The organism is Merdimonas faecis, from assembly GCF_001754075.1.
Taxonomy (GTDB): Bacteria; Bacillota; Clostridia; order Lachnospirales; family Lachnospiraceae; genus Merdimonas; species Merdimonas faecis.
The window spans coordinates 1-57,671 of sequence record NZ_MIEH01000008.1; the positions used below are offsets into that span (position 1 = coordinate 1).

Sequence of the window (57,671 nt, forward strand, 5' to 3'; positions counted from 1 at the left end):
GTCATTCCGAAGAAATCCAACTTAAGCGCTTCGCTCGACTTGCATGTGTTAGGCACGCCGCCAGCGTTCATCCTGAGCCAGGATCAAACTCTCGTTAAAAAGTTTTCTCTCGGTCCAGGAAAAACTACTCGCTTTTCCTATCCCGTTACTTACTGTTTTTGGGTCGGCATCTTCCGATGCCTTTCTCTGAATTATTCTTCTCAAAAGAATCTTCAGGGTCGTTGTCTATTATTTAGTTATCAAAGTTCTTGGTGTTTTGCTGTCTCTCAACGAGTCAGCTTAAACATAATACCATCAATTACCATGAGTGTCAAGACTATTTTTTATCTTTTTTCACTTTTTTCAACATGATTTTTCCGGTACTACAAATTGTTTTGTCTTTGAGTTTTTCATACAAGATATAGTCTCTATCTCTTCCATAAAAAACTGTCTGAAACCATTTGTTCCAGACAGCCATCAAAGACTTAACGGAGAAAGAGGGATTTGAACCCTCGCGCCGGTTGCCCGACCTACACCCTTAGCAGGGGCGCCTCTTCAGCCTCTTGAGTATTTCTCCAGCAAAAGTTATTATACTAGAGGAATTTTGTATTGTCAATCTTTTTTTGCTTCTACTTTATGTTTTCATTAATAACCTTTTGAATCCTACATTTAACCTCGGCTGCAATTTCCGTTGTTTTCATAGTTTGGTACTCTTCATAATAAATAGGTTCCAGGAAATGAACCTGCACGGTAACCGGATTAATCGTGTTTGTATCAAATGGTTTAAAGGAATCAATCAAAGCTACGGGAACGATCGGACATTTTGCTTTTGTTGCAGATTTAAAGCTTCCTCCCTTAAATTCACCGACCTTATTGCCATTTTTTGATCTGGTTCCTTCTGCAAATATTAAGTAGTTTCTTCCTCTTTTTACTTCCTCAGTTACATGCACGATTACCTGCATTGCCTGCCTGACATCTTCCCGGTCAAGCATATAAGCCTTCATACATGCAAACACCTGCTTCAGAAACTGTATGTTGGCAATCTCCTTTTTCGCAACCACAGAAAACGGCCTGGGACACGCTTCAATAATTGCCAGAACATCATAAAGACCCTGGTGATTTGGGAAAAACATAAACCCGTTATCTTTAGGAAGATTCTCCGCGCCATGCACGTCGATTTTAACATTACCACCTTTGTTTGCGTGCAAAGTAATAAAACGCAGCATTTTGTATTGCTCTTCTTCGGTATATTTCTCAGTATGCTTTGCGTGATAACATAATTTTATCCACATCCAGGGGACTAAAACTATATTTTTTATCACCATTAATAGTATTCTTTTCATTTCTTCTCCTTTATCATTTCATTGGGGACGGGGGATTTTCGGAAATCCCCCGTCCCCAATGATCATTCTACCATACTTATCCACATTTAATCCACAATGATTTTCCACTTTCTGAGTAATATTATAAAAATTTATATGGTCTTGAATTGAATTATCCACATTATTGATATAAAATGTTAATAAAATGACGAGAAATATTCAATGGGGACGGGGGATTTCTGAAAATCCCCCGTCCCCAAAAGGAGGCTATCATGACTACTAATATTAATATGGAACAACTTCAAAATGATGCGGTGGAAATTTTCCATCAGGGATTTGCCTGTTCGGAGTCGGTGATCTATGCGATCAAGAAAAATTTTGAGCTGGACATGTCTGATGATGCGATCGCCATGAGCTCTGGTTTCCCGTGGGGGCTTGGCGGCGGCGGATGTATCTGCGGCGCACTGGCTGGTGCGACAATGTGCATCGGATATTTCTTTGGCCGCAAAACACCCGGTGATCCGAAGATCAACCGCTGCTTTGCCATGACGAATGAGCTGCATGACTATTTTAAAGAAACCTGCGGAGGCACCTGCTGCCGTGTCCTGACCAGAGGCATGGAGAAAAATTCTCCGGAGCGCAAGGCTCAATGTACAAAATTTGTTTCTCTAACCGTAAAGAAAACGGCTGAGATCATTCTTCGTGAGCTTGAAAAAGATGAAGAAAAATAGTTTTTTTCATAAAAGAGCTATCATATTGATCCTGCTTGTTGTCCTTCTTGTGATGTCGGCTTTCCTATTTTATCTTTTGATCAAAAAGGATCAATTTGCACCTGGTAAGGATTCTTCTACGGAAGATACTAATACCGGAGACGATTCGGGTGATCAGAAAAGAAGTACTGAGGTTTCAGGAGGAGAAGAGCTTGAAAAAAAGATCCAGGCACAGATTTCTGAAATGTCTCTTGAAGAGAAAATATATCAGCTTTTCTTCGTAACACCGGAAAGTCTGACAGGAGTAGATATGGTCACACAGGCCGGTGATGCAACAAAAACTGCTCTGGAGCAGTATCCAGTGGGCGGGATCATTTATTTTTCACAGAATATAGAGAATGAAGAGCAGATAACCACCATGACCAGCAATTCTCAATCCTATAGCAAGATTCCTTTGTTTATCGGAGTAGATGAAGAGGGTGGCTCACTGGTGGCACGAATCGCAAATAATCCGAATTTTCAAGTGTCAACTTTTCCGGATATGAAGGAGATCGGCGCTTCCGGCGATCCATCCAAAGCTTATGAGGTGGGATCATCTATCGGTTCTTATCTGAAAAAATATGGATTTAACATGGATTTCGCTCCCGATGCGGATGTTCTCATAAATCCGGAAAATACCGCTATTGGCAGCCGTTCCTTTGGCAGTGACCCACAACTTGTCTCCCAAATGGTGGCGGAAGAAGTCAGAGGGCTGGAGGAACAGAATGTCACTGCAGTCTTAAAGCATTTTCCGGGGCATGGAAGCACTGCGGAAGACAGCCACAACGGTGCGGCAGTCGTAAACCGCAGTCTGGATGAGCTTCGCAGCGCCGAATTTCTTCCATTTGAGGCGGGGATCCAGGCAGGTGCGGATGTGATTATGGTGGGACACCTTCAGGTTCCGCAGGTTATCCCCGACGACACTCCGGCTTCCTTATCTTCCGTCATGATTACGGATATTCTGCGGAATGAACTGGGATTTGACGGGCTTGTAATCACAGATTCACTCTCCATGGGTGCGGTGACAGAATATTATACGTCTGCAGAAGCAGCGGTGATGTGTATCCAAGCTGGTGGCGACATGCTTTTAATACCAGAGGATTTCCACCAAGCTTACCAGGGTGTACTGGATGCAGTCAATAATCAGACTCTTTCCGAAGAGAGAATCAACGAATCACTGACCAGGATCCTTCGGGTAAAATATAAAAATCTTTCTTAATGAGGAAGCCTGTCTGAAATCGAATTCAGACAGGCTTCCCTTTTTCATATTTCTTTATTCTTCTGTTTCTTCAGTTGCCGGCTCTTCGCCTGCTGTTTCTTCTTCCTCTTCATCGCCTTTTCTGACTTTTGCGATGCTGGCGACTTTATCACCCTCCGGAAGATTAATCAGCTTCACCCCGGATGTGATCCTGCCAAGAAGCGAAATGCCTTCACATTTCATACGGATGATAATTCCTTCCGTATTAATAATCATTATCTCATCATCTTCGTTTATTGCCTTAACGCCAACTACATTTCCAGTCTTTTCCATGATTTTATAGCATTTCACGCCTTTGCCGCCTCTGTTCTGAGCCGTAAATTCACTGATTGAGGTTCGTTTTCCCATTCCCTTTTCAGAAACGATCAACAGGTCGCTTCCCTGAACGGTAAGCTGCATACCGATAACCTCATCACGGTCTGCCAGATTGATTCCACGGACACCCATGGATGTTCTTCCGGTCGCGCGTACGTCTTCTTCACTGAACCGGATACACTGGCCGTACTTGGTAGCCAGGATGATCTCCTGCTTTCCGTCTGTAAACTTCACTTCGATCAGCTCATCATCTTCCCTCAGGGTGATGGCTGCCAAACCTGTCTTACGCACATTTGCATAATCCTTCAGAGGTGTTTTCTTGATCAGTCCCCTCTTTGTAGCCATGACAAGATAGGAATCATCGTCATATTTTTCAATCGGGATGACAGCGCTGATCTTCTCTCCCGGCATCAGCTGCAGGAGATTGATGATGGCTGTTCCTCTGGAGGTACGGCTGGACTCTGGAATCTCATAGCCCTTCAGCCGGTATACACGCCCGGTGCTGGTAAAGAACATAATAAAGTGATGTGTATTGGACATAAACAACTCTTCCACATAATCCTCGTCCAGCGTCTGCATGCCTTTGATTCCCTTTCCGCCTCTGTTCTGGGCCTTAAAGGTATCGTTAGACATCCGCTTGATGTACCCAAGCTTCGTCATAGTGATCACAACATCCTCTTTCGGGATCAGGTCTTCCATGGATATATCAAATTCATCAAATCCGATAGAAGTTCTTCTTTCATCTCCATATTTATCCCGGATAGCAATAATCTCTTCCTTGATCACGCCAAGCAGAAGCTTCCGGTCTGCCAGGATCGCCTTCAAACGGCTGATCTGCTCCATCAGCTCTTTGTATTCTGCTTCCAGCTTTTCTCTTTCCAGACCGGTCAGAGCGCGCAGACGCATATCTACAATAGCCTGTGCCTGAACGTCTGTCAGTTCGAACCGCTCCATCAATTCAGACTTTGCAATCTGCACTGTTCTGGATCCACGGATAATACTGATCACTTCATCGATATGATCCAAAGCAACCAGCAGACCTTCCAGAATATGAGCTCTCTCTTCTGCTTTATTCAGCTCGTATTTTGTCCGACGCGTGATAACTTCTTCCTGATGCTTCAGATAATGATTCAGCATTTCCAAGATATTCATAACCTTGGGCTGATTATTGACAAGAGCCAGCATGATGACTCCGAAGGTATCCTGGAGCTGCGTATGTTTGTATAACTGGTTCAAAAGGACATTTGCATTCACATCCTTGCGAAGCTCAATGACCACTCTCATGCCTTCCCGGCTGGACTGATCGCTTAAGTCTGTGATGCCGTCGATCTTTTTATCTCTTACCATCTCAGCGATCTTCTCAATGAGACGCGCTTTGTTGACCATATAAGGAAGCTCCGTCACAATGATGCGGCTCTTTCCATTCGGCATGGTTTCAATATCTGTCACCGCGCGCACCCGGATCTTGCCCCGGCCGGTGCGATAAGCCTCTTCAATTCCTCTTGTCCCGAGGATCATGCCTCCTGTCGGAAAATCAGGCCCTTTGATAATGCCTAAAATTTCCTCTATAGTGGTCTCTTCTTTATCCTCCAGCTGGTTATCAATAATTTTGACTACCGCGTTGATTACTTCCGTCAGATTGTGAGGCGGAATATTGGTGGCCATACCAACAGCGATACCAGAAGTACCGTTTACCAGAAGATTTGGAAATCTTGCCGGCAGTACGGACGGCTCTTTCTCTGTCTCATCAAAGTTCGGTACAAAATCTACCGTATCTTTATTGATGTCCGCAATCATCTCCATGGATATCTTGCTAAGCCTTGCCTCTGTATAACGCATGGCCGCAGCTCCGTCTCCATCCACAGAACCAAAGTTTCCATGGCCGTCCACCAACGGATATCTGGTAGACCAGTCCTGAGCCAGGTTAACCAAAGCTCCGTAGATAGAACTGTCACCGTGGGGGTGGTATTTACCCATGGTATCACCGACGATACGCGCACATTTTCTGTGGGGCTTATCCGGTCCGTTATTCAGCTCGATCATAGAGTGGAGAATCCTTCGCTGTACCGGCTTCAGACCGTCTCTGACGTCCGGCAGAGCACGAGACGCGATGACACTCATGGCATAATCGATATAGGAGGTTTCCATCGTCTTTTTCAGGTCCACTTCGTGGACTTTATCAAAAATATTATCTTCCATCATCTATCCTCCTACACATCCAAGTTCTTAACGTATTTTGCATTTTCTTCAATAAACTCACGTCTGGGCTCTACCTTGTCCCCCATCAGTGTGGTAAAGGTAAGATCCAGCTCTGAGGTCGTCTCTTCATCCATAGTGACACGCAGAAGAATACGGTGTTCCGGATCCATGGTCGTCTCCCACAGCTGTTCTGCATCCATCTCTCCAAGACCTTTATATCTCTGGATCTTATTATTGTTATCTCTTCCGACCTCTCTTAGGATCGAATCCAGCTCTTCATCGCTGTATGCATACCAGACCTTCCTGTTTTTCTCCAGCTTATAGAGCGGCGGCTGCGCCAGGTATACATATCCCTCCTTGATAAGATCCGGCATAAAACGGTACAGGAAGGTTAAAAGCAAGGTACTGATGTGTGCGCCGTCCACATCCGCGTCGGTCATGATGATGATTTTATGATAACGGAGTTTGGATATATCAAAATCATCATGGATCCCTGTTCCAAATGCTGTGATCATTGCTTTGATCTCTGCATTTCCATAAATTTTATCAAGTCTTGCCTTTTCTACGTTTAATATCTTTCCGCGAAGAGGCAGGATTGCCTGGGTAGCACGGTCTCTGGCCGTTTTTGCAGATCCTCCCGCAGAATCTCCTTCTACGATGTAGATCTCGCAGTTTTCCGGATTCTTATCAGAACAGTCCGCCAGCTTCCCTGGAAGAGACATGCCATCCAGAGCTGATTTTCTTCTGGTCAGATCCCTTGCTTTTCTTGCGGCTTCTCTGGCTCTTTGCGCCATTACAGATTTTTCAATGGTAAGCTTTGCCACTGCCGGATTCTGCTCCAGATATATCTCCAGCTGCTTGCTTACTACACTGTCCACAGCTCCTCTGGCTTCGCTGTTGCCTAACTTCTGCTTGGTCTGTCCCTCAAACTGAGGATCCTCGATCTTGACACTGATGATCGCAGTCAGACCTTCTCTGATATCCTCGCCGCTTAAGTTCGGCTCGCTGTCTCTTAAGAGCTTATTCTTTCTGGCATAATCATTGAATGTTTTTGTCAGCGCATTCCGGAAGCCCACCACATGGGTTCCGCCTTCCGGAGTCGTAATGTTATTAACAAATCCATAGGTATTATCACTGTAAGAATCATTGTGCTGCATGGCAACCTCTACGGCTACTCCGTTGACCAGTCCCTCACAATAAATGATATCTTCGTACAGTGCAGTCTTGCTGCGGTTTAAGTAAGAAACAAATTCTCTGATACCGCCCTCGTAATGGAATGTTTTTTCAATGATTCCATCCTCCGGTCTCTCATCTCTTAATACAATCTTAAGTCCTGCAGTCAGAAAGGCCATTTCGCGGAATCTCTGTTTTAATACGTCAAAATCAAAAACGGTTTCTTCAAAAATTGTGTCATCCGGAAGGAAGGTAACCTTTGTCCCGGTCTTTTCCGCTTCACAATCCCCAACGATTTCCAGTTTATGGATGACTTTTCCACGTTCATATCTCTGTTTATACACTTTTCCTTCGTGGAAGATCTCAACCTCCAGCCAGTTTGAAAGGGCGTTTACAACAGAAGCGCCCACGCCATGGAGGCCTCCGGATACCTTGTATCCTCCTCCGCCGAATTTTCCGCCGGCATGAAGTACCGTAAATACAACTTCCACTGCCGGGAGGCCTGCCTTATGGTTGATCCCAACGGGGATTCCCCGCCCGTTATCCACCACTGTTACGGAATTATCCGGATGGACTGTCACTTCGATACTGTCGCAGAATCCTGCCAGCGCTTCATCCACCGAATTATCCACAATCTCATAGACCAGATGGTGCAGTCCCCTTGCCGAAGTGCTTCCGATATACATACCAGGACGTTTCCGGACTGCCTCCAGACCTTCCAGAATCTGAATCTCGTCCGCCCCATATTCGTGCTGTACCTTTTCTGTACTCATGCTTATCCTCCTAGTTTTCATTTACTACCTGTCCGTTATGAACATGGAATACTTTGTTTATAGAAAATCGATGATTTACAAATTCCTCCACACCTGTACAGGTGATCAGGGTCTGTATATCATGAATACTATCTAATAAATAGTTTTGCCTGTGTTTATCCAGTTCAGACAATACGTCGTCAAGTAATAACACAGGTGTATCATGGATCATCCGCTTGACAAGCTCGATCTCAGATAATTTCAGAGAAAGAGCCGCAGTCCTTTGCTGTCCCTGGGAACCGAATTTGCGGATATCCAGATTGCCGCTTAGAAAACAGATATCATCTCTGTGGGGTCCCACCGACGTACTTTTCAGCTTGATATCCTTTTCCCTGTTTCTCCTGACTGCATCTTCCAATGGCATATCGCCGCTGCTTGGCTCATAGATGACCCGGATTTCTTCCCGCCCTCCAGTCAATTTCTGATGGATAGAAGAAATAATTTCGTTTATCTCTTCCACAAATCTTTTTCTGCGCTCTATGATCCTGCTCCCGTACTGACTAAGCTGCAGATCCCAGATATCCAGAGTATCTGCCGATTCCCTGTTTCCTGAAAATCCGATTTCCTTCAGTAGATGGTTTCTCTGGTTCACCGTGCGGTTATAATTTGCCAAATCGCTCAAATATACCTTGTCAAGCTGTGATAATTCCAGATCAATAAATCTGCGCCTTTCTCCCGGACCGTTTTTGATGATATTCAGATCCTCGGGCGAAAAGAATACAAGATTAACAATACCGAATAGCTCTCCGGCTTTCCGGATCGGGATCTTGTTGATCGCAATCCCCTTGGGACTATTCTTTTTCAGATGCATATCAATCTGATATTCGATCTCGTTTTTTTCCACAATGGTCTCTATATGGGATTCGGTCTGTCCGAATTGGATCATATCTTTATCCCTGGTTCCCCGATGGGATTTTGATGTTCCAGACAGATAAACTGCTTCCAGGATATTTGTTTTCCCCTGCGCATTATCCCCGTAGAAGATATTTGCCGCAGGGTCAAACTGTAGTTTCAGAAATTCATAATTTCGAAAATTTTTGATCTTTAAAGATTTAATCTTCAATTTTAATTTCTTCCCCGTTAAAAGTTACCAAATCGCCGGCATACAGCTTTTTGCCACGTCTGGATTCAACCTCTCCATTGACCAGAACCTTTCCTTCCTGGATCACTTCTTTTGCCTCGGCTCCTGATTCCACCAGTCCGGCGGCTTTTAAAGCCTGACCAAGCTTGATAAATTCATCTTTTAAAGTTATTTTCATTCCCCAATTACTCCTTTAGACAGCTGCATTAAAGTTTACAGGAAGAATCAGATAAATATAGCTTTCCTCCTCATCCTTGATAAAGCAGGGCGCCTTTGCATTCATCAGATACAGGGTAACCTCTTCATCGTCAATAACCCTTAATGCATCGATCAAAAACTTGGGATTAAAGCCGATCAAGAGATCCTTTCCTTCTTTTGCGATTTCAATTTCATCGTTCATGGAGCCGATCTGAGATTTCATCCTAAGCTCCATCAGCTCATCGCCGATCTGAATGATAATCGGCTTTTTATCTCCTTCTTTGATCAGAAGAGTTGCACGGTCAATACAATTCAGAAGCTCTTTTTTATTGATCTTTACCTTCGTCTCATAATCACTTGACAGCATCTGGTCGATCTTAAAATAGTCTCCCTCGATCAGTCTGGATACTACGACCGTGTTGTCAAATTCAAATACGATGTGGTTGCTGGTATAAGAAATGCTGACCATACTCTCAGCCTCTCCGGAAAGAATCTTACTGATCTCTATCAGCGTTTTTCCCGGAACGATCAGCTTTTTATCTGCAGCTTCTTCTTTCAGTTCAATCCTTCGGATGGAAATACGGTGTCCATCCAGAGAAACAACTCTTAAAACATTATTCCTGATTTCAAATAATTCTCCGCCCATCATCTTATTGCTCTCAGAATCTGAAATTGAGAAGATGGTCTGGCGGATTACTTCTTTCAGCGTAAACTGAGAGATCTCAATAGAATTTTCCTTCTCGATGACCGGAAGGTATGAAAATTCTTCTCCCGGTTTTCCGGAAATGTCAAATTTTGCCTTTTCACAGGTAATCACTGTCTGCAGGCGGTCGTCTGTTTCAATCGTGATATCACTGTCCGGGAGCTTGCGTACAATTTCAGAAAAGATCCTTGCATCAATAGCGATCATTCCTCTGTCCACGATCTCTCCCTCTATCTCTGTCTGTATCCCCAGTTCCATATCGTTTGCAGTCAACCTTATAATATCCATTGTTGCATCGATCAGGATACATTCCAGGATAGGCATGGTTGTTTTTGAAGGAACTGCCTTGGATACAATGCTGACACCTTTTACCAGATTTGATTTATTACAGATGATTTTCATAATGTGTATAACTCCTTTCGCATGGCGCGTATAGATTTATATATGATTTTATTCCGTATTACTCGTATTAGGGGCTGTGGATAAGTGGAAAACTATGTCCAGCCCTCTGTTTTCAAGTGTTTGCCGTTTTGAAATCTCTGTGGATTTCTCTGGGAATTTTTGTGGATGATGTTGGGAAAACTTTTTCCGGATATGTGGATAAAAATATTTTCCAAAGTTATCCAGCGTTTTCCCCGGCTTATCCACATAGTTATTCACATTAGGCGGGATTAATTTTCTTCCTTATTATATTAATGGTATTGCTTAAGGTCTCGTCTTCTTTTTCTTCCGCGGCAATCTTTTCAATGCCGTATTTGATCGTAGAATGATCCTTTCCTCCAAGAACAACACCAATAGCCTTCAGGGAGGATTCGGTCATGGTACGGATCAGATACATGGAGATCTGCCGTGGATTTGCAATATCCGCGTTTCGTTTGTTACTCTTTAAGTCAGCCACTGTAATTCCAAAGTGGTCTGCCACAATATCCAGAATAAGCTCCGGGGTTACTTCCCTCTTATTTTCAGAAGAGATAATATCTTTTAATGCTTCTGCAGCAAGAGGAATGTCGATCTCGCCTTCATGGTTCAGCTTGTAAAGCGCTATCAGTTTATTTAAGGAACCTTCCAGCTCTCTGATATTTGTTTTTACATTTTCTGCAATGTACTTCAGTACATCTTTCGGTATATTGTATTTTTCCAGCTGATCCAGTTCGATCTTTTTCTGAAGGATCGCCATACGGGTCTCATAATTTGGTGCAGAGATATCTGCAATCAGTCCCCACTCAAACCGGGTACGGAGCCTTGCCTCCAAAGTCTCGATATCCTTTGGCGGCTTATCACTGGAAATGATGATCTGTTTTCCGGACGTATGTAAGTGGTTAAAGGTATGGAAGAATTCTTCCTGTGTACTTTCTTTTCCAATGATAAACTGGATATCATCGATGAGAAGTACATCATTATTCCTGTATTTGTCCCTGAATTTGGAGATAGCGGATTCATTTCCGGATGTTTTCCCCATCTTCAGAGCTTCGATCAGTTCATTGGTAAATGTCTCGCTGGTTACATAAAGTACCTTTTTCTTTGGATTCTTGTCCAGGATGAAGTGTGCAATGGAATGCATCAGATGGGTCTTTCCAAGACCGACGCCTCCATATAAGAACAGCGGATTATATACTTCTCCAGGAGATTCTGCTACTGCCAGTGAAGCGGCATGTGCAAAATTATTATTTCCGCCGACGACAAAGGTATCAAAAGTATACTTTGGATTCAGTCCTGCTTTTTCGGCGGCAGATTTGGTTCTTTTCTTTGTCATGGATTCAGAAGGTTTGCTCTGGAGCTCTTCCAGAACATTATCATCTTCCGATATAAAACGGATTTCATATTCTTCGCCTGTGATATCTGCGATACATACTTTTAAAGGAAGAAGATATTTCTTTTCAATATATTCCACACTGGAATTCGTATTCACTAAAATGATCACGGTATCATCGATCACATCATAGACCTTTAAGGGACGGATCCAGGTCGTGAAAGATACATTGGATAAATCGTGCTCTACCTTAAGATGTTCAATGATTTCTTCCCATTTTTCCTGTACAATATTCATGGTAAATAACTCCTAATCTTTACAATATCATAGGTTCAAACATAAAAACCCACTCTTAATTATTCTACATCAAAATACAGATTTAGGCAATGTTTAATCCATGTGGATAACTTTATACACAGAAGAAAAACCAGTTTCAAAGGGAAAATCTATGTAAAATTTTTAATATCCACATGTTATCCACGCGTTTTCCCGGTGTTATCCACATTTTGTGGATAAATAATATTTAGAAAAATCGGCGAAGACCTTGACTTTATAGGCCTTTTTGCATATAATCAAAAATGTGTCTTTATGAAATATAGGGAAAATCCCTTGCAAAATATAAGGAGGTGGATATCTATGAAAATGACATTCCAGCCAAAAAAAAGACAGAGATCTAAGGTTCATGGATTCAGAGCAAGAATGAAGACCGCAGGTGGAAGAAAAGTTCTTGCAGCAAGAAGAGCAAAAGGAAGAAAGAAATTATCAGCGTAGGCCGCATATATGTGGCCTTTTCTTCTCTAAAAATTGGGAGAAATATGAGTAATGAAGTATTCTGAATCCTTGAAGAAGAACAAAGATTTTCAGAAGGTCTACAGTGAAAAAAAGTCGTATGCAAATAAGTATCTTGTTATGTATACGATGAAGAATAACACAGATCAAAACCGATTGGGAATATCAGTAAGTAAAAAAGTTGGAAACAGTATTGTTCGTCACAGATTAACAAGATTGATCAGAGAAAGTTATCGATTACAAGAAGAGAGATTTCAGTGCGGTTATGATATTGTTGTCATAGCAAGAGTCAGTGCGAAAGGAAAAGATTATCATGAGATTGAGAAAGCACTGCTGCACCTGGCTCATCTTCATAAAATCATAGATCAGGGGTAATAAGAAATGAAAAAACTCATGTTGAAATGTATTCGTTTCTATCAGAAGTATTTGTCTTGTATGAAAGGGTATTCTACCTGTATCTACTATCCGACCTGTTCCCAGTATGCGATCGAAGCGATCGAAAAATATGGAGCCATAAAAGGAGGGGCCCTTGCGGCCTGGAGAATCCTCAGGTGCAATCCATTTGCAAAAGGCGGATACGACCCCGTCCCTTAAGAAGTGTGACAATAATATACGGAGGAAATTAAAAAATGATGTTTAGTTTGCTGACTGCGGCAAACTGGCCGATCATAGGTCAGCTTTGCTGGCTCTTAGGTAAAGTTATGAACTTTATCTATGAGATTTTGGATAAAATCCTGCCAAGCGATAATGGACTTGTAGGATTATCAATCATTATATATACAATCCTTGTATATACACTGATGATGCCTCTTACAATTAAGCAGCAAAGATCATCCAAGATGATGGCTGTTATCAATCCGGAAGTCCAGGCAATCCAGAAGAAGTACAAAAACAAAAGAGACCAGGCAAGTCAGATGAAAATGCAGGAAGAGGTGCAGCAGGTCTATGACAAGTATGGAACATCCATGATGGGCGGATGTCTTCAGATGCTGATCCAGATGCCGCTTCTGTTTGCTCTGTATCCGGTCGTTTATGATATTGAAAATTATATTCCGGCAATCAAGGATGCGCCGGCTGAGGTAAACAGATTCCTGACCATCCCGGATCTGACGATCTCACCGACGCAGATGATCTCAAACAGCGGATCCTTTGGTCTGCCGGCGGCAGTGATCATTGTAACTGCAATACTGATCCCGGTTCTTTCCGGTGCGGTGCAGTATATCAGTATCCGTCTTTCACAGGCTATCTCAGGACAGCAGGTGGACAAGGATAATCCAATGGCAAGCACTATGAAGACGATGAATGTGACGATGCCATTATTCTCAGTGTTCATCGCATTTTCTTTCTCAGCAGGTATCGGTCTTTACTGGATCGTCAGTGCGGTGGTAAGATGTGTTCAGCAGATCTTTATCAATAAGAGCCTGAAGAAGATGTCAGTAGAAGATCTGATCGAGAAAAATAAAGAAAAAGCGGAAAAGAAAAAACAAAAGCGCGGAGAACGTGCAGAACGTATCAACGCAATGGCTCAGACTAATACAAAGAGTATTAAAGAGTCTGCAAAGAAGAATGTGTCTGCGGAAAGTGAAAAGGAAAAAGAAAAGAAACTGGAGCAGGCAAGGAAAAACGCAAGCAATGCAAAATCAGGAAGTCTGGCGGCAAAGGCAAACATGGTGAAAAAATTTAATGAAAATAATTAGGGGGCGGTTTTCGTGGACTATATTACCGTATCAGCAAAAACATTAGACGACGCGATCACAGAAGCGCTGATCCAGCTTGGCGTGACCAGTGACCAGCTGGATTATGAGGTGATTGAAAAAGGAAGCCCGGGATTCTTAGGTATCGGGATGAAGCAGGCCGTGATCAAGGCCCGCAGAAAGCATGAAGAGCCGGAAGTGTCCGAGCTTGACGAGCTCTTAAAGGAAGAAGTAAAAGAAGAGACAGCAAAGGAAACGGAAAAAGAAGAAAAAGAGCCTCAAAAGACAGCAGACAAGCCCGTCAGAGAAAAGAAGCATAAGAATAAAAAGAAACATGAGCCAAAGCACGAGCCTGAAAAAGCTGCAGAGGAAAAGGCTGAAGAGGTAAGAAAAGAGATTGAACTGGCAAAAGTAGAGGATCAGACGATCGAAGCATGTGAAAAGTTTATTTCAGATGTAATGAAAGCCATGAATATGGAAAATGTAAAGGTTACATCCTCTATAGATGAAGAGGGAGCTCTTTCCATCAATATGGAAGGTCCGAATATGGGAATCCTGATCGGCAAGAGAGGACAGACTCTGGATTCTCTTCAGTACCTTACAAACAGGGTGGCTAATAAGACCCAGGACGGCTATGTTCGTGTGAAGCTGGATACCGAGGATTACAGAAGAAGAAGGAAAGAAACTCTGGAGAACCTGGCAAGAAACATTGCAGGTAAGGTAAAGAGGACAAGAAGGACTGTAGTGCTGGAGCCGATGAATCCATATGAAAGAAGAATTATCCACTCTGCTCTTCAGTCAGATCCTGCCGTATCTACACATAGTGAGGGAGAAGAACCTTACAGAAGAGTGGTTGTAACTCTGGTACGTAAATAATTCAAATTGAAAAAGAAGCTGTTGTAAGATATAATTTTTACAGCAGCTTTTTTATTCTGTAGGAGAGAAGAATGAATATGAATGAAAGAACCACCATAGCTGCTATTTCTACAGCTATGAGTAATTCCGGCATTGGAATCGTCCGTATGAGCGGAGATCAGGCATTCCAGATTGCAGATATTGTCTACAGGGGCAGACATGGAAAAAAGTTAATGGAACAGAAATCACATACTATCCATTATGGATATATTGTGGATGGAGAAGAGACCATTGATGAGGTCCTGGTCATGCTTATGAGAGGACCGCACAGCTATACGGGAGAGGATACGGTAGAGATTAACTGTCATGGAGGAGTCTTTGTAGTAAAAAGGATTCTGGAACTTTTGATTAGGTCAGGAGCAAGGCCTGCAGAGCCTGGAGAATTTACCAAGAAGGCATTTCTAAACGGAAGGCTGGATCTTTCCCAGGCAGAAGCTGTAGGAGATCTGATCGCTTCGCAGAATGAGTATGCACTCCAAAGCTCTGTCAATCAGTTGAAAGGAAATATAAGAGATAAAATAAGTGATTTAAGAAATAAAATTATTTACCACACTGCATTTATTGAAAGTGCCCTGGATGATCCTGAGCATATCAGTGTAGATGGTTATGGAGAGGAATTAGAATCTTCGGCAACTGAGATGATGGAAGAAATCAAGAAACTGATTGATTCGGCCGATGACGGAAGGATTCTGAAAGAAGGCATTAATACTGTGATCCTGGGAAAACCAAATGTAGGGAAATCTTCTCTTCTGAATGTACTCCTGGGTGAAGACCGGGCTATCGTTACCGATATTGCCGGCACTACCAGAGATGTATTGGAGGAACACATTACCCTTCAGGGAATTTCCCTGAATATCATGGATACGGCAGGAATCCGGGACACCAGTGATATAGTGGAAAAGATTGGAGTGGACCGGGCCAGAGATTTTGCAAGGGATGCGGATCTTTTGATCCATGTCATTGATGCTTCTTCTCCTTTGGATGATAATGATTTTGAAATTTTTCAGATGCTCCATGGAAAACAGTCTGTGATCCTGCTAAATAAAACGGATCTGAAGATGAAGGTATTAAAAAAGGATGTTGAAGAGGCATATTTTGCAAGTAATCCTGCAAAATGTGAGAGCGATAATACTACGGAACAAAATGTATCCCATAAAGTAAACCAGGATAAAATCCCTGAAATCATAGAAATTTCTGCAAAGAACAGGGATGGTATCGATCGTCTGGAGACTGTTTTAAAGGATATGTTTTTTGAAGGAAATCTTTCATTTAATAATGAAATCTACATTACGAATGTCCGTCAGAAGACGGCGCTCAAAGAAGCATACGATTCGCTTCGAAAGGTTGTGGAGAGTATCAGAAACGGCATGCCGGAGGATTTTTATTCCATCGATCTGATGGATGCCTACGAGGCACTGGGATCTATTACAGGAGAAACGATAGGAGAAGATTTGGTCAATGAAATATTCAGCAAATTCTGTATGGGAAAATAGTGATTCATATGACGTGGCTGTGATCGGTGCAGGCCATGCGGGATGCGAAGCTGCTCTTGCAGCGGCAAGGCTTGGACTGCGCACGATTATATTTACCGTAAGTATGGACAGTGTGGCGCTTATGCCCTGCAATCCTAATATCGGAGGAAGTTCCAAGGGACATCTGGTGCGGGAGATAGACGCTCTTGGTGGAGAGATGGGAAAGGTGATCGATCAGGCTTTTATCCAGTCCAAAATGCTGAACAAGTCAAAAGGTCCTGCAGTGCATTCTCTGCGGGCACAGGCAGATAAGGATAAGTACAGCCGTATTATGAGAGAGACTCTGGAAAATCAGGAAAATCTCGATATCAAACAGACAGAAATCGTAAATATCCTTACAGAAGACGGAAGGGTGACTGGCGTGGAGAATTTTTCCGGAATGATTTTTCCCTGCAAAGCCGTAATTCTTTGTACCGGCACTTATCTGAAGGCACGCTGTATTTATGGTGAGGTCAGCGCTAATACAGGCCCGAATGGCCTGCAGGCTGCCAATCATCTGACAGACTGCCTGAAAAATCTGGGAATCAGGATGTATCGGTTTAAGACCGGAACGCCTGCCAGGATTGACAAACGTACAGTTGATTTCAGCAAAATGGAAGAACAGTTCGGGGATGAAAGAATCGTTCCTTTTTCTTTTACAACAGATCCGGAGGATGTACAGATTGATCAGGTTTCTTGCTGGCTTACTTATACTACAAAGGAGACTCATCAGATTATAAGGGATAATCTGGACCGCTCTCCTTTATTTTCCGGTGCGATCGAGGGAACCGGCCCCCGCTACTGTCCTTCTATTGAGGATAAGGTGGTAAAATTCGCAGATAAAGAAAGGCACCAGGTATTTATTGAGCCGGAGGGACTCCATACCAATGAAATGTATATTGGTGGCATGTCCTCTTCTCTTCCGGAAGATGTGCAGTACGCCATGTACCGCTCTGTACCCGGGCTTGAAAATGTAAAGATTGTCAGGAATGCCTATGCTATTGAATATGATTGTATTGATGCAAGACAGCTTCTGCCCTCTCTGGAATTCCGGGAGATCAGCGGACTTTTCAGCGGCGGGCAGTTTAATGGAAGCTCCGGTTATGAAGAAGCGGCAGCCCAGGGGCTGATTGCAGGAATCAATGCCGCCAGAAAGCTGCAGGGAAAAGAGCCTGTGATCCTGGACCGGTCGGAGGCATATATCGGAGTGCTGATCGATGATCTGGTGACAAAGGAGTCAAAGGAGCCATACCGTATGATGACTTCCAGAGCTGAGTATCGTCTGCTTCTCAGGCAGGATAATGCGGATCAGCGTCTGACAAAGATCGGCTATGAAATAGGTCTGATACCGGAGGAAAGATATCAAAGGCTTCTGAAAAAGGAAGAGCTTATTGAAAAAGAAATTATAAGATTAAAATCGGCGACGGTGGGAACATCTGAAAAGGTGCAGAATCTTCTTGTTTCCAGAAACAGTACTCCCCTCTCTTCCGGCAGCACTCTGGCGGAGCTGATCCGCCGGCCGGAGATTTCCTATAAGGAGCTTGAGACTATTGATGAGGGAAGGCCGGAAATGCCGGAGGATCTTAAAAATGAAGTGATCGAACAGATTGATATTTCCATTAAATATGAGGGGTATATATCGCGGCAGAAACGGCAGGTAGAGCAGTTTAAAAAGCTGGAGAAAAAGAAAATTCCGGAAGATATTGATTATGATAAGGTAAAAAGTCTGCGGATTGAAGCAGTACAGAAATTAAAGGAGTACCGGCCAGTCTCTATTGGACAGGCATCCAGGATTTCAGGAGTTTCTCCAGCTGATATTTCGGTACTTCTGGTATATTTGGGAGGAAAATAGAGATGGATTACCAGATTTTAGAGCAAAAGCTTGGAGAGCTTGGCATAAAGCAAGATCAAAATCAGCTGGAAAGGTTCCATAAGTTTTATCAGCTTCTTATTGAGTGGAATAAGGTTATGAATCTTACAGGAATTACGGAGTATGAGGATGTGGTGGAAAAGCATTTTGTAGATAGTCTTTCCATCATAAAAGCCATAGATCTTTCCAGGATCCATACAGTCATTGATATAGGGACAGGCGCAGGTTTTCCGGGAATTCCCTTAAAAATCGCATTTCCGCATCTGAGAGTCGTTCTTTTGGATTCCTTAAATAAAAGAATAAAGTTTCTGGATGAGGTTATTTTTCAGCTGGGGCTTACCGAAATTTGTACGATTCATGGGCGGGCCGAGGAATATGCAAGAAAGGAAGAATACAGAGAACAGTTTGATCTCTGCGTTTCACGGGCTGTTGCAAACCTTTCTACTTTGAGTGAATATTGCCTGCCCTATATACAGGTAGGGGGTATATTTGTTCCGTATAAATCTGGTGAAATAGATGATGAGGTAGAACAGTCAAAGAAAGCAGTACGGATTCTTGGAGGAAATATAAAAGAAGTAATGAAATTTGAACTTCCGGGAACAGATATCCACAGATCTTTTGTATTAATCCACAAGGAACAGCATACACAAAAAAAATATCCCCGCAAAGCGGGGATACCTGCAAAAGAACCTCTATAACAGTAAGGTATGGATTGCTTCAATAAATTGATCCGGACATTCCATCTGCGGAAGTTCTTTACTGTCTTTTATATATTCGATCTCGATAGAAGGAAGGATCTCCTGGTAAAGCCTTGCAGATTCTTCCTTTTCTGCTGTCTTATCACCGATCAGTATAAAGATACTATTGTTCAGCTCTTTCATACAATGTTTTATATTTACAGTCGTATATCTTCCGGCCATGCTGGCAAATAAGTATTTTGAAGCTGCATTGCCGGAATGGGAAGTTTCATAGCTGGTATCGATCATACTGTTAGTAACCAGGTCTTTATTATAAAAATATTCTTCTTTATACAGTTTTTCTATTTTCTTTTTCTGAGTCAGTATATTGTACAGAAATGTTCCGAAAATCGGTATGTTTATCATCCGTGTCAACGTTTTTGTACGTTTGCTTGGAGATTTTGAAAGGTAACGTATATCTGATGGATTTACCATCACGATCTGATCAATAATAGAGGAATCATTCTGACAGGCAGCGACAGCAAAAGATCCAGATTCGCCGGCCGCAATCACGTCACACTTCTCTCCTACTACATGTTTGATAAAGTCACTTATAAGCTGTACATAAAGATAATTGGTATAGATCAGATTAGGTTTATCAGATCTTCCGCAGCCAAGCAGATCAATACAATATACTTTATTTGTTTTCGCAAGCTTTTCTTTTATAAAATGCCATTCATGCCCGGAACTAAAGGTGGAAAGATTGTGCAGTAATAAAACAGGCTTTCCTTCACCAGATTCCGTATAATATATCTTTCCAAACTTCCACTCATAATAAGAACCTGATGGACTGCTTAAAAGATTGTCCAATGTGGCAGAAAAATAAACAAATTTATTGATCAGATGTATTGTCAGTGTTGTAGCTCCGGCGAGAGCTGTTCCCAGGATTAGATTTCTTTTCCAACTCATAAATTTATACTCCATATTATAAAAATGTTACAGATTTCTCTGAATCCAATTTCCTAAAAAGATGTTTCATTTGATAGAATGTCCGATATCATTATTTCACACGCGCAGGGAAGGAAGCGGCTGCGTATGCAGACATTTACTTTCCAAGCTGTGGCCTGCCGGTATAATTCCTGCAAAGCAGGGTGGGCCGAATTATCGGTTTTGATTACACCTCGTGCAATCATTATACCACATGTGCAGGGGAGGAAGCGGCTGCGTATGCAGACATTTACTTTCCAAGCTGTGGCCTGCCGGTATAATTTCTGCGAAGCAGAGCGAACCGACTTATCAGTTCGGATTGCACTTTGTGCAATCATTATACCACATGCGAAGGGAAGGAAGCGGCTGCGTATGCAGACATTTACTTTCCAAGCTGTGGCCTGCCGGTATAATTTCTGCGAAGCAGAGCGAACCGACTTGTCGGTTCAGATTGCACTTTGTGCAATCATTATACCATATTTACTATGTTGGGTCAAAATGTATGTATATGTTTCACGTGAAACATCCTGAATAATATTTATAAATCAGATAAATGATAAACAGTATAAATTAAAATGTTTCACGTGAAACATTAAGTGAAAAGCATAAAAATGAGCAATAGTATAAGTCTACTTGAATATATAATATGTACTAGCAAAACGACCAAAACGAATGTATTTTTAAAAGCAAAATAAAGAAAAACCGAGAAAATATGTTTCACGTGAAACATTTTGTAGATAAGTATTTGAAAAAGTGCTATACTAAATTCATACTGAATAGAAAGGTGAAAAAAGATGGGTAGAGTTATAGCAGTTGCTAATCAAAAGGGTGGCGTCGGAAAAACCACAACAGCTATTAATCTTTCTGCATGTCTGGCCGAAAAAGGACAAAAAGTTCTTGCAATAGATATGGATCCGCAGGGAAATATGTCAAGCGGACTGGGGCTGGATAAAGATTCGATTGACAGAACAGTATATGACATTATTATCGGAGAATCTAACATTGAGGAAGTGCTGCAGAAAGAGGTTCTGGAAAATGTTGATATACTGCCTGCAAATATCGATTTGTCAGCTGCCGAAATAGAATTAATAGGGATTGACGATAAGGAATATATTATCCGAAATGCTATCGGGGCTATTAAGGATCAATATGATTTTATTATTATAGACTGTCCGCCTTCGTTAAGTATGCTGACAATCAATGCAATGACCACGGCAGACTCAGTTCTTGTTCCGATACAGTGTGAATATTACGCATTGGAAGGACTAAGTCAGTTGATACATACGGTTGAGTTGGTAAAGAACAGACTAAATGAAAAGCTTGAAATAGAAGGTGTTGTATTTACCATGTATGATGCCAGGACGAATCTTTCACTGCAGGTTGTCGAAAATGTAAAGGATAATCTTCAGCAGAACATCTATAAGACTATTATTCCAAGAAATATTCGTCTTGCAGAAGCTCCGAGTTATGGGATGCCGATTAATAAATATGATCCGAAATCTGCGGGATGCGACAGTTATATGCGGCTAGCGGATGAAGTGATGAACAGAGATGTATCATAGATGGAGGAATTCTTATGGCGGTAAAGAGTAAAGGATTAGGAAGAGGATTAGATACGCTGATCCCTGAGAAGAAGAGTATAAAATCTTCACAAAAGTCAGAAACTTCAAAGTCAGCAGAAAAGCAGGAACCTCAAAATGGAGAGCTGATGATGAAGATAAATATGGTAGAGCCTAATCGTGATCAGCCCAGAAAAAATTTTGAAGAGGATGCATTGCTTGAACTGGCAGACTCTATCAAACAAATGGGGGTTCTGCAGCCTCTTCTTGTAAGAAAGAGAAATGATTATTACGAAATCATAGCAGGGGAAAGAAGATGGAGAGCTGCAAAGATAGCAGGGCTTAAGGAAGTACCTGTAATCATTAAGGACTATACAGAGCAGGAAATTGTTGAGATTGGATTGATAGAGAATATCCAGAGAGAAAACCTGAACCCGATCGAGGAGGCTATGGCTTACAAAAAGCTTTTGGAGGAATTTCATCTGAAACAGGATGAAGTGGCAGAAAGAGTATCAAAGAGCAGAACTGCTGTTACAAATTCCATGCGTCTTCTGAAACTGAACGAAAAGGTACAGCAGATGATCATTGATGATATGATTACCACAGGACACGCAAGAGCTCTGCTGGCGATAGATGATCAGGAGCAGCAGTATATTCTGGCAAATAAGATCTTTGATGAGAAATTGAGTGTAAGGGAAACAGAAAAGTTGATTAAGGATATCAAGAATCCCAAAAAGCCGAAGATAAAGAAGCCTGTAGAAAATGCATTTTTATATGATGATCTAGCCAATAAGATGAAAGAGGTAATGGGAACCAAGGTAAACATTTCCACAAAAGGAAATGGAAAGGGGAAAATAGAGATCGAATATTATTCAGATAAAGAATTAGAACGTATGTTCGATATGATTATGAGTTTAAGAAGGGAAGTATAAAAAATATGGAAAGTGGAATTTTGTCGAGAATGGGGATTGATCCGGCGATCATTCTTCTATTACTGTTTTTATTGATTGTTGCACTCTTTGTATTGTACGTAAACGTGACCATGAAGTATAATAGATTAAAAAGCAGCTATAACACGTTTATGAAAGGAAAAGATGGAAAAACTCTGGAAGAGAGCTTTCGGGAACATTTTTCTGAAATAGAAGCAATCCTGAAGATCACAAAACAGAACAGACTGGATATCCGTGAAATTAATAAACGTATGGAAGGCTACTATCAGAAGGTTGGCATTGTAAAATATGACGCTTTTAACGAGATGGGTGGAAAACTGAGTTTTGCGATTGCCATGCTGGATGGAAATAACAGCGGATGGATCCTGAATGCAATGCACAGCAGAGAAGGCTGCTATACTTATGTAAAGGAAATATTAAAGGGCGAAAGCTTTGTAGAGCTGGCCGAGGAAGAGGCAGAAGCACTTGATAAAGCAATTTATAAAGAAGCATATGATGTAAACGCATAAAAGAGCAGGAGGAAAGAATATGTTAGACATTAAGTTTGTAAGGAATAACCCGGATGTAGTAAAGGAAAATATTAAGAAGAAATTTCAGGATGAGAAGCTGCCTCTGGTAGATGAGGTCCTTGAGCTTGATCAGAAAAACAGAGAGATTAAGCAGGAGGTAGAAGCACTCCGTGCGGATAGAAATAAAATTTCAAAAGAGATCGGTGCATGCATGGCACAGGGAAAAAAGGAAGAGGCAGAAGAGCTGAAGAAAAAGGTTCAGGAAAATGCTGACAGAGTTGAATCTTTATCTGCAGAAGAAAAAGAAGTAGAAGCAAGAATTAAAAAGATCATGATGACGATCCCGAACATCATTGATCCGTCTGTTCCTATCGGAAAAGATGACAGCGAAAACGTAGAAATCCAGAAATACGGAGATCCTGTGGTTCCGGAATTTGATATTCCTTATCATACAGATATCATGGAGAGCTTTAACGGCATCGATCTTGAAAGTGCCGGAAGAGTAGCCGGAAACGGATTCTATTATCTGATGGGCGATATCGCAAGGCTTCATTCTTCTATTCTTTCCTATGCCCGTGATTTTATGATCGGACGTGGGTTTACCTATTGTGTTCCGCCTTTTATGATCCGTAGCAATGTGGTAACAGGCGTTATGAGCTTTGCCGAAATGGATGCTATGATGTATAAGATCGAGGGAGAGGATCTGTACCTTATCGGTACCAGTGAACATTCTATGATCGGTAAATTTATCGATACCATGCTGACAGAGGATCAGCTTCCGCAGACGCTGACCAGCTATTCTCCGTGCTTCCGTAAGGAAAAAGGAGCGCATGGAATTGAGGAAAGAGGCGTTTACAGGATCCATCAGTTTGAGAAGCAGGAAATGATCGTTGTCTGCAAACCGGAAGACAGTATGATGTGGTATGATAAACTGTGGCAGAATACGGTGGATCTGTTCCGCTCCATGGATATTCCTGTTCGTACTCTGGAATGCTGCTCTGCCGACCTTGCAGACCTGAAGGTTAAATCCTGTGATGTAGAGGCATGGTCTCCGAGACAGAAAAAGTACTTTGAGGTTGGAAGCTGTTCCAATCTTGGAGACGCGCAGGCAAGACGTCTTGGCATCCGGGTTAAGGCAGAAGATGGAACAAAATATTTTGCTCATACATTAAATAATACAGCTGCTGCACCGCCGAGAATGTTGATCGCATTCCTGGAAAATAATCTTCAGGCAGACGGAACAGTCCGGATTCCTGAGGTATTGAGGCCATATATGGGCGGTACAGAGCTGCTGATACCGAAAAACAAATAGATCAATAAGGAAAATTATATGCATCAATATCTGAAAGCGATTGGATTTGGTAGTCTTAGAGGGAGAAAAGAATTGAACGAACTCCTTGATAAGACGAGAATAGATTTTTCTCATCATGAACTGGTAGGCCAGGAGGATGAGATGGATTTTTGCGAGTATCAGAAGGAATACGGAGCAGGGATTGGAATCGCGGTTTATGGAGACATGGATATCCATGAGCAGTTTCATATGCAGTATTATTATCCGTATTTCATTGGGACAGGGATTACATCCTATGCGGATGTTTATATTGAAAAGCGGATGGATCGGGAGTCTTATGTAGGAATCTGCGAAGATATGAAAATAGGCATCAGTCTGATCTTTTATATGCAGAATGTTGTTGAATATCTGAAAGAACGAAAAAGAACAGAATCGATCAAGTACAAATCCGTCACCCTGTCCGGACTTTGCGACGGGGGGACGGTGCTGCTTCCGGTCAGGAAAGATAAAAGGCAGGAAAAGCAGCAGAAGGAAGAGGTACATAACCGGATGATGCTGATGAGCGCGGCCAGGACAGGAGATCCCGCAGCGATCGAAAGCCTGACGCTGGATGATATTGATACTTATTCGAAAGTATCAAGACGGCTGATCAGCGAGGATGTGTTTACGATTGTCGACACTTATATCATGCCATATGGGATTGAATGTGACAGATATTCAATTCTTGGTGAGATCCTTAACATTCACCGGATTGAAAACGAGATGACACGGGAAGAATTGTATATCATGAGCCTGGAGGTTAACGGCCTGACCTTTGATGTGTGCGTCCCCGCCCGGGAAGTGGTGGGGGAGCCTGCTGTGGGAAGAAGGTTTAAGGGAAATATCTGGATGCAGGGAATCATCAATTTTTAGAATCCCAGCGATTACCCTTTGACACTTGGGGAATATTGAAGTATAATGGTTAAGATTGATATGTTCCCTTAGTTAAATGGATATAACAAGTGCCTCCTAAGCACTAGTTGTGAGTTCGATTCTCGCAGGGAACGTGTAAGTGGGACGCTGAAAATCTTTTATTTAAGATTTTCAGCGTTTTTTTTATTAAACGGGGGAATTTAATAGAAGATCAATCTACAAAGTGCACTTCTTTGTAGTTTATGTGGGTAAAAAGATTGCTTCATGGTATAATATTTTTATTAAGAAGATTCAGGGGTTTGTTTACTGAAAATAAATTGTGAAAGAAGATGTTTATGGATATAACAAGATTAATAGGTGAAACAACAGAATATGATAAGAAGGCCGCACTTGAGACAAAAAGGCCGAAAAGCTGGTGCAAAAGTGTCAGCGCATTTGCCAATACATCCGGTGGAGTATTAATTTTTGGTGTTTCTGATGACGGGAAGATTATTGGCCTTGCTGATCCGGTGGGAGATGCGGAAAAAATCAGTGAAATCATAAAAGGCAGACTGGATCCTATACCGGAATTCAATCTCAGTTTTTGTGAAGAAGAAGGGAAAAAATTGATCATCCTGAATATTTATAAAGGAGAGGAGACACCATATTATTATTCAGGAGATGGTGTGATGGAAGCATATATCCGTGTTGGAAATGAAAGTGTGAAAACAAATTCTACCGAGTTAAAAAGGCTCGTCCTCCGGGGAAAGAATACATCCTATGATTCACAGCTTTCTTCTTATAAAGCAGAGGACTATGCTTTTTCAAAATTGAAAGAGAGGTATAAAAAGTGGACAGGAAGCAGCTTTGACGACAAAGATCTGATTTCTTTTGGGCTGGCAGATGAACAGGGATATCTGACCAATGCAGGGGCGCTCCTTGCCGATGAAAGCCCGGTCAGATGGTCAAGAGTATTCTGCACAAGGTGGAATGGTTTAAATAAGAGCGGCGGCATGATAGATGCTTTGGATGATGCTGAATATTCCGGCAGCATTATTTCTCTGATTGAAAACGGAGAAGCCTTTATCAAACGAAATAGCCGGATGATGTGGCGTAAAACGGATAATTCCAGGGAAGAGATGCCGGAATACGTAGAACGAAGTTACCACGAAGCACTCATAAACGGGCTTGCCCATCGTGACTATCTGATCAATGGAAGTGAGGTTCACATTGATATTTATGATGACCGGATGGAGATTTATTCACCGGGTGGAATGCCGGATGGGTCTCTGATCCAGGAACGGGATCCGCTCACAGTACCATCGACCAGAAGAAATCCGGTTCTTGCAGATGTGCTGAATCGTTTGGGATATATGGAACGGAAAGGCAGCGGATTTGAAAAAATCATCAGCGGATATGAGTTTCAGATAAATTATGATGAAAGTAAAAAGCCTAAGTTCCGCTCTGACAGATACCAGTTTACAGTGGTGATGCTCAATCTGAATTATGATGTCCCCCGGAATGGCACTCAAGATGACACTCAAGATGGCACTCAAGATGACACTCAAAAAGATATAAAACACCAGATTACGGATTTAATCCGAAAGAATAATAAGATAAGCACAGAAAAGATAGCGATAGCGTTAGGTGTGAGTGTAAGCACAATAAAACGCCGGATAAAGGAGATGGAAAATGTACACTACGTAGGAAGTGGATTTAGTGGCCACTGGGAAATATCAGGGGATGAGTAAAGATTATGTAGTCGAAGAGCTGTAGACAAACCGGCCATTCTACCCAAGCAGGGATGATGGTCGGTTTTATTAATGGGAAAATAGTGAAAAAATAGTGTAATTTTAATGGAAAAACTATTTGTTAAACAATATAATAATTAGTAATAAAGATGAAATAATAGTGGCAAAATAGAGGCGGTAAATTGACTCATAAATGAAATTTTGAAAAGGATTTCAGAGATTGATGAAAATAGATTTTCTCTTAGCACGATAGAGCTTCCATCTGTTACGAAGAACAGACTCAGAAAAACTCCAAGAAAAAAAGTTCATATGCTTCTAATAAGATAGAGGGGAATCCACTGACTGAAGAACAGGCGAATGAAGCGATTGATGGAGATCCTCATAAACATTTTTTAAGACCAGAGCAAGAAGTGCGGAATTACTTTCAGGCTTTAAATTTATTGGAAGAAAAGTTAAAAAAGAAAGAACGCTTTTCAAAAGAGATGATCTTGAAGTTCAGGCGATTATAGAAAAAGGTGCATCGAAAGAAAAAATGGGGCTAAGGGGTCCGATGCCGCCGGGCGTACTATTTGCAGTATATGATTCTGAAACCGGTGCACCAGAATATATAGATATTCCGGAGCTGCTGGATGAACTTGTTGAATATGTAAACACTACAGATGATCATCCATTAATCATTGCTGCTGTAGTCCATTACCAATTGGTTACGATTCATCCCTTTGAGGACGGAAATGGAAGAACTGCCAGGATAATGTCAGGGTATATCCTTGATTATTATGGGTATGGTTTTAATGGAATTGGTTCTCTGGAAGAATATTTCGCATATGATCCGGATGAATATTATGCTTCTCTGCAAATGGGATTACCTGCATTATACTATTCAGGAAGGGAAAATCCTCCACATCCGGAAATCTGGATCAACTATTTTTTAAAAATGATGGGATTGTATTCTAGGCAAGATGATTGGTGTGACAAATAAAACAGTGATTAACAGATGTGCAAAACTAGTGAATAATGGATTTTTGATTCCTGCTATTGTCAAAACTAGGATTCGATCTTATAAACTAAGTGATTTTCAAGAAAAAATGAAAAAAAGATTTTGAAAAGGCTGCCATAGTCTGTCTGAGAAACTTCAGAGATTAGAGATTGATATGTAATGATTAATTGAAATGATAAGGAGAAATGGCATGGAAAATGTGGTAAGTAAATTCCCGGAAGATAAAAGGGAACTCTACAAATTTTTGAGGATCCGGCTGAGCGGACAGATCGAAAGCTGTCCTCATATGACTGCAAATCTGGCCAATGCATCGGCTCTTTTGAATCAGGGGCTTAAGGAGATCAACTGGGTAGGGTTTTATCTTATGGAGGGGGAAACGCTGATACTGGGGCCGTTCCAGGGGAAACCTGCCTGTACGGAGATCCAGGTGGGAAAAGGTGTGTGCGGGACTGCAGTGGAGCGGGACGCGGTAGTGCGGGTAGAGGATGTGCATCAGTTTCCTGGACATATTGCCTGCGATAGTGCTTCACGCTCGGAGATTGTCCTGCCGCTGCATGATCAGTCGGGAAGGATACGGGCGGTACTGGATATAGACAGTCCGGTGACATGCCGGTTTACAGAAGAGGATCAGAAAGGTTTGGAAAGCCTGGTTCCGGAACTTGAGAAGATCTTTTATTAAAAAACCTAAACGAAGTATGATTGAATATTGAATGATGCAGAGGTGGAATTATATATGAGTGAAATCCAGAGTGTATTTTATCCTCAGAGCGAAATCCATACAACTTTAATTCCGGTTACAACAGGATGTCCGTATAATCGATGTGCCTTTTGTTCTATGTATAAAGCGGATACTTACAGTGAAGTTTCGTTGAGAGAGATCGAGCATGAGCTGATGAACGGAGAAGGATATACTGAGCGGGTGTTTCTGACGGGGGCAGATCCGCTTTCGGTGGGATTTGAAAAGATTTTCAAGATCCTTAATCTTGTAAGAAAATATTTTCCGTATTGTGGATGCGTAGCGGCATATGCATCTGTCCGCAGTCTGCAAAGATACAGTGTTTACGAATTAAAACAGCTTCATGAGGCAGGGCTTAGGCTGCTTTATGTCGGCTTTGAGACAGGCAGTGATGAGACGTTGAAGTTGATGAAAAAGGGACATACAGCTGCGGTAGCGGCCAGGCAGGGACAGAAACTAAATGAAGCAAGGCTTCCGTTTTATGCGATCGTGATGTATGGAATTGCAGGAGAAGGAAAAGGGAAAGAAAATGCCAGACTTACCGCAGAACTTCTGAACCAGTTTGTGCCTGCAAAGATTATCACGATGAATCTGACGGTATTTGCATTGACAGAATTGGCAGAAATGGTCAAAGAGAGAAGATTTACAGAAGCAGCGACGCAAGAGAAACTTCAGGAGTTAAAAACGCTGATTACAGAACTACATATGGAGAAAGCTGTGGAGATTGACACGACACATATAACGAACTTAATTAAAATGACAGGCAGGCTTCCGGAAGATGTAGAAAAATTGCTGGATAAAATAGATGCGCGGCTTTCAGGATAGCATAAAGATATCAAACTAAGAAACCGGGAAAGAGGTGCCTCCTTCCCGGTGCTATTTTTACGTCCGCATTGCTCCATCTACAGAGAGGATTTCTCCTGTTACATAGCTTGCCATATCGCTTGCCAGGAAAAGGAAGGCATTGGCAATGTCTTCCGGTTCCCCGACTCTTCTCATCGGGATGGCATTGATCAGAGGCTCGATCATTTCTTTTGGAAGAGCCGCTACCATGTCGGTTTTTGTAATGCCGGGAGCGACTGCGTTGACCCGGATATTGCTGGGACCGAGTTCCCTGGCAAGAGACCAGGTCATTCCGTTAACGGCGGATTTGCTTACCGGGTAAGCCACGCCTGAAGGCTGTCCGCATATGCTGACCATAGAGCTGGTATTGAGGATGCAGCCGCCGCCCTGCTCTTTCATGATCTTTACGGTCGGCATGATACAGTTCATAGCTGCTCCAACATTCAATTTCATAATCTTTTCAAAATGATCAGAGGTGTAATCCGTGATGGGTTTGCTGTCCGACATTCCTGCATTATTGATCAGAATGTCAATTTTGCCATAGGTTTCTTTGATCTTACCAATTTCCTCTGCCACGGCATCTGCATTTCCAAGATCCGGCCATGCACCGGATACAGGCCAGTCAGGATTTTCTTCCTTCAATGAGGTTAATGCTTTATCTACTGTTTCCTGACGGGATCCAAATAGTACAACAGTTGCTCCGTTTTCAAGAAATTTTTTAACGGTTGCATATCCGATTCCCCGGGTTCCTCCGGTAATTACTGCTACTTTTCCTTTTAGCATAGATTTTCCTCCTTTAATATTAGTGAACATCAAAATTATCAGTTAAATAAATTATATATTTTATATTGTGAGAATACAACAAAGACAGAAGAAGTTCTGTGACAATATCACGGAAAATAAAGTGGAGAAAGAAACTACACCGGAAGGATTGACTTCCGCCGGAGATAGGAGCAGAATATAGGAAGAGCGAGGGGCGCCATTTTCTGACAGGGTATGTCAAATAGTACTATTTTGGGGGAATCTAGCATGGGTAAGACAAATTCTATGGCAGGAACATCTTCTGCCACCTTGATGACCAGCGGACCGATCTGGAAACGTCTGGTGGCTTTTGCCATTCCTCTTTTCTGGGGAAATTTATTTCAGCAGCTTTACAACACTGCCGACTCGGTGATAGTCGGTAATTTTCTTGGAAATAACGCTCTTGCGGCGGTCAGTTCATCGGGAAATCTTATATTTCTTCTGGTGGGCTTTTTTAATGGAATCGCTATTGGGGCCGGAGTGGTGACAGGAAAATATTTTGGTGCAGGGGACAATGAAAATCTGAAAAAATCAATCCATACAACAATTGTATTTGGAGTGATCTGCGGAATGATCCTGACGGTCGTCGGCATCGCAGCCGCACCAAAGATATTGGTACTTATGGGAACACCCGCAGAAGTTCTGCCGGAATCGCTTTCCTATTTCCGGGTATATTTTGCAGGATCTCTTGCATTTGTTATGTACAACTTTTTTGTAGGGATACTGCAGGCGATGGGAGACAGTAAGCATCCTCTGTTCTTTCTTATCATTTCGTCGATCACGAATATAGTTCTGGATCTGGTTTTTGTGGGAATATTCAGAATGGGCGTGTGGTCTGCAGCTCTTGCCACGATTATTTCCCAGTTTTTGAGCGCTTTTTTATGTCTGTACCAGCTAAAAAAAGGGAACGGAGTATTTCAGCTGCAGCTTTCCGAAATACGGGGAGACACCAATATGCTTAGGCAGATTGTTATAAATGGCGTGCCGGCCGGCGTGCAGAATTCGATCATCTCCGTGGCAAATGTATTTGTACAGGCCCATATCAATACCTTTGGAGCCACAGCTGTCGCGGGCTGCGGTTCTTATTCCAAGATCGAAGGCTTCGGATTTCTTCCGGTTACCTGTTTTGCTCTGGCACTTACCACGTTTATCAGCCAGAACCTGGGCGCAAGGGAATACGAGCGGGCCAGAAAGGGAGCAGTTATCGGAGCAGTGTGCTCGCTTTCGATTGCAGAACTGGTAGGATTAGTGATCAATCTTTTTGCGCCTGTACTGATCGGCGCTTTTGGAGGAGGTGCAGAGGCTATAAGTTATGGTGTAGCCTGGGCAAGGATTGTTACATGGTTTTATTTCCTGCTGGCTTTTTCTCATTGTATGGCAGGAATTTTAAGAGGCGCCGGAAAATCCGTAGTACCAATGTTTGTCATGATGGTCTGCTGGTGTGTGATCCGTGTCAGCTATATCAGCATTGTGGTTCGGTTTATTCCGGACATCCAGGTGATCTTTTGGGCTTATCCGCTGACATGGCTTTTAAGTTCTGTGGTGTTTCTCATCTATTTCTTGAAATCAGACTGGGTACATGGGCTTGAGAAGGTCAAGTAAATGTGAAAAATGTGTGAACGGGGACGTACACTTTTTGCAAAAGTGTACGTCCCCAATGGAGGAAGTAGCTTATGCTGGACAGACGTTACGAAAAACAGATGACGAGGGAAGAGCGCAAACAATTTGAAAAGGAAAAACTAAGCCAGATGACGGGAAAGGAAAAGCTGGAGTATCTCTGGATGTATTACAAAATCTGGCTTTTGGTTCCGGTCGCTGTCATTGCCGCAATTTATTTGGGCGTTACTATGTATCGGGGGATGAATGAGGAGATTCTTTTAAATCTGGTCGTTGTAGATGGATTGGCAGACGACTATGAAGGTCTGGAATCAGAGATACGGGAATACCTGGGGGCAGAAAAAAGCAATCAGACTGTACGGATCAACAGTAATATTACCTCCGGTGCTTATCAGGGAGAAGCAGCCTTTAGTACGCTGATTGGGACAGAGTCTGTGGATGTAGTGATATGTCCGGAAAGTTTTTACGATGAGTATGGAAAAGATGTTCTGGAGAAGGCATTTGTCCTGGAGGAAAGCAAATGGTTAAAGAAAGAGGCCGGGATTGAATATGAGCCTGTCTGTATCTGTATTGCAAAGAACACGCCGAACCGGGAAAATGCAGAAGCTTTTCTGGAGCTTGTGGAGGAAAATAAATAAGAAGATGGATTATTTTTCCATTTAAAGTGAAAAGGGTATGAGGAGGAAATACTATGAATGACACAAATTTGAACAGGAAAATTGATGAAATGAAAGAGGAGATCCTGGATGGGATCCGCCGCAGTGTGCAGATTGACAGCGTGGCCGGAGAACCGGAGGAAAATGCGCCGTATGGTCCGGGCCCCAAAAAAGCGCTGGACTTTGCGCTGGAGCTTGGGAAAAGCATGGGATTCCGGGTAGGAAATGTGGATAACCATGCCGGGTACATAGAATATGGCGAAGGGGAAGAAATGGTAGCCGTGCTGGGACATATGGATGTGGTTCCTACTGGCGACGACTGGAAGTACCCGCCTTTTGGAGGCGAGATCCATGACGGGATGATGTACGGCCGGGGCGTTGTGGATGACAAGGGGCCTACCATCGGAGCGATCTATGCGCTGAAGGCGATCCGGGACCTTAATCTTCCATTAGACCGCAGGATCCGGGTAATCTTTGGTACCAATGAAGAACGGGGAAGCAGCTGTATCCAGTATTACGTAGAAAAGGGAGAAGAGCAGCCGGTGATGGGGATCACGCCGGATGCGGAATATCCGCTGATCTTTTTTGAAAAAGGAATGGTTTCCGCAATAGGCGGATGCAGGAATCCTGAGCAGGGAGAGATTAAAGTACTGGAATTTCAGGGCGGTACTGCTTCCAATATCGTACCTCTGCACTGCCGTCTGGTACTGGAAGGCGAGCATGAGATCCCGGACACAAAAGGAGTTACGGTCAGACACGAAAATGGAAATACTGTCATCGTTTCAGACGGCGTCAGCGCCCACGGCAGCACTCCGGAGCTGGGAGTCAACGGGATCATTATTCTCCTGGATGCGGTAAAGGATCTGAAGATCGGCGGAGATTACCAGAAGGTTTTTGATTTCCTGCGGACGAAGATTGGCCGGGAAACAAATGGAGAGAGCCTTGGCATCTGTTATCAGGATGAGGAGACGGGAGAAACCACTGTAAATTTAGGCGTGATCGAGGCAAATGCAGAGAAGCTGTATTTTAATCTGGATATCCGTTATCCGAAAAACGGCGATAAAGATGAGATATACCAGAATGTGGATCGTGCGCTCCAGGAGGCGGGACTTCTGCTTCTGGATTTTGGACATACAGATATGCTCTATGTTCCGCAGGATTCAGAGCTGGTACAGAAACTGATGAAGGTATACAGGGAAGGCACAGGAGAGGCGGATGCAAAGCCGAAGGCTATCGGAGGCGGAACCTACGCAAAGATGTTTAAAAATATGGTGGCATTTGGCCCGGTCTTCCCCGGAGATCCGGATATTGTGCACCAGCCTAATGAGGCGATGGAAGTAGACAAATTAATGAAATCCATCAAGCTGGTGGCGGCAGCCATGGCGGAGATGGGAAGAAAATAGAAGAAAGGGGACAGGGACTAAGCCAAATGGGGACGTACACTTTTGCAAAAAGTGTACGTCCCCATTTGGCTTAGTCCCTGTCCCCCATATATGCTTCATAGATGCCTGGATCTACTGATTCCCGGATATCCTCATAAATAGCGGCGGAGGCATCGATCATGGCCTGCCGTGTCTCATCATCAAGAGTGATGATCTGAGTCCCGCTTTCTTCAATGGTTTCAATGCGCTGGCTGATGCGCTCGTCGGAGGCTTCCCGGGAATATTCCCTGGCAATCTCCTGGGCTTCGATCAGGATCTCCTGGTCCTCCTCCGGGAGTTCGTCATAAAAATCCTTACTGACTACCAGAGAGATCAGATGGGGCAGATGGTTGGTCTCCACTACATAGTCCTGTTGCTCGTAGAGATTGTTGGAAACGATGACCTCATAGGGATTTTCCTGGGCGTCAATGGTATTTTGCTGCAGGCCGATATAGACCTCGCTGAAATTCATGGGCGTGGGGTTTGCTCCAAGAGCTGACCAGAATTCCAGATGATAGCTGTTTTCCATCGTCCGGATCTTCTGCCCGCTGAAATCTTCAAAAGAAGTTACCTCTTTGTTGGTGGACATAACCCGGAATCCCTGGTCGGAATATCCAAGAAGCTCGTATCCGGAATCCCGGTAGGATTCCTGGATCTGAGCAAAAAATTCCGGATCGTCCACGGTTTTCCGTACCTCCTCCAGATCTTCGAAAATGCAGGGAGCGTCAAAAATGGCTGTATCAGGAATAAAGGTCACCTGAGGAGCTGTGTTCTGGATGATAAATGGAATATCTCCGTCATAACAGCTTTCCAGAAGCTCTCTGTCACCGCCCAGCACACTGTTGGGATAGACCTGGATCTTGATACGTCCTTCGCTTAACCGGTCTACTTCCTCTACAAATTTTTCTGCGTAGATCTGTGTTACGGTATCCTCCGGACTTGCGGTGGCAAGAGGATAGGCATAGCGCTGTTCCCCTTCCTGTGTCTTCTGTTGGTTTGCACAGCCTGCCAGTGCGCCTGCAAAAAGGAGCAGGACAGCTGTATAGATCCATTTTTTCATGAAATCCTCCCTTCGGATGCTGACTATAGTAGAATGAGACTGACTGCTGGAATAAATGTAATTATTAACAAAGCAACTAAAAAATACCCTATCATCGGCATTGCCTTGCCTGCTATCTGCATGATAGGAATATCAGACAGAGAAGAAGCAACAAATAAGTTTACGCCAATGGGCGGTGTGACAAAACCGATTGCAAGATTGACGACCATCATAACACCAAAATGAATCGGATCCATGCCGATGGCGGTTACGATCGGCAGCAGGATCGGAGTCAGGATCAGAATGGCCGGTGTGGTGTCCATGACCATGCCTACGATCAGAAGGAAGACATTGATCACCAGCAGAAGGACGACCGGATTGGTAAAGTGGGTCAGGATCCAGTCGCTGACTGCCTGGGGCACCTGCATCAGAGTCAGGACTCTGGAAAAAGCGATGGATGCGGCCAGGATGAACAGGATCGGTGTGTAGGTACGGATGGATTCCACTAAAATACTCCAGATATCTTTTATTTTGATGCTGCGATATACAAACAGACTGATGATCAGCGCATAAAATACGGAGATCACGGCAGCCTCTGTAGGAGAGGCAATCCCGCTGTAGATGCAGCCAAGGATGATAACCGGGCTTAACAGGGCAAGAGAGCTGTCTTTTAAAACGGACAGGAAGCCTCTGCCCTTCAGCTCATTTACCATTTTCATTTTCCGCTCCTGATCTTCGCCGTGCTTTTTACAGTAAATATAGGCGTAGACCATCAGCAGGAATCCGATGAGCAGTCCAGGGATAATGCCGGCGATGAAGAGATCGCTGACAGACGCTCCGGATGCGCTTCCGTACATAATGAATGGAATACTTGGCGGGATAATGACACCTAAGCCTCCGGCCACAGCCACGACGGCGGTGGAAAAGGTCTTGTCATAACCCATCTCTATGAGTATGGGGATAGTCATGCTGCCGACGGCTGCTACAGTCGCGGGACCGGAACCTGAGATGGCTCCGTAGAACAGGCAGGTGACGATAACGGCACAGGGCATCCCCGCAGTTCTGGCTCCCATGAAATAGGCAAATATGTCAAAAAGTTTCCGGGAAATGCCTCCTCTTGCCATGATGATTCCCGACAATACGAACATAGGAACCGCAAGGAGGGGGAAGCTGTCCAGACCGCCCAGCATGGAGCGGACGACAAATGTTCCGCTGGCTGTAAACGAAGGATCAAAGGTGCCCGGCAGTACGGATGCAATCCCCAGAGAGATGGAAACCGGGATTGCGATTACCAGACAGATCACAAAAATAATAAATACAACGACGGCTGGCATGTATTACTCCTTTCTCCACACGGTTTTCCATTCGATCACCCATCTTTGCAGGATCCTTACGGCTGCCAGAAGAAAACCTGCAAGAGGGGCGGCCTGCACCAGATACATGGGGATGCCAAGAGCAGGGCTGGTCTGTCCGGTAGCAATGGCCAAATAGAGATATCTCCAGGAAAAAGGCAGGAGATAGAAAAAGAGGACCAGTTCGACCGTGTGGTTGATAACTTTGAAAAGCGCCTTCCCACGTTTGGGGAAGAGCGCTACAAACTGTTCGATTTTGATAGAGATACATCGTTTTGTACAATAGCTGATGCTTAAAAATCCGGCCCAGATGAAAAGGTAGCGGGTCAGTTCCTCCGACCAGGACAGTGACATGGACAGCACATACCGGCAGAAAACCTGTATGCCCATGATAACCGCCATGCAGGCAAGGAGGATGACGAGCAGTACTTCTTCCAGATACTCATCAAGGCCATGTAATAATTTTTTCATTTTGTACCTCGTTTCTCCGGCTGCGAAAATTTACGGCTACAGACTGTTATGAAGCAGATCCAGCACGGTTTTCAGGTCCGCGGCGCCCATTTGTCCCGGGGCGGAAGCCTTTCCTACCGCGCCAAAGGTCAGTGCAGATCCAAACACCTCTCCGCTCAGCCGGCTGATAACGCCGGTTCCTGCCATAGACATTGTGATGATGGGACGGTCTGCATACTCGGAGGCCATTTCTTCAGTAGCACAAAGCAGCGTAAGCACATCCTTCTTATTCTGCGGCATAACGGCGATCTTTGGAATATCAGCGCCCAGCTCCTGCATCCTGCGCAGGCGGGAGACGATCTCCTCTTTTTCCGGTGTCTTGTGGAAGTCGTGGTTTGAAGCAACCACCTTTACGCCACATTCGTGTGCGGTATCTACCACGGCTTTGACAGCATCGTCGCCGGTAAAGGCTTCTATATCCACCAGATCGATGAGTCCTGTCTTTGCGGCCTTCTGGTTTAATTCTACGTAAGCATCTGTGTCAATGGCCTTTTCTCCGCCTTCTTTTGAAGTGCGGAAGGTAAAAAGTATGGGGGTATCACCGAGAACATCCCGTAATGCTTTCATGGTTTCCGCTGTCTTTTCGAAGTCGAAAATATCCTCATACCAGTCCACACGCCATTCGACTACGTCGGCGGCAGTTGTCTTGATGATCCTAGCTGCGTCCAGGATATCCTCTTTTGTTACGCCTACGATAGGGACGCAGATCTTGGGAAGTCCTGTGCCTATTTCTACATTTCTAACTTTTACCGGATTCATAGTTATTCTCCTTTTTAATGATATATTTTTATTCAGATGCTCCTGCATTTTTCAGAAGCACGCCATATCTTGCGTTGACAAAAACTGCAAGCAGGATACCGATCACGGTGATCACGATATTCATGATGATGACGCCGGATGCGCTCATGTTGGAGGCGGCTGTCAGGATCGTATAGTTACACAGACTGGAGGCGATCATGACCAGGCTGGTAAGAGTGCCTTTGATCTTTGGAAACAGATCGTTCGCAACAGCGGTTGCCATCTGAAGCACGCCGCCGGCTCCTGCATAGCCGATAACAAATGCGCCTACGTAGCAGATCATCGGACTCTTGATGAGATAAACAAGGACCAGCATTACAAGTGAGATCACCGGGTAGATCACCAGGAAACGGACCTGTTTAAACTTTGTGATCAGTACACTGGTCACAAATAATGCTACCAGCGTTCCGGCGGAATAGTAAGTCTGCATCATGGACACGTCTTCAGATGCAATACCGGCCACTTCTGTTCCAAAGGTCTGTGCACAGTTCAGCCAGAGCTGGAAGGTGGCGGTACAGGTAAAGCCGATCAGGATCAGGGCCACACTCTCGAGCGAGAAGTGCGCATTTTTCAGGTTGTTCAGGAAGGATTCGCCCTTTCCGACTCCCTCTACCTTTGGAAGAGGAGCAAAGATCGCAAGAACACCAAGGACTGCGATCACGATGCCGCATATCAGAGGAAGCATCAGGTAAGACATAGATGTTCCTACGCAAAGTCCAAGGAAGAATGGGAGCAGAAGCTGTGCCACGGATATGAACAGCTTGATTCCCATGGTAGCGATACCGGTGTATTTATAAATAATCTCTGCGACTGCCGGGTATGTAGCGGTATCCAGGAAGGAGTTTGCGATACCTCCAAGGACAGCGGCGACATAGGCAACAGTCATATTCGGGGAAAAGGCAATCCCTACGAAAAAGATTACGTAGGAAAAGCATCCGATCAGCACGGAAATCCGTCTTCCGAATTTATCGGATAATGGTCCTGCAAAGGGCAGGGAGATCAGACGTCCAAGTCCAAGGGCCGCGGCGACGGCAGTAACGCCCATTACGCCGTCCATACCCCACTGGTCTGCCAGAAGTTCTTTGACAACCTGCTGGCTTAAGATGGAGCAGCCGATGCCGTGGATAAAATAATTCAGGTAAAGAATCAGTGCGCTGGGTAAATATTTTTTATTCATAATGTAGTTTTCCCTCTCCTTCCATTATCTTTTAGTCATACTTAATGTCAAGCACTTCTTTCATGTGATCAATGGGCATATGCTTGCCGGTCCACAGGTAGAAGGCAGCATCTCCCTGGAAAAGCATCATGCCAAGGCCGTTCATAGTCTTGCATCCGGCTTCCTTTGCCATCTTGAGCAGCGCCGTCTCTCTCGGAGAGTAGATGGTATCCGTAACGATCAGATCCGGGCGGAAGAATGATTTATCCGGAACCACGGACTGTCCCTCCAGCGGCTTCATTCCAACGCCGGTAGCCTGTGCAAACAGACAGCTGTCGGCAATCTCTTCTCTTAGCTTTTCTTTGTCATCCAGGTCATACAGATTGACGATACAGTCCGTATTGTTCCGGATAGTTTCCACGGTCTTTTCTGCGGCTTCCCAGAATTTATCTTTAATATTGAAGATAGAGATTTCTTTTACACCGTCGAGAGCGGCCTGTACTTCGATGGCTTTTGCGGCGCCGCCGGCCCCGGTGATGGTCATTTTCTTTCCGATCACATCAATATGGTTATCCTTCAGTGACTGCATGTATCCGATACCGTCGGTAATGTGGCCGATGAGCTTTCCATTGTCATTTACTATGGTATTGACCGCTCCGCACATCTTGGCTGCAGGGGAGAGCTCGTCTAAGTACTGTCCGACAACCGTTTTATTTGGCATGGAAACATTTGATCCTACCATTTTTAATGCGCGCAGGCCTTTGACTGCATCCTCAAGTGTATCGTTGTCTACCTCAAATGCCAGGTAAGCATAATCCAGACCCAATGTGGCAAAAGCTTCATTATGCATTGCCGGTGAGCTTGAGTGACGGATGGGATAAGCCATCAGTCCGATTAATTCTGTGTGTCCTGTGATTCTCTCTGCCATGATTCATTTCCTCCAATTTCATTTTGCATGTGCTGCATTTTTTGTTTGTTAATTAACAGACAACCTCTTTGAGTTTATTATATCGCAAGGTGTTTGATAGTTCTAATATATCTTTTGAGATTTTTTGATAGTATTTTACTATCAAATATGGTAGAATGTGCACAAAGAAAAGATTTTAAAATCAGGGAGAATCCAGATTCGGGAGGGAGAAAAAGATGACGCTGAATCAGCTTGTTTATTTTCAGACAGTCGCAAGGTATCAGCATTTTCACCGTGCGGCAGAGGAACTGAATATTTCGCAGCCTTCCTTAAGCAGATCGGTGGCGACGCTGGAGGAGGAGCTGAGGATCGTGTTGTTTGAACGGCAGGGAAGAAATGTAAGGCTTACAAAGTACGGCCGTGTGTTCCTGGAACACACAGAGAAAATCCTGAAGGATGTGGCCGTGGCCAGGACACAGATGCAGCAGCTCTCAGGAAACGAAGGACATGTGGATATTGCCTATGTATTTCCGCTGGCAGCCCACTACATTCCTCATATGGTACGCAGGTTCCTGAAAAAGGAAAAGAATAAAAACGTAACCTTCAGCTTTCACCAGCTCCATACGGCGCCGCTGATCGAGGGGCTGAAAAGTGAAAAGTACGATATCATTTTCGGATCCTATGTGGAAAACGAGCCGCTGGTCCAGTTTATCCCTATCATCCACCAGGATATGGTGATCATCACGCCCTGGGATCACCCGCTGGCGCGCCGGGGGAAGGCAACGCTTCAGGATCTGGCGGAATATCCGATCATCGGCTATGACCGGACCTCCGGCCTCGGGAAATACACCAGACGCCTCTATGCCATACACGGTCTGGCACCCGATATCATCTGCGAATCCCCGGACGAAAACGCCATCTCCGCACTGGTGGAAGAAGCCTTTGGTATTGCACTGGTGGCAGACGTAGAAGAAATCCATGAAAGAAACGTACACATACTCAAGGTAGAGGATGAGAATCTGGTTCATACCGTGTATATGGCATACCTGAAAGACCGGTATATGATACCGGCGGTGAAAAACTTTATCCACTTTATCCACAAGGAAGGGACAAAACTTTAATTGGGGACGGGGGATTTTCAAAAATCCCCCGTCCCCAATTAAAGTGAAATGGAGTTTTCCACATATTTTATAAATTTATCTACAACTGGCGGGTGATAATGATTTCTGCACAGAGCCATGTAGACATAACGCCGGTGTTTTGGCAGGTTCAATGGAAGGATATCCACATTTAAGGTCCGGAGAACGGGGATATCCGGCATGATTCCGATGCCGAAGTTCTGGGCGATCAGCCCGGCCATGGAGCTGTCTTCTTCTATTTCGTAAGCAATCCTGGGACGGATCTTGGCCTGCTCGAAAAGATGATCGATCACGGGGCGAAGACCGCTGCTTTTGGTGAAAAAGACCTGGGGATAAGCAGCTGCCTCCTCCAGGGAAACGCCGTTTTTCTGCTGAGACAGGGGATGGCCTTTGGGAACCACCAGTACCAGGCGTTCGGTGGCAATAGGGGTAAATTCAATCTGGGGCTCTTTTTCAGCCATGGAGCAAAAAGCCACATCATATTTTTCATCCTTCAGTCCGGCCAGGATCTCGGAGGTATTTCCTACGGTAAAATGAAAACGGATGCTCAACTCTTCGTGGGCACGGAGAAAATCGCCGACCAGCCTGGGAACAAACTCGCTTCCCAATGTATATATGTAGGCAAGGTCAATGACACCTCCGGTCTGTCCGGTCATTTCCTTTGTTTTTCTGACCCCCATATCCAGGATCCGCAGGGATTCTTCTGCATATTTCAGAAAGATCTGTCCATATTTTGTCAGGGAAACTCCGCGTCCCTGCTTCTGAAACAGCTTTGTGCCAAGCTCCTGCTCGAGAGTAGTCATGGCATGACTTAAGGAAGGCTGCGTGATGTCAAGCTCCTCCGCGGCTTTTGTAAAATGTTCCATATGGGCAAGTGTTACAAAATAGTGTAATTGGTTTAGGTTCATACGATCACATCCTTTTTTATAAAATATCACAAATCATAGTCAGTTTCTATCATTTTTTTGAATACAATGCATTTGTTTTATAATATGTTTTTCCCTATAATACGGGGCAGAAAGCGGATTGTTAATCAAATATCAAATCCGGTTTTCGGCACAACCTCTTTTAATAAATGAAAATAATTATCCGGGAGGAAAGAAAATGAAAAGCGATTATAAACATATTTTTGAACCATTGACGATCCGTCGTATGACAATGAAAAACCGTATCATGATGACACCGATGGGAACCAACTATGGCGAGCAGAGCGGGGAAATGAGTTTTCGCCATATCAACTATTATGAACTGAGGGCCAAGGGCGGCACCGGACTTATTATGGTAGAAAATGCTAGTGTAGATTCGCCGGAAGGGTCTAATGGGACCACCCAGCTTCGAATCGACAAGGATCATTTTATGCCGCGGCTGTTTATGCTGACCGAGACGGTGCATAAGCACGGAGCCTGTATTGGAATCCAGATCAATCATGCCGGAGCGTCCGCACAATCGGCCCGTACCAATATGCAGCCTGTGTCAGCCTCCAACATTCCGTCAAAGGCAGGCGGAGAGATTCCCCGTCCGCTGGAAAAGGAGGAAATCCTGCGGATCGTAAAGAAGTACGGCGAGGCAGCCAAGCGTGCGCAGACGGCAGGTTTTGACGCGGTGGAAATCCATGCGGGCCACTCCTATCTGATCAGCCAGTTTTTGTCGCCGATTACAAATAAGAGAACAGACGAGTTCGGCGGAAGTCCTGAGAACCGGGCCAGATTCGCCAGCATGATCATGAAAGAGGTCCGTGCACAGGTAGGACCGTTTTTCCCGATTTTTGTCCGGATCAGTGCGGATGAGTTTCTGGAGGGAGGAAATACGCTGGAGGATACGCTGGATTATCTGCAGTATTTCCAGGAGGAAGCAGACGTGATCGATGTATCGGCAGGACTGAACGGTTCTATCCAGTATCAGATCGATGCCAACTACCTGCCGGACGGCTGGAGATCGTATATGGCAAAAGCGGTAAAAGAGCGTTACGGAAAAATATGCGTGACTACCGGAAATATCCGTGATCCAAAGGTGGCAGACGAAATCCTGGAAAGAGGCGACGCTGACATTATCGGCATGGGGCGTGGCCTGATCGCAGATCCTGACTGGGTGAATAAGGTAGAGTTCGGGGATATCTGCGATATTCGGAAATGTATTTCCTGTAATGTGGGATGTGCGGGGAACAGAATCGGTATCAACCGTCCGATCCGCTGCACTGTAAATCCGGCAGTACCGACAGGAGATTCTTATAAAAAGCAGCATATTAATAAGCCATGTAATGTTGTTGTGATCGGCGGCGGAACCGCAGGAATGGAAGCCGCCTGTACCGCAGCGGAGGTGGGATGCACAACATTTCTGATAGAGAAAAAACCGTACCTGGGCGGCCTGGCAGCAGAGATTTCCAAGATCCCCGATAAAAAGAGGCTGGCGGATTTCCCGAATTATCTGATCCACCGTGCCCAGAAGCTGAAAAACCTGTTTGTGTTTACCGGGACAGATGCAAGTGCCAGCTTTGTGAAAAATCTGAAGCCGAATATCATCGTTAATGCCACAGGATCGCTTCCGCTGCTCCCTCCAATTCCAGGCCTTCATGATAATCTGGGAAAAGAGGGAAGTAAGGTTTACTCCATTTTTGACATGATAGAAAATGTCAACAGCTATCCGGAAGACATGACCGGAAAGAAGGTCGTAGTCATCGGAGGCGGAGCCGTGGGACTGGACGTAGTAGAATTCTTTGCACCAAGAGGGGCACAGACCGCTATCGTGGAAATGCTGCCGGCTATTGGAAACGGCATAGATCCCGTTTCAAAAGTAGGCACCTTTGCACTGATGGATAAATACGGTGTGCGCCAGATGCCAAACACTGCCCTCAAAGAAGTGCGGCCGGATTCCTTCCTGGTAGAAACCAAAGAGGGCATGGAAGAGCTGCCCTTCGATTACGGATTCGTGTGCCTGGGCATGAAAGCAAACGCCCCGGTACTGGACGAGATCCGGGAGGCCTTTGCGGATGACAGCAGCGTAGAGATCGTAAACATCGGCGACAGCGTAAGAGCAAGACGGATCATCGAAGGCACGGACGAAGGAAGAAATATATTAAATACCTTAGAAAAAAGATCGTTTCTGTAGAATGGAGGGGGACGTACACCAGGCGCGAAGGGGTACGTCCCCTGTCACTTTTTCGTTTCTGGGGACGGGGGATTTCTAAAAATCCCCCGTCCCCAATTGCATTCGCCTTCCTACCGGTGTATAATATTCACAAAATGTGGATAATTCGGTGGATAAGTATGTGGATAGCTTTGAACAAGCTGCCGGAACGGATATCCACGGTGAAATTCTAAATGTAATGAGGATTGGCTATGAGTAAGAAAAAAACAAGAAATAGGACTAATAAAATGCGGACGTCTGTAAAGACGCAGAATGTATCTGCAAAATCACAGGCGGCGCCTAAAGCAAGGGAAGCAGTAAAACCGCAGCTTTCCGTGGAAGAGGAGGCCTGCTATGGCCGCAGGTTCAGCCATCATTTTGATGAATTGAAATGGCTGTATATGGAGCTTTATGACAACAGCTCTATGTTTGCGGAACTGTGTGACAATCTTCATCGTTTTTATGAGGAAAGGAACCGGGATCTGAAGACCCAGGATCTGGAAAGGGAGAAAAACCCGGAGTGGTATAAAACGAATGAGATGCTGGGCATGATGTTCTATATTGACAATTTTGCCGGCAATATGAAGGGCGTGGAGTCTAAACTTGACTATATCGAGAAAAGCAATGTCAACTATATCCATCTGATGCCGTTCCTGGATACGGTAGAGGGACGTTCCGACGGCGGATATGCGGTGGCGGATTTCCGCAAGGTGCAGGAGAAGCTGGGATCTATGGAAGATCTGGAGGATCTGACGGCAGCCTGCCACAAAAAAGGGATCAATGTATGTATGGATTTTGTGATGAACCATACCTCAGAGGATCATGAGTGGGCGAAGCGCGCCCGCGCCGGAGAAGGCGAATATATGAGCCGCTATTTCTTTTTTGATAATTATTCCATTCCGGCGATGTATGAAAAAACTGTACCGCAGGTGTTCCCGACCACGGCTCCAGGCAATTTTACCTGGCTTCCGGACGCCGGCCATTTTGTCATGACCTCCTTTTATCCGTACCAGTGGGATCTTAATTATAAGAATCCCCGGGTATTTAATGAAATGATGTATAACTTCCTTTATCTGGCAAATAAAGGAATTGACATTATCCGTATCGACGCCGTGCCATATATATGGAAGGAGCTGGGAACTCAATGCCGGAATCTTCCCCAGGTCCACACGATCGTCAGGATGATGCGTATGATCGGGGAGATTGTCTGCCCTGGCATCCTCCTGCTGGGAGAGGTAGTTATGGAACCGGAAAAGGTGGTGCCTTATTTTGGAACGGTGGAAAAACCGGAATGTCACATGCTGTACAATGTGACTACAATGGCAACCACCTGGCATACCATTGCCACGAGAAACGTCCATCTTTTAAAGCAGCAGCTTGATATTGTCAACCGTCTGCCAAAAGATTATGTATTCTTAAATTATCTGCGCTGTCACGATGATATTGGCTGGGGGCTGGATTATGAGTCGCTGAAAGCCGAAGGCATTGATGAAAGGGCGCATAAGAAATATTTAAATGACTATTTCCAGGGATATGCAGGAGAAAGCTGCAGCCGGGGAGAGCTTTACAACGCCGATCCGGTGACCGGAGACGCCAGGTTCTGCGGAACCACGGCCTCCATGTGCGGCATCGAGAAGGCCGGATTTGAGCAGGACATGGAAGCTATGGAGCAGGCCATCCAGAAAGATATCATGCTGCACGCCTATATGTTTATGCAGTCGGGGATCCCGGTGCTTTACAGCGGGGACGAGGTTGCACAGGTCAATGACTATTCTTATAAAGAAGATCCCAACAAAGCGGATGATTCCCGCTATATCCACAGAGGCCCTATGAGATGGGATCTGGCGGAACACGTGGATGATGAAAATACTGTGGAAGGCCAGGTATACCAGAGGCTTCAGCAGCTGGAGAAGATTCGCAAAAGTGAAAAGGCATTTATGACCAATGCAGACACCTGGACCATCGAGACCTGGGACGCCGGAGTCCTTTGCATCGGACGATACTATGACGGGGATAAGATCCTTGGACTTTTTAACTTTACAGAATACGATAAGACAGCATGGATTAATGAGACAGATGGAGAATATATAGAGCTGCTGACCGGAAAGGTACTGCAGCCAATCGGAGTCAATATTCCGGCATATGGGTTCTATTATCTTAAAAAAATTAATTAATAAGCAAATTAGTTTACTGGACTTATCTACTATTAGTTTGTTAAGGAGAAATATCCGATGATAAGAAAGATCAGAGGGGGATTTTTGTTGCTGGCATTTGCGGCAGTTCTTGTCAGCTGTGCGGGCAGGCCTGTATATGCCACAGAACCTTCCCAGGACGATGCAGCAGCTTCCGGCGAGTCTGGCGAGACAGACAGCGAAGAAGAACTGACGCCGGAGGAAGCCCTTAAAAAGGAGCTGGACACTGTCTACCAGATGGAGGTTCAGAGCAATAGCTGGAAAAACTGGCCGGAGGGGACGGGAACCTATGGAGAAGCAGCAATCGTCATGGATGCAGGGACAGGAGCCATTCTCTATGCCAAAAATATTGACGCCCATCACTATCCTGCCAGCATCACAAAGGTACTGACCACGCTGGTAGCGCTGCAGAATGGAAGTCTTGCGGATCCGGTTTCTTTTTCTCATGAAAGTGTGGCATTCCTGAAACCGGATGAGTCATCTATAGGAATGAAAGAAGGCAATCAGCTCACACTGGAGCAGGCACTGTACGCAACGCTTCTGGCATCCGCAAACGAAGTCGCCTATGCCGTAGGTGAAAATGTGGGAACAGCCAGCGGCCATGATTATACCTGGTTTATAGAAGAAATGAACCGGGTATGTAAGGAGCTGGGCGGAGAAAATTCTAATTTTGTCAATACGAATGGACTCCATGATCCGAATCATTATACCTGCGCCAGAGACATGGCGCTGATCGGCCGGGAGCTGTTCAAGTATCCGGAATTTTTTACAATTGCCCAGACGCCCCAGTATACGATCCCGGCATCCGGGACCACGGAAGAGCATGTATTTCAGCAGCACCATCAGATGCTGATTCCCAATGAAAGTGAGTATTATCCCTATGCCATCGGCGGCAAGACGGGGTACACCTCCGATGCGTTGTCCACACTGATCACTATGGCGGACAATGGAAACATGCAGCTGGTATGTGTAGTCTTAAAGACCCACGGGGTCAATGTATATCCCGATACCCGGAATCTTCTGGAGTATGTATTCCAGAATTTCCAGAAGGTCTCCGTGGCGGACAATGAAACATCGGAGGATGTGGAGGAAATTCTGGAAGAAGAAAACAGCGGCTATGTGATGCTGCCTTCCGGGATATCATTTGAAGATCTGAAGATGGAGCTGATCCCCGACGAGGGCACCGGCAAAGAGGCAACACTTAACTATTATTATGAAGACCGGCTTCTGGGATCGGCCAGGGCAAAGGTCAGCGATTCTTATATAGAGAATCATTCCGCGCAGGTAAAGGATATCAGCGGTGAAAAGGCAGAGACGGAAAAAGAAGGAAAGGGTCTGGTATCCGTGGCCATTCTGGCCGCGGCAGTGGTTCTTCTGCTGATCCTGATCCTCTTATTCATCCGCGTGATCCGGAAAAGAAAGCAGAGACGGCGGAGAAGAAGGAGGAGAAGGAGATAAAAAAACTACTTGACGCTCCTGTATTTTCACGTCTATAATAAGAAAGTGTATAAAAACTTTGACGAAGACAGTAGGATATATATGAACGTCCAAGAGAGCCGGCGGCGGTGGGATGCCGGTACCAGTAAGATATATCTGAATATCACTTCCGAGTTGCAGACGCTGAAAGGCCCCTGGAAAGAAGGGAGCGCCCAGTAAGCGCTGACGGAATTCCTCCGTTACAGGGAAGACATATGACAGTATGTTTAGGTGGTGTAAAAAACGCAAAGTTCGCTTTCGTCCTATACAGGGCGGAAGCGTTTTATTTTTTAAGGAGGTTTCTTATGTACAAGAAGGTTTCCACGGATCTTAACTTTGTGGACAGAGAAAAAGAAGTTGAAAAATTCTGGGAAGAAAATCACATTTTTGAAAAAAGTATGGAGGAACGGGACGGCAACGATATCTATATGTTTTACGACGGCCCTCCGACAGCCAACGGAAAGCCGCATATCGGCCATGTACTGACCCGTGTTATCAAAGATATGATCCCCAGATACCGCACCATGAAAGGTTATGAGGTGCCGAGAAAAGCAGGATGGGATACCCATGGCCTGCCGGTAGAGCTGGAGGTAGAAAAAGCTCTGGGGCTGGACGGTAAAGATCAGATCGAAGAATATGGTCTGGAGCCGTTCATCGACAAATGTAAGGAAAGCGTATGGAAATACAAAGGCATGTGGGAGGATTTCTCTGCCACCGTCGGCTTCTGGGCGGACATGGAAAATCCTTACGTAACCTATCATAACGATTATATTGAGTCCGAATGGTGGGCGCTGAAAAAGATCTGGGAAAAAGGCCTTTTATACAAAGGATTCAAGATCGTGCCTTACTGCCCGCGCTGCGGAACTCCGCTGTCGGCTCAGGAGGTAGCGCAGGGATATAAGGATGTAAAAGAACGCTCCGCTATCGTGCGGTTCAAGGTGATCGGCGAGGACGCTTACTTCCTGGCATGGACCACCACGCCGTGGACCCTGCCGTCCAACATCGGCCTCTGTGTAAACCCGGAGGAGGAATACGCAAAGGTAAAGGCGGCAGACGGTTATGTATATTATATGGCTTCCGCGCTTCTTGACACCGTTCTTGGAAAGCTTGGCGAGGAAGGAAAGCCGGCTTACGAGGTGCTGGAGACTTATAAAGGAAAAGAGCTGGAATACAAAGAATACGAGCCTTTGTATCAGTGTGCAAAGGACTGTGCAGATAAGCAGAATAAAAAAGCATTTTTCATTACCTGTGACACCTATGTTACTCTGACCGACGGTACCGGCGTGGTACACATCGCACCGGCATTTGGTGAGGACGATGCCAAGGTGGGACGGAAGTATGACATGCCTTTCGTCCAGCTGGTAGATGAAAAGGGAAATATGGGCGAGACGACCCCGTTTGCAGGGCTGTTCGTGAAAAAGGCAGACCCGGAGGTCATCAAAGACCTGGAGGAGAGAGGGCTTCTTTACGACGCGCCGAAGTTCGAACACAGCTATCCTCACTGCTGGCGCTGCGATACGCCGCTGATCTACTATGCGCGCGAGTCCTGGTTCATCAAGATGACAGAGGTAAAGGACGACCTGATCGCTAATAACAACACCATCAACTGGATCCCGGAGAGCATTGGAAAAGGACGTTTCGGCGACTGGCTGGAAAATGTTCAGGACTGGGGCATCAGCCGGAACCGTTACTGGGGAACCCCGTTAAATATCTGGGAGTGCGAGTGCGGACATCAGCACTCCATCGGAAGCATTGCCGAATTAAAGGAAATGTCTGATAACTGTCCGGACGAGATCGAGCTGCACCGGCCGTATATCGACGCCGTGACCATCAAGTGTCCGAAGTGCGGAAAAGAGATGCACCGGGTACCGGAGGTAATCGACTGCTGGTTTGATTCCGGAGCGATGCCGTTTGCACAGCATCACTATCCGTTCGAGAATCAGGAGCTATTCGAGAAACAGTTCCCGGCAGACTTTATTTCCGAGGCGGTGGACCAGACCAGAGGATGGTTCTACTCGCTGCTTGCGATCTCTACACTGATCTTTAACAAGGCGCCGTATAAGAACGTTATCGTTCTGGGTCATGTGCAGGATGAGAACGGACAGAAGATGAGCAAGTCCAAGGGAAATGCGGTAGACCCGTTTGAGGCGCTGGAAAAATACGGTGCGGATGCGATCCGCTGGTATTTCTATGTAAACAGCGCACCATGGCTGCCGAACCGTTTCCACGGAAAAGCAGTGGTAGAGGGACAGCGTAAATTCATGGGAACTCTGTGGAACACCTATGCATTTTTCGTGCTGTACGCAAACATTGACGAGTTTGACGCTACGAAGTATACCTTAGAATATGATAAATTATCCGTCATGGACAAATGGCTTCTGTCCAAGCTGAACACAGTGATCGCAGAAGTAGACCAGAACCTGGCGGACTACAAGATTCCGGAGACTGCAAGAGCGCTGCAGGAGTTTGTAGATGACATGAGCAACTGGTATGTCAGAAGAAGCCGTGAGCGTTTCTGGGCGAAGGGAATGGGGCAGGATAAGATCAATGCCTATATGACGCTTTATACAGCATTGGTAGAGATCAGCAAAGCTGCTGCGCCGATGATCCCGTTCATGACAGAAGAGATCTACCAGAATCTGGTAAGATCCATCGATCAGACTGCGCCGGAGAGTATCCACCTGTGCGATTTCCCGGCTGTAAAAGAAGAGTACATTGACAAAGAGCTGGAAGCAAATATGGATAACGTGCTGAAGCTGGTAGTTATGGGCCGTGCCTGCAGAAATACCGCTAATATCAAGAACCGTCAGCCGATCGGACAGATGTATGTGAAGGCGGATTTTGAAGTTCCTGAATTTTATCAGGAGATCGTAAAGGAAGAGTTAAATGTAAAATCTGTTACATTTACACAGGAAGTCCGCGATTTTACTTCATATACATTTAAACCACAGTTAAAGACAGTTGGACCAAAATATGGTAAACTTTTAGGTGGAATCAAGGCAGCACTTACATCCCTTGACGGAAATGCGGCGATGGATGAGCTGAATGAAAATGGTTCCTTAAAGCTTGATGTAAACGGCCAGGAAGTCACGCTGTTCCGTGAAGACCTGCTGATCGAGAGCAGCCAGATGGAAGGCTATGTATCTGAAAATGACAATGGCATCACAGTGGTGCTGGATACCAATCTTTCCGAGGAACTGCTGAAGGAAGGTTTTGTGCGCGAGATCATCAGCAAGGTACAGACCATGCGTAAGGAAGCAGATTTCCAGGTGACCGACAAGATCCGGATCACTTACGAGGGTACCGAAAAGGCTGAAGCAGTATTCGCAGAAAATGAGAAGACTATCGGTGACGAGACTCTGGCAGAGCTGGTGGAGAAACATGAACCGGCCGGCTATGTCAAGGAGTGGAAGATCAACGGTGAAAAGGTAGTCCTTGGTGTGGAGAAAAGATAAGACGGGTAAAGAGAAGAAAGGAAAAGAGAAGAATGTATAATCCGAGATTTGACAAGCAGACGTTCAAACGCGAAGTTACAGAAAATGTAAAAACTCTGTTCCGGAAAACCATCGAAGAGGCCACCCCGCAGCAGTTATACCAGGCGGTGTCCTATGCGGTGAAGGAAGCGATCATCGACGACTGGATCGCAACACAGGAAACCTATGACAAAGAGGATCCCAAGGTGGTTTACTATATGTCTATGGAGTTCCTGATGGGCAGGGCTCTTGGCAATAATCTGATTAATATGACAGCCTACAAGGAAGTGAAGGAAGCTTTAGATGAGCTTGGCATCGATTTAAACCTGATCGAGGATCAGGAGCCGGATCCGGCCCTTGGAAACGGAGGACTGGGACGGCTGGCGGCCTGCTTCTTAGATTCCCTTGCTACTCTGGGATATGCAGCTTACGGCTGCGGGATCCGTTATCGCTACGGAATGTTTAAGCAGAAAATCGAAAACGGCTACCAGGTAGAAAAGCCGGACAACTGGCTCAAAGACGGCAACCCCTTTGAGCTTCGCCGTCCGGAGTATGCAAAGGAAGTGCGCTTCGGGGGAAATATCCGTGTAGAATATGATGACAAGACCGGAAAGACTCATTTTGTACAGGAAAATTATGAGTCCGTCCTGGCGATCCCCTATGATTATCCGATCGTAGGTTATGACAACCATGTGGTCAATACCCTGCGCATCTGGGATGCAGAGCCGATCGTAGACTTCCAGCTCAACGCCTTTGACAGGGGAGATTACCATAAAGCAGTGGAGCAGCAGAACCTGGCAAAGACCATCGTTGAGGTGCTCTATCCGAATGATAACCACTATGCAGGAAAAGAGCTGCGTTTAAAACAACAGTATTTCTTTGTGTCTGCCAGCCTGCAGGCGGCAGTCGCCAAGTATAAGAGAAAACATGATGACCTGATGAAGCTGCCGGAGAAGATGACCATTCAGATGAACGACACGCATCCGACAGTAGCAGTGGCAGAGCTGATGCGAATCCTCCTGGACGAGGAGGACTTAGGCTGGAACGAGGCATGGGAGATCACCACGAAAACCTGCGCCTATACCAACCACACCATTATGGCAGAGGCTCTGGAAAAATGGCCGGTGGATCTGTTCTCACGTCTGCTTCCCCGTGTATACCAGATCATCCAGGAGATCGACCGCCGATTTATCTTAAAGATTCAGGAGCAGTATCCGGGCAATGAGGAGAAGATCCGTAAGATGGCTATTATCCGGGACGGGCAGGTGAAAATGGCGCATCTTGCCATTGTAGCCGGATATTCTGTCAACGGTGTGGCAAGACTGCATACAGAGATCTTAAAGAATCAGGAGCTTAAAGATTTCTACCAGATGATGCCGCAGAAGTTTAATAACAAGACCAATGGTATTACCCAGAGACGGTTCCTGATGCACGGCAATCCGCTTCTGGCTCAGTGGGTAACAGAGAAGATCGGAACCAAGGACTGGGCGACAGACCTGTCCCTGATGTCCGGACTGAAAAAGTGGGCAGATGACAAAGAGGCCCTGAAAGAGTTCATGGACATTAAATATAGAAATAAAGAGCGTCTGGCAAAATATATCCTGGAGCACAACGGCATTGAAGTGGATCCGAGATCCATCTTTGACGTACAGGTAAAGCGTCTCCATGAGTACAAACGGCAGCTCTTAAATATCCTGCATGTGATGTATCTGTATAATCAGATCAAGGAGCACCCGGAACGCAGCTTCTATCCAAGAACCTTCATTTTCGGGGCAAAGGCGTCTGCAGGATATATCCGTGCGAAACAGATCATCAAGCTGATCAATTCGGTAGCAGATGTAGTCAATAATGACCGCAGCATCAACGGCAAGCTGAAGGTTGTATTTATCGAGGATTACCGGGTATCCAATGCGGAGATGATCTTTGCGGCGGCAGATGTCAGCGAGCAGATTTCCACTGCTTCCAAAGAGGCATCCGGAACAGGAAACATGAAGTTTATGCTGAACGGAGCGCCGACTCTTGGCACCATGGATGGAGCGAATGTGGAGATTGTAGAAGAAGTAGGCATCGAAAATGCATTTATCTTTGGACTGAGCTCCGACGAGGTTATCAATTTTGAGAACCATGGCGGCTATGATCCATACGAGATCTATAACAATGATCCGGAAGTGCGCCGGGTGGTAGAGCAGCTGGTGGACGGCACGTATTCCCACGGCGACAGCGAGATGTACCGTGATCTGTACAATTCTCTGTTAAAGCCAATTGGCGGAAACCGTGCGGATATGTACTTTATCCTGAAGGACTTCCGTTCCTACGCAGAGGCGCAGACGCGGGTAGAGGCCGCATACCGCGACCGTGACCGCTGGGCAAAGATGGCGCTTCTGAATACCGCATGCTGCGGCAAGTTCTCTTCTGACCGTACCATTCAGGAGTATGTGGATGATATCTGGCATCTTGACGCAGTGACTGTAGAAGTATAAAAGCGCAGGAGATATAAAAGAAGAGTAAAAGGTATAAAAAGACACGCCCTCCCATACAGTGTATGGGAGGGCTTTTTCATGTGGTTGAAATTAAAGAAAATGGGATGCTGTCTGCTCATCATCGTTCTTCTCCCCTACGTGATGACTGTATTTATAAATGGGCCAAGCATTACAGCACAGTCCAGGGTAGATCAGACCTATATCCAGGTAGAGGTGTCAGGTGAAGAGGCGGAAGAAGGACAGGTCATAGAAATGCCGTTGGAGGATTATGGAATCGGCGTTATGGCAAAGGAAATTCCGGCAGATTATGAAAAGGAGGCCCTGAAAGCGCAGGCTGTGCTGGTGCGGACTGACATTTACCGGCAGATTCAAACAGGCGGGAACAAGAAGGCGGTCCAGGGAAATTTCTGGAACCGGGAGGAGATGCAGGAAGCCTGGGGCGGGAAGGATAGAATCTATTACCGGAAATTCCAGGATGCCTGGCAGGAGACGGAGGGACAGATTCTGACCTGGCAGGGACAGCCGGCCTATGTGCCGTTTTTCCGGCTGAGTATCGGATGTACCAGGGATGGGAAAGAGGTATTGGGAAATGAAGACTGCCCGTATCTTAAGATCCGGGAGTGCCCGGATGATGTGGAGGCCGAGGAGCAGCTTCAGACGGTAGAGGTGGACGACATGGATGCGGAGGTAACAGCGCTTGATACAGCGGGATATGTGACGAATGTGCGGGTCGGCCAGGAAAATATGAGCGGAGAGGAATTTCGAAAGAAGTATGAACTGGCGTCTTCCTGTTTCACCCTGCAGCGGTACAACGGGAAGATGCGGATCACCACTAGAGGTGTGGGGCACGGACTTGGCATGAGTCAGTACAGCGCGCACCGGATGGCAAAAGACGGCCAGACCTATGATGAAATTTTAAATTATTTTTTTGAAGGCTGCGAACAAAAAGAGGTAGCAGAAATCTTACAGAACACAGAATAACTATCACAGCTTCTGGCAAAAATATAGTCAGAGGTGGTGATAAGATGAATAAAAAGCAAAGCCCTTCACAAAAAAAGAGGGGAGCTACCGTCGCAGCAGTATTGTGCTTTGTGGCAGCGATCGCTATTGTAGGAACATATACTTTGGGGAATAGTAGGGAAGCCCGGCAAAACGAAGAGATTGCAAGGACGGAAGAAAATGAGACAAAGGATAACATTACAGAAGACAGCGCAGATGATGCCAGGGAAGCAGACAGTGCGGTGATTGACAACCAGAATGAGGATAAGACGCAGGGCGGGGCCGCCGGCACCGGTGAGGCGGAAAAGGAAACGGCAGGCGGAAATTCCGACGCAGATGGAAGTGCTTCCGGCAGTGGAACGGGAAGCAGTGGAGCGGGAGGCGCCGGTGTGCAGAGCACTTCAGGATCCGGTGTGAACCTAAACTTTGGTGAGGACAGCAAGCTGGTATGGCCAGTCAACGGAACAGTGCTGATGAGCTACAGTATGGACAAGACGGTATACTTTTCCACACTGGATCAGTACAAATACAACCCGGCGCTCATTATATCTGCTGCCGAAAACGATCAGGTGATCGCAGGCACGACCGGTATCGTCAAGTCTATCGACAATATGGCAGAGACTGGAACGACAGTGAATATTGACATCGGCAACGGTTACGAACTCCTTTACGGACAGCTGAAAGACGTCCCGCTGAAGGTGGGAGACTATGTGGAGGCGAATACGGTGATCGGATATGTAAGCAAGCCGACAAAATACTACAGCGTAGAAGGCACGAACGTGTATTTCGAAATGCGAAAGGACGGACAGCCAATCAACCCGCTGGACTATATGTAGCATTGGGGACGGGGGTTTTTCGAAAATCCCCCGTCCCTTTTTCAGAAAACCCCCGTCCCCAATGGGACCTCGCATTGACAAATGTGGAAAACCTTTTATAATTAATGTTGATAACTTGGAAATATTGTGGAAAATGTGGAAAATGAATTATACATATATCGTACAATGTAGAGATGGAAGCTTATATACCGGGTGGACTAACGATCTTAAAAAGAGGATTGAAGCCCACAATGCAGGGAAAGGTGCCAAGTATACAAAGTCCAGAAGGCCTGTAAAACTGCTGTATTATGAAGAATTTGCCTCTCGGGAGGAAGCGATGCGCCGGGAGTATGAGATCAAACATATGAGTCGTAAAAAGAAAGAAGAAGTCATTCAATTGGGGACGGGGGTTTTCTGAAAAACCCCCGTCCCCAATTGAAGTTATCCACATTACAATGTTTATAACACGAATGCATACATTACGATAAAGTGGCAGGCACTTCCGCCCATGACGAACAGATGAAAGATTTCATGTGTCCCGAAGTTTTTATGCCGCATATTGAATAGAGGCAGCTTCAAAGCATAGATAACTCCGCCGATGGTGTAAATAATACCGCCGGCCAGCAGCCAGCCGAAAGCTGCCGGAGACATGGAGTTGAGGATCTGGGTAAATGCGAGAACGCAGGTCCATCCCATGCCGATGTATAATACGGAAGAAACCCACTTGGGGCAGTTGATCCAGAATGCCTTGATCAGTATTCCGATAATCGCGATTCCCCAGACAATGCTAAGAAGGATCAGGCCGATCCTGCGGGGCAGAACCAGGAGACAGATCGGAGTATAGCTTCCGGCGATCAGTACGCTGATCATCATATGGTCTATTTTTTTGAGGATCGTATTGATCTTTTTGGAACGGTCAAAGGTATGGTAGGTAGTACTTGCCGCATACAAAAGGATCAGGCTTGCCGCATAGATTGTAATAGAAATGATATAAATCCGGTCCGGCTCATGAGCTGCCTTGATAAGCAGCGGGACTGCTGCGAAGATTGCCATGAGCATCCCGATAAAATGGGTGATCGCACTCCCCGGATCTTTAATATGTTCTTTGATTACTTCTGCCATAATACACTCCTCCTGTTCAGATATATATTGATAAAACACAACACATAGTTTTGGAAACTACATTATCCATATGTGTATATTATAACCCATATTCTCAAAAAGCAAGCATAATCACAAAAATTTCATATTTATTTAGAAATTTAAGAAACTGGACTGGTTAAATATGAAATAACTGGATATTTATAAGAAGACAGTTCGGTGCTACGATGTATGAGAATCGAAAAAGGGAGTGAGACTATATGGAAAAAAGAAATCAAACAGTAATAAAACTGGCGCAGACAGCGCTTCTGGCAGCTCTTTGTTATGTTTCTTTTACGTATCTTCAGATAAAGATCCCGATGCCGGGCGGAGATGCCACATCGATCCACATCGGTAACGCCTTCTGTGTCCTGGCGGCGCTTCTTCTGGGCGGCCTCTATGGCGGACTGGCGGGAGCCATCGGCATGGGAATCGCAGACATCATGGATCCGATCTATATCACCGGCGCGCCCAAGACATTTTTCCTGAAGCTGTGCATTGGCCTGATCGTAGGACTGGTGGCTCACAGAATCGCCAGGATCAACGAAAGCACTGACAAAAAATATGTATGGAAATGGAGTCTGATCGCTTCAATAGCAGGACTTGGCTTCAATGTGATCGCAGACCCGCTGGCAGGATATTTTTACAAAATGTATATTCTGGGGCAGCCGCAGCAGATGGCGGAGGTCCTGGCAAAATGGAGCACTGCTGCTACGTTTGTCAATGCCGTAATCTCCACGGTTCTGGTGTGCGCAATGTATAATGCGCTGCGCCCGGTACTTCTTAAATCCGGCCTGATTACAGGAATCGGGAAAAAGAAAATGGCCTGACAGCGGTCTGATTCGCCAGAATGACAGAATGAGGAATGACAGAAAATGATAAAGAAGGAAGAAAATATTTCGAGAGATGAATCGATCAATAAGCTGGTAGTAACTGCTTTCTTTGCTGCGATTACCTTTCTGGGTATCCAGATCTTCCGGGTCCCTCTTCCTGCAGTAGTAGGGACGCCGTTTGTACACTTTGGCCACATTTTTGTAGTCATGGGTGTGCTCCTTATGGGAGGAAAAA

At 45.0% G+C, this 57,671-nt stretch carries 50 protein-coding genes, 2 tRNA genes and 1 rRNA gene (1 of these 53 running past the window's edge); 34 read left to right on the forward strand and 19 right to left on the reverse strand.

The window, feature by feature from the left end:
* The 3 genes from BKD12_RS03940 to BKD12_RS03950 form a co-directional block, all read right to left on the reverse strand.
* Positions 1–99: ribosomal RNA gene (locus BKD12_RS03940) — 16S ribosomal RNA — on the reverse strand; the annotation flags it as partial.
* Between the two features lie 369 nt (positions 100–468).
* A tRNA-Ser gene (locus tag BKD12_RS03945) sits at positions 469–556 on the reverse strand.
* A 52-nt stretch (positions 557–608) separates the two neighbouring features.
* Positions 609–1,322, reverse strand: a complete 714-nt coding sequence (locus tag BKD12_RS03950; RefSeq protein WP_070088034.1) for a lysophospholipid acyltransferase family protein — start codon at positions 1,320–1,322, stop codon at positions 609–611.
* Between the two features lie 251 nt (positions 1,323–1,573).
* Here BKD12_RS03950 and BKD12_RS03955 point away from each other — a divergent pair, with 251 nt between their 5' ends.
* Both BKD12_RS03955 and BKD12_RS03960 read left to right on the forward strand, forming a co-directional pair.
* Entirely contained in the window at positions 1,574–2,032 is a 459-nt protein-coding gene (locus BKD12_RS03955) for a C-GCAxxG-C-C family protein (RefSeq protein ID WP_070088035.1), read from the forward strand.
* Positions 2,019–3,269 (forward strand): glycoside hydrolase family 3 protein, encoded by a 1,251-nt coding sequence (locus BKD12_RS03960; RefSeq protein WP_070088036.1) that lies wholly within the window; start codon positions 2,019–2,021, stop codon positions 3,267–3,269. The genes BKD12_RS03955 and BKD12_RS03960 overlap by 14 nt, the downstream gene beginning before the upstream one ends.
* 54 nt (positions 3,270–3,323) lie before the next feature.
* Here the strand turns inward: BKD12_RS03960 and gyrA are convergent, their stop codons facing one another.
* The 6 genes from gyrA to dnaA all read right to left on the reverse strand — a co-directional run bounded on the left by gyrA (position 3,324) and on the right by dnaA (position 11,836).
* Entirely contained in the window at positions 3,324–5,822 is a 2,499-nt protein-coding gene (gyrA, locus tag BKD12_RS03965) for a DNA gyrase subunit A (protein ID WP_070088037.1), read from the reverse strand.
* An 11-nt stretch (positions 5,823–5,833) separates the two neighbouring features.
* The gene (gene gyrB, locus BKD12_RS03970) at positions 5,834–7,768 is read right to left on the reverse strand and encodes a DNA topoisomerase (ATP-hydrolyzing) subunit B (protein ID WP_070088038.1); all 1,935 of its coding nucleotides are present in this window, start codon (positions 7,766–7,768) and stop codon (positions 5,834–5,836) included.
* 10 nt (positions 7,769–7,778) lie between these two features.
* Positions 7,779–8,870 carry a DNA replication/repair protein RecF gene (gene recF, locus BKD12_RS03975; protein ID WP_070088039.1) on the reverse strand — a complete coding sequence of 364 codons (1,092 nt, stop codon included), beginning with the start codon at positions 8,868–8,870 and terminating at the stop codon, positions 7,779–7,781.
* Entirely contained in the window at positions 8,860–9,066 is a 207-nt protein-coding gene (gene yaaA / locus BKD12_RS03980) for a S4 domain-containing protein YaaA (protein WP_070088040.1), read from the reverse strand. The genes recF and yaaA overlap by 11 nt, the downstream gene beginning before the upstream one ends.
* Positions 9,067–9,081: 15 nt before the next feature.
* The gene (gene dnaN / locus BKD12_RS03985; protein ID WP_070088041.1) at positions 9,082–10,191 is read right to left on the reverse strand and encodes a DNA polymerase III subunit beta; all 1,110 of its coding nucleotides are present in this window, start codon (positions 10,189–10,191) and stop codon (positions 9,082–9,084) included.
* Positions 10,192–10,450: 259 nt separating this feature from the next.
* On the reverse strand, positions 10,451–11,836 hold the full coding sequence (dnaA, locus tag BKD12_RS03995) for a chromosomal replication initiator protein DnaA (RefSeq protein WP_070088043.1): 1,386 nt from the start codon (positions 11,834–11,836) through the stop codon (positions 10,451–10,453).
* Between the two features lie 339 nt (positions 11,837–12,175).
* Between dnaA and rpmH the strand changes: the two genes are divergently transcribed.
* From rpmH to rsmG, 8 genes are all read left to right on the forward strand, one after another.
* Positions 12,176–12,310 (forward strand): 50S ribosomal protein L34, encoded by a 135-nt coding sequence (rpmH, locus tag BKD12_RS04000; protein WP_070088044.1) that lies wholly within the window; start codon positions 12,176–12,178, stop codon positions 12,308–12,310.
* Between the two features lie 51 nt (positions 12,311–12,361).
* Positions 12,362–12,703 carry a ribonuclease P protein component gene (gene rnpA, locus BKD12_RS04005; RefSeq protein ID WP_070088045.1) on the forward strand — a complete coding sequence of 114 codons (342 nt, stop codon included), beginning with the start codon at positions 12,362–12,364 and terminating at the stop codon, positions 12,701–12,703.
* Between the two features lie 6 nt (positions 12,704–12,709).
* A complete protein-coding gene (gene yidD, locus BKD12_RS04010) occupies positions 12,710–12,922 on the forward strand; it encodes a membrane protein insertion efficiency factor YidD (RefSeq protein ID WP_070088046.1) in 213 nt (70 codons plus the stop codon).
* Positions 12,923–12,957: 35 nt separating this feature from the next.
* The gene (locus BKD12_RS04015) at positions 12,958–14,025 is read left to right on the forward strand and encodes a YidC/Oxa1 family membrane protein insertase (protein ID WP_070088047.1); all 1,068 of its coding nucleotides are present in this window, start codon (positions 12,958–12,960) and stop codon (positions 14,023–14,025) included.
* 12 nt (positions 14,026–14,037) lie between these two features.
* On the forward strand, positions 14,038–14,898 hold the full coding sequence (gene jag, locus BKD12_RS04020) for an RNA-binding cell elongation regulator Jag/EloR (protein ID WP_070088048.1): 861 nt from the start codon (positions 14,038–14,040) through the stop codon (positions 14,896–14,898).
* Between the two features lie 71 nt (positions 14,899–14,969).
* On the forward strand, positions 14,970–16,430 hold the full coding sequence (gene mnmE, locus BKD12_RS04025; protein ID WP_083262827.1) for a tRNA uridine-5-carboxymethylaminomethyl(34) synthesis GTPase MnmE: 1,461 nt from the start codon (positions 14,970–14,972) through the stop codon (positions 16,428–16,430).
* Complete coding sequence (gene mnmG / locus BKD12_RS04030) at positions 16,396–18,300, forward strand: tRNA uridine-5-carboxymethylaminomethyl(34) synthesis enzyme MnmG (protein ID WP_070088049.1); 1,905 nt, start codon at positions 16,396–16,398, stop codon at positions 18,298–18,300. Before mnmE ends, mnmG begins: the two co-directional genes overlap by 35 nt.
* Positions 18,301–18,302: 2 nt before the next feature.
* Positions 18,303–19,016 (forward strand): 16S rRNA (guanine(527)-N(7))-methyltransferase RsmG, encoded by a 714-nt coding sequence (gene rsmG, locus BKD12_RS04035; protein ID WP_070088050.1) that lies wholly within the window; start codon positions 18,303–18,305, stop codon positions 19,014–19,016.
* On the opposite strand, the gene BKD12_RS04040 is transcribed toward rsmG, so the two are convergent.
* Positions 19,011–19,964 (reverse strand): alpha/beta fold hydrolase, encoded by a 954-nt coding sequence (locus tag BKD12_RS04040; protein ID WP_070088051.1) that lies wholly within the window; start codon positions 19,962–19,964, stop codon positions 19,011–19,013. The genes rsmG and BKD12_RS04040 overlap by 6 nt on opposite strands.
* Before the next feature lie 812 nt (positions 19,965–20,776).
* Between BKD12_RS04040 and BKD12_RS04050 the strand changes: the two genes are divergently transcribed.
* The 10 genes from BKD12_RS04050 to BKD12_RS04095 all read left to right on the forward strand — a co-directional run bounded on the left by BKD12_RS04050 (position 20,777) and on the right by BKD12_RS04095 (position 29,491).
* Positions 20,777–21,544, forward strand: coding sequence for a ParA family protein (locus tag BKD12_RS04050; RefSeq protein ID WP_070088053.1), 768 nt, complete (start codon positions 20,777–20,779; stop codon positions 21,542–21,544).
* A gap of 14 nt (positions 21,545–21,558) precedes the next feature.
* A complete protein-coding gene (locus BKD12_RS04055) occupies positions 21,559–22,473 on the forward strand; it encodes a ParB/RepB/Spo0J family partition protein (protein ID WP_070088054.1) in 915 nt (304 codons plus the stop codon).
* A 5-nt stretch (positions 22,474–22,478) separates the two neighbouring features.
* Positions 22,479–23,000, forward strand: a complete 522-nt coding sequence (locus BKD12_RS04060; protein ID WP_070088055.1) for a DUF4446 family protein — start codon at positions 22,479–22,481, stop codon at positions 22,998–23,000.
* Positions 23,001–23,019: 19 nt separating this feature from the next.
* Complete coding sequence (gene serS, locus BKD12_RS04065; protein WP_070088056.1) at positions 23,020–24,312, forward strand: serine--tRNA ligase; 1,293 nt, start codon at positions 23,020–23,022, stop codon at positions 24,310–24,312.
* 18 nt (positions 24,313–24,330) lie between these two features.
* The gene (locus BKD12_RS04070) at positions 24,331–25,203 is read left to right on the forward strand and encodes a DUF3881 family protein (protein ID WP_070088057.1); all 873 of its coding nucleotides are present in this window, start codon (positions 24,331–24,333) and stop codon (positions 25,201–25,203) included.
* Between the two features lie 62 nt (positions 25,204–25,265).
* Positions 25,266–25,337 (forward strand) — tRNA-Arg (locus tag BKD12_RS04075).
* A 201-nt stretch (positions 25,338–25,538) separates the two neighbouring features.
* Positions 25,539–26,933 (forward strand): ATP-binding protein, encoded by a 1,395-nt coding sequence (locus tag BKD12_RS04080; RefSeq protein ID WP_094078726.1) that lies wholly within the window; start codon positions 25,539–25,541, stop codon positions 26,931–26,933.
* A gap of 532 nt (positions 26,934–27,465) precedes the next feature.
* The gene (locus tag BKD12_RS17190; RefSeq protein ID WP_242872701.1) at positions 27,466–27,912 is read left to right on the forward strand and encodes a Fic family protein; all 447 of its coding nucleotides are present in this window, start codon (positions 27,466–27,468) and stop codon (positions 27,910–27,912) included.
* Between the two features lie 208 nt (positions 27,913–28,120).
* Positions 28,121–28,609 carry a free L-methionine (R)-S-oxide reductase MsrC gene (locus BKD12_RS04090; protein ID WP_070088059.1) on the forward strand — a complete coding sequence of 163 codons (489 nt, stop codon included), beginning with the start codon at positions 28,121–28,123 and terminating at the stop codon, positions 28,607–28,609.
* A gap of 54 nt (positions 28,610–28,663) precedes the next feature.
* Entirely contained in the window at positions 28,664–29,491 is an 828-nt protein-coding gene (locus BKD12_RS04095) for a radical SAM protein (RefSeq protein ID WP_070088060.1), read from the forward strand.
* Between the two features lie 57 nt (positions 29,492–29,548).
* On the opposite strand, the gene BKD12_RS04100 is transcribed toward BKD12_RS04095, so the two are convergent.
* Positions 29,549–30,292 carry an SDR family NAD(P)-dependent oxidoreductase gene (locus BKD12_RS04100; RefSeq protein ID WP_070088061.1) on the reverse strand — a complete coding sequence of 248 codons (744 nt, stop codon included), beginning with the start codon at positions 30,290–30,292 and terminating at the stop codon, positions 29,549–29,551.
* Positions 30,293–30,556: 264 nt separating this feature from the next.
* Between BKD12_RS04100 and BKD12_RS04105 the strand changes: the two genes are divergently transcribed.
* The 3 genes from BKD12_RS04105 to pepV all read left to right on the forward strand — a co-directional run bounded on the left by BKD12_RS04105 (position 30,557) and on the right by pepV (position 33,986).
* Positions 30,557–31,912 carry an MATE family efflux transporter gene (locus BKD12_RS04105; protein WP_070088091.1) on the forward strand — a complete coding sequence of 452 codons (1,356 nt, stop codon included), beginning with the start codon at positions 30,557–30,559 and terminating at the stop codon, positions 31,910–31,912.
* A 71-nt stretch (positions 31,913–31,983) separates the two neighbouring features.
* Positions 31,984–32,565, forward strand: a complete 582-nt coding sequence (locus BKD12_RS04110) for a hypothetical protein (protein ID WP_070088062.1) — start codon at positions 31,984–31,986, stop codon at positions 32,563–32,565.
* A gap of 53 nt (positions 32,566–32,618) precedes the next feature.
* A complete protein-coding gene (gene pepV, locus BKD12_RS04115; protein ID WP_070088063.1) occupies positions 32,619–33,986 on the forward strand; it encodes a dipeptidase PepV in 1,368 nt (455 codons plus the stop codon).
* A 70-nt stretch (positions 33,987–34,056) separates the two neighbouring features.
* On the opposite strand, the gene dctP is transcribed toward pepV, so the two are convergent.
* The 6 genes from dctP to BKD12_RS04145 are packed head-to-tail and all read right to left on the reverse strand — an operon-like array spanning position 34,057 to position 39,787.
* Entirely contained in the window at positions 34,057–35,064 is a 1,008-nt protein-coding gene (gene dctP / locus BKD12_RS04120; RefSeq protein ID WP_176730924.1) for a TRAP transporter substrate-binding protein, read from the reverse strand.
* Between the two features lie 23 nt (positions 35,065–35,087).
* Positions 35,088–36,377 (reverse strand): TRAP transporter large permease, encoded by a 1,290-nt coding sequence (locus BKD12_RS04125; protein WP_070088065.1) that lies wholly within the window; start codon positions 36,375–36,377, stop codon positions 35,088–35,090.
* A 3-nt stretch (positions 36,378–36,380) separates the two neighbouring features.
* On the reverse strand, positions 36,381–36,866 hold the full coding sequence (locus tag BKD12_RS04130) for a TRAP transporter small permease (RefSeq protein ID WP_070088066.1): 486 nt from the start codon (positions 36,864–36,866) through the stop codon (positions 36,381–36,383).
* Between the two features lie 36 nt (positions 36,867–36,902).
* A complete protein-coding gene (aroD, locus tag BKD12_RS04135; protein ID WP_070088067.1) occupies positions 36,903–37,664 on the reverse strand; it encodes a type I 3-dehydroquinate dehydratase in 762 nt (253 codons plus the stop codon).
* A gap of 28 nt (positions 37,665–37,692) precedes the next feature.
* Positions 37,693–38,880 carry an MFS transporter gene (locus BKD12_RS04140; protein ID WP_070088068.1) on the reverse strand — a complete coding sequence of 396 codons (1,188 nt, stop codon included), beginning with the start codon at positions 38,878–38,880 and terminating at the stop codon, positions 37,693–37,695.
* 31 nt (positions 38,881–38,911) lie between these two features.
* Positions 38,912–39,787, reverse strand: coding sequence for a shikimate dehydrogenase (locus tag BKD12_RS04145; protein ID WP_070088069.1), 876 nt, complete (start codon positions 39,785–39,787; stop codon positions 38,912–38,914).
* A gap of 215 nt (positions 39,788–40,002) precedes the next feature.
* Here BKD12_RS04145 and BKD12_RS04150 point away from each other — a divergent pair, with 215 nt between their 5' ends.
* The gene (locus BKD12_RS04150; protein ID WP_070088070.1) at positions 40,003–40,887 is read left to right on the forward strand and encodes a LysR family transcriptional regulator; all 885 of its coding nucleotides are present in this window, start codon (positions 40,003–40,005) and stop codon (positions 40,885–40,887) included.
* A gap of 38 nt (positions 40,888–40,925) precedes the next feature.
* Here BKD12_RS04150 and BKD12_RS04155 read toward each other — a convergent pair whose 3' ends face one another.
* Complete coding sequence (locus BKD12_RS04155) at positions 40,926–41,813, reverse strand: LysR family transcriptional regulator (RefSeq protein WP_070088071.1); 888 nt, start codon at positions 41,811–41,813, stop codon at positions 40,926–40,928.
* 196 nt (positions 41,814–42,009) lie between these two features.
* Between BKD12_RS04155 and BKD12_RS04160 the strand changes: the two genes are divergently transcribed.
* The 8 genes from BKD12_RS04160 (at position 42,010) to BKD12_RS04200 (ending at position 55,881) form a co-directional block, all read left to right on the forward strand.
* On the forward strand, positions 42,010–44,010 hold the full coding sequence (locus BKD12_RS04160; RefSeq protein ID WP_070088072.1) for an oxidoreductase: 2,001 nt from the start codon (positions 42,010–42,012) through the stop codon (positions 44,008–44,010).
* Between the two features lie 230 nt (positions 44,011–44,240).
* Entirely contained in the window at positions 44,241–46,202 is a 1,962-nt protein-coding gene (locus tag BKD12_RS04165; RefSeq protein ID WP_242872702.1) for an alpha-amylase family protein, read from the forward strand.
* A gap of 57 nt (positions 46,203–46,259) precedes the next feature.
* On the forward strand, positions 46,260–47,678 hold the full coding sequence (locus BKD12_RS04170) for a D-alanyl-D-alanine carboxypeptidase family protein (RefSeq protein WP_070088073.1): 1,419 nt from the start codon (positions 46,260–46,262) through the stop codon (positions 47,676–47,678).
* A gap of 323 nt (positions 47,679–48,001) precedes the next feature.
* Positions 48,002–51,151, forward strand: a complete 3,150-nt coding sequence (gene ileS / locus BKD12_RS04180) for an isoleucine--tRNA ligase (protein ID WP_070088075.1) — start codon at positions 48,002–48,004, stop codon at positions 51,149–51,151.
* A 32-nt stretch (positions 51,152–51,183) separates the two neighbouring features.
* Positions 51,184–53,649, forward strand: a complete 2,466-nt coding sequence (locus BKD12_RS04185) for a glycogen/starch/alpha-glucan phosphorylase (protein ID WP_070088076.1) — start codon at positions 51,184–51,186, stop codon at positions 53,647–53,649.
* Between the two features lie 78 nt (positions 53,650–53,727).
* Positions 53,728–54,630 carry a SpoIID/LytB domain-containing protein gene (locus BKD12_RS04190; protein ID WP_070088077.1) on the forward strand — a complete coding sequence of 301 codons (903 nt, stop codon included), beginning with the start codon at positions 53,728–53,730 and terminating at the stop codon, positions 54,628–54,630.
* Positions 54,631–54,674: 44 nt separating this feature from the next.
* Positions 54,675–55,484, forward strand: a complete 810-nt coding sequence (locus tag BKD12_RS04195; RefSeq protein WP_070088078.1) for a M23 family metallopeptidase — start codon at positions 54,675–54,677, stop codon at positions 55,482–55,484.
* A gap of 142 nt (positions 55,485–55,626) precedes the next feature.
* A complete protein-coding gene (locus BKD12_RS04200) occupies positions 55,627–55,881 on the forward strand; it encodes a GIY-YIG nuclease family protein (protein ID WP_070088079.1) in 255 nt (84 codons plus the stop codon).
* Between the two features lie 41 nt (positions 55,882–55,922).
* On the opposite strand, the gene trhA is transcribed toward BKD12_RS04200, so the two are convergent.
* Positions 55,923–56,585, reverse strand: coding sequence for a PAQR family membrane homeostasis protein TrhA (gene trhA / locus BKD12_RS04205; protein ID WP_070088080.1), 663 nt, complete (start codon positions 56,583–56,585; stop codon positions 55,923–55,925).
* Between the two features lie 239 nt (positions 56,586–56,824).
* Between trhA and BKD12_RS04210 the strand changes: the two genes are divergently transcribed.
* Both BKD12_RS04210 and BKD12_RS04215 read left to right on the forward strand, forming a co-directional pair.
* Complete coding sequence (locus BKD12_RS04210; protein ID WP_070088081.1) at positions 56,825–57,433, forward strand: ECF transporter S component; 609 nt, start codon at positions 56,825–56,827, stop codon at positions 57,431–57,433.
* 45 nt (positions 57,434–57,478) lie between these two features.
* A protein-coding gene (locus BKD12_RS04215) for an ECF transporter S component (protein WP_070088082.1) crosses the window boundary here: on the forward strand, positions 57,479–57,671 show its beginning. 395 nt of this gene lie beyond the right edge of the window; the window shows 193 of its 588 coding nt (coding positions 1–193); it begins with the start codon at positions 57,479–57,481; its stop codon lies beyond the right edge, outside the window.

What these genes read in the sequence shown, in the direction of transcription:
- BKD12_RS17190 (WP_242872701.1), top strand. Translation starts at nt 27,466, where the DNA reads ATGGGGCTAAGGGGTCCGATGCCGCCGGGCGTACTATTTGCAGTATAT.
- pepV (WP_070088063.1), top strand. Translation starts at nt 32,619, where the DNA reads ATGAATGACACAAATTTGAACAGGAAAATTGATGAAATGAAAGAGGAG.
- BKD12_RS04125 (WP_070088065.1), bottom strand. Translation starts at nt 36,377, where the DNA reads ATGCCAGCCGTCGTTGTATTTATTATTTTTGTGATCTGTCTGGTAATC.
- BKD12_RS04095 (WP_070088060.1), top strand. Translation starts at nt 28,664, where the DNA reads ATGAGTGAAATCCAGAGTGTATTTTATCCTCAGAGCGAAATCCATACA.
- BKD12_RS04195 (WP_070088078.1), top strand. Translation starts at nt 54,675, where the DNA reads ATGAATAAAAAGCAAAGCCCTTCACAAAAAAAGAGGGGAGCTACCGTC.
- dnaN (WP_070088041.1), bottom strand. Translation starts at nt 10,191, where the DNA reads ATGAAAATCATCTGTAATAAATCAAATCTGGTAAAAGGTGTCAGCATT.
- BKD12_RS04145 (WP_070088069.1), bottom strand. Translation starts at nt 39,787, where the DNA reads ATGGCAGAGAGAATCACAGGACACACAGAATTAATCGGACTGATGGCT.
- yidD (WP_070088046.1), top strand. Translation starts at nt 12,710, where the DNA reads ATGAAAAAACTCATGTTGAAATGTATTCGTTTCTATCAGAAGTATTTG.
- dnaA (WP_070088043.1), bottom strand. Translation starts at nt 11,836, where the DNA reads ATGAATATTGTACAGGAAAAATGGGAAGAAATCATTGAACATCTTAAG.
- gyrB (WP_070088038.1), bottom strand. Translation starts at nt 7,768, where the DNA reads ATGAGTACAGAAAAGGTACAGCACGAATATGGGGCGGACGAGATTCAG.
- yaaA (WP_070088040.1), bottom strand. Translation starts at nt 9,066, where the DNA reads ATGAAAATAACTTTAAAAGATGAATTTATCAAGCTTGGTCAGGCTTTA.
- trhA (WP_070088080.1), bottom strand. Translation starts at nt 56,585, where the DNA reads ATGGCAGAAGTAATCAAAGAACATATTAAAGATCCGGGGAGTGCGATC.
- BKD12_RS03955 (WP_070088035.1), top strand. Translation starts at nt 1,574, where the DNA reads ATGACTACTAATATTAATATGGAACAACTTCAAAATGATGCGGTGGAA.
- BKD12_RS04165 (WP_242872702.1), top strand. Translation starts at nt 44,241, where the DNA reads ATGAGTAAGAAAAAAACAAGAAATAGGACTAATAAAATGCGGACGTCT.
- BKD12_RS04160 (WP_070088072.1), top strand. Translation starts at nt 42,010, where the DNA reads ATGAAAAGCGATTATAAACATATTTTTGAACCATTGACGATCCGTCGT.
- BKD12_RS03950 (WP_070088034.1), bottom strand. Translation starts at nt 1,322, where the DNA reads ATGAAAAGAATACTATTAATGGTGATAAAAAATATAGTTTTAGTCCCC.
- BKD12_RS04110 (WP_070088062.1), top strand. Translation starts at nt 31,984, where the DNA reads ATGCTGGACAGACGTTACGAAAAACAGATGACGAGGGAAGAGCGCAAA.
- serS (WP_070088056.1), top strand. Translation starts at nt 23,020, where the DNA reads ATGTTAGACATTAAGTTTGTAAGGAATAACCCGGATGTAGTAAAGGAA.
- BKD12_RS04050 (WP_070088053.1), top strand. Translation starts at nt 20,777, where the DNA reads ATGGGTAGAGTTATAGCAGTTGCTAATCAAAAGGGTGGCGTCGGAAAA.
- aroD (WP_070088067.1), bottom strand. Translation starts at nt 37,664, where the DNA reads ATGAATCCGGTAAAAGTTAGAAATGTAGAAATAGGCACAGGACTTCCC.
- BKD12_RS04155 (WP_070088071.1), bottom strand. Translation starts at nt 41,813, where the DNA reads ATGAACCTAAACCAATTACACTATTTTGTAACACTTGCCCATATGGAA.
- BKD12_RS04150 (WP_070088070.1), top strand. Translation starts at nt 40,003, where the DNA reads ATGACGCTGAATCAGCTTGTTTATTTTCAGACAGTCGCAAGGTATCAG.
- dctP (WP_176730924.1), bottom strand. Translation starts at nt 35,064, where the DNA reads ATGAAAAAATGGATCTATACAGCTGTCCTGCTCCTTTTTGCAGGCGCA.
- BKD12_RS04190 (WP_070088077.1), top strand. Translation starts at nt 53,728, where the DNA reads ATGTGGTTGAAATTAAAGAAAATGGGATGCTGTCTGCTCATCATCGTT.
- BKD12_RS04100 (WP_070088061.1), bottom strand. Translation starts at nt 30,292, where the DNA reads ATGCTAAAAGGAAAAGTAGCAGTAATTACCGGAGGAACCCGGGGAATC.
- gyrA (WP_070088037.1), bottom strand. Translation starts at nt 5,822, where the DNA reads ATGGAAGATAATATTTTTGATAAAGTCCACGAAGTGGACCTGAAAAAG.
- BKD12_RS04130 (WP_070088066.1), bottom strand. Translation starts at nt 36,866, where the DNA reads ATGAAAAAATTATTACATGGCCTTGATGAGTATCTGGAAGAAGTACTG.
- BKD12_RS03960 (WP_070088036.1), top strand. Translation starts at nt 2,019, where the DNA reads ATGAAGAAAAATAGTTTTTTTCATAAAAGAGCTATCATATTGATCCTG.
- BKD12_RS04105 (WP_070088091.1), top strand. Translation starts at nt 30,557, where the DNA reads ATGGCAGGAACATCTTCTGCCACCTTGATGACCAGCGGACCGATCTGG.
- BKD12_RS04055 (WP_070088054.1), top strand. Translation starts at nt 21,559, where the DNA reads ATGGCGGTAAAGAGTAAAGGATTAGGAAGAGGATTAGATACGCTGATC.
- BKD12_RS04070 (WP_070088057.1), top strand. Translation starts at nt 24,331, where the DNA reads ATGCATCAATATCTGAAAGCGATTGGATTTGGTAGTCTTAGAGGGAGA.
- BKD12_RS04140 (WP_070088068.1), bottom strand. Translation starts at nt 38,880, where the DNA reads ATGAATAAAAAATATTTACCCAGCGCACTGATTCTTTACCTGAATTAT.
- BKD12_RS04170 (WP_070088073.1), top strand. Translation starts at nt 46,260, where the DNA reads ATGATAAGAAAGATCAGAGGGGGATTTTTGTTGCTGGCATTTGCGGCA.
- BKD12_RS04185 (WP_070088076.1), top strand. Translation starts at nt 51,184, where the DNA reads ATGTATAATCCGAGATTTGACAAGCAGACGTTCAAACGCGAAGTTACA.
- BKD12_RS04015 (WP_070088047.1), top strand. Translation starts at nt 12,958, where the DNA reads ATGATGTTTAGTTTGCTGACTGCGGCAAACTGGCCGATCATAGGTCAG.
- rsmG (WP_070088050.1), top strand. Translation starts at nt 18,303, where the DNA reads ATGGATTACCAGATTTTAGAGCAAAAGCTTGGAGAGCTTGGCATAAAG.
- BKD12_RS04060 (WP_070088055.1), top strand. Translation starts at nt 22,479, where the DNA reads ATGGAAAGTGGAATTTTGTCGAGAATGGGGATTGATCCGGCGATCATT.
- BKD12_RS04080 (WP_094078726.1), top strand. Translation starts at nt 25,539, where the DNA reads ATGGATATAACAAGATTAATAGGTGAAACAACAGAATATGATAAGAAG.
- BKD12_RS04210 (WP_070088081.1), top strand. Translation starts at nt 56,825, where the DNA reads ATGGAAAAAAGAAATCAAACAGTAATAAAACTGGCGCAGACAGCGCTT.
- BKD12_RS04200 (WP_070088079.1), top strand. Translation starts at nt 55,627, where the DNA reads ATGAATTATACATATATCGTACAATGTAGAGATGGAAGCTTATATACC.
- mnmG (WP_070088049.1), top strand. Translation starts at nt 16,396, where the DNA reads ATGAAATATTCAGCAAATTCTGTATGGGAAAATAGTGATTCATATGAC.
- BKD12_RS04040 (WP_070088051.1), bottom strand. Translation starts at nt 19,964, where the DNA reads ATGAGTTGGAAAAGAAATCTAATCCTGGGAACAGCTCTCGCCGGAGCT.
- rnpA (WP_070088045.1), top strand. Translation starts at nt 12,362, where the DNA reads ATGAAGTATTCTGAATCCTTGAAGAAGAACAAAGATTTTCAGAAGGTC.
- ileS (WP_070088075.1), top strand. Translation starts at nt 48,002, where the DNA reads ATGTACAAGAAGGTTTCCACGGATCTTAACTTTGTGGACAGAGAAAAA.
- mnmE (WP_083262827.1), top strand. Translation starts at nt 14,970, where the DNA reads ATGAATATGAATGAAAGAACCACCATAGCTGCTATTTCTACAGCTATG.
- BKD12_RS04090 (WP_070088059.1), top strand. Translation starts at nt 28,121, where the DNA reads ATGGAAAATGTGGTAAGTAAATTCCCGGAAGATAAAAGGGAACTCTAC.
- rpmH (WP_070088044.1), top strand. Translation starts at nt 12,176, where the DNA reads ATGAAAATGACATTCCAGCCAAAAAAAAGACAGAGATCTAAGGTTCAT.